Source organism: Zestomonas carbonaria (assembly GCF_904061905.1).
GTDB classification, from domain to species: Bacteria; Pseudomonadota; Gammaproteobacteria; order Pseudomonadales; family Pseudomonadaceae; genus Aquipseudomonas; species Aquipseudomonas carbonaria.
The window spans coordinates 1-44,646 of the sequence record NZ_CAJFCI010000061.1 but is presented as its reverse complement, the minus strand read 5'-3'; the positions used below and the strand labels follow the sequence as shown (position 1 = coordinate 44,646).

At 65.8% G+C, this 44,646-nt stretch carries 40 protein-coding genes; 28 read left to right on the top strand and 12 right to left on the bottom strand.

The features are described from left to right. Nucleotides 1-212: 212 nt before the first annotated feature. The gene (locus PSEWESI4_RS15725; RefSeq protein ID WP_187672162.1) at nt 213-2,138 is read right to left on the bottom strand and encodes a transglycosylase SLT domain-containing protein; all 1,926 of its coding nucleotides are present in this window, start codon (nt 2,136-2,138) and stop codon (nt 213-215) included. A gap of 171 nt (nt 2,139-2,309) precedes the next feature. Here PSEWESI4_RS15725 and PSEWESI4_RS15720 point away from each other — a divergent pair, with 171 nt between their 5' ends. Together PSEWESI4_RS15720 and PSEWESI4_RS15715 are read left to right on the top strand one after the other, a co-directional pair. After that, complete coding sequence (locus PSEWESI4_RS15720; RefSeq protein WP_187672161.1) at nt 2,310-4,229, top strand: ATP-binding cassette domain-containing protein; 1,920 nt, start codon at nt 2,310-2,312, stop codon at nt 4,227-4,229. Nucleotides 4,230-4,242: 13 nt separating this feature from the next. Beyond that, on the top strand, nt 4,243-4,929 hold the full coding sequence (locus PSEWESI4_RS15715) for a DUF6901 family protein (RefSeq protein ID WP_187672160.1): 687 nt from the start codon (nt 4,243-4,245) through the stop codon (nt 4,927-4,929). 58 nt (nt 4,930-4,987) lie between these two features. Here PSEWESI4_RS15715 and PSEWESI4_RS15710 read toward each other — a convergent pair whose 3' ends face one another. Continuing rightward, complete coding sequence (locus tag PSEWESI4_RS15710; protein WP_187672159.1) at nt 4,988-5,428, bottom strand: universal stress protein; 441 nt, start codon at nt 5,426-5,428, stop codon at nt 4,988-4,990. A gap of 86 nt (nt 5,429-5,514) precedes the next feature. On the opposite strand from PSEWESI4_RS15710, the gene PSEWESI4_RS15705 reads away from it, so the two are divergent. Beyond that, entirely contained in the window at nt 5,515-5,952 is a 438-nt protein-coding gene (locus PSEWESI4_RS15705) for a hypothetical protein (protein ID WP_187672158.1), read from the top strand. A 272-nt stretch (nt 5,953-6,224) separates the two neighbouring features. Here the strand turns inward: PSEWESI4_RS15705 and PSEWESI4_RS15700 are convergent, their stop codons facing one another. Beyond that, on the bottom strand, nt 6,225-7,028 hold the full coding sequence (locus PSEWESI4_RS15700; protein ID WP_187672157.1) for a hypothetical protein: 804 nt from the start codon (nt 7,026-7,028) through the stop codon (nt 6,225-6,227). A gap of 468 nt (nt 7,029-7,496) precedes the next feature. Here PSEWESI4_RS15700 and fadB point away from each other — a divergent pair, with 468 nt between their 5' ends. From fadB to bla, 7 genes are all read left to right on the top strand, one after another. Then, complete coding sequence (fadB, locus tag PSEWESI4_RS15695) at nt 7,497-9,644, top strand: fatty acid oxidation complex subunit alpha FadB (RefSeq protein ID WP_187672156.1); 2,148 nt, start codon at nt 7,497-7,499, stop codon at nt 9,642-9,644. 19 nt (nt 9,645-9,663) lie between these two features. Next, entirely contained in the window at nt 9,664-10,839 is a 1,176-nt protein-coding gene (gene fadA, locus PSEWESI4_RS15690; protein ID WP_187672155.1) for an acetyl-CoA C-acyltransferase FadA, read from the top strand. An 87-nt stretch (nt 10,840-10,926) separates the two neighbouring features. Further along, nucleotides 10,927-11,163 (top strand): DUF1653 domain-containing protein, encoded by a 237-nt coding sequence (locus PSEWESI4_RS15685; RefSeq protein WP_187672154.1) that lies wholly within the window; start codon nt 10,927-10,929, stop codon nt 11,161-11,163. A 243-nt stretch (nt 11,164-11,406) separates the two neighbouring features. After that, complete coding sequence (topA, locus tag PSEWESI4_RS15680) at nt 11,407-14,013, top strand: type I DNA topoisomerase (protein WP_187672153.1); 2,607 nt, start codon at nt 11,407-11,409, stop codon at nt 14,011-14,013. 139 nt (nt 14,014-14,152) lie between these two features. Further along, a complete protein-coding gene (locus PSEWESI4_RS15675) occupies nt 14,153-14,674 on the top strand; it encodes a DUF6586 family protein (RefSeq protein WP_187672152.1) in 522 nt (173 codons plus the stop codon). A 65-nt stretch (nt 14,675-14,739) separates the two neighbouring features. After that, nucleotides 14,740-14,976 (top strand): hypothetical protein, encoded by a 237-nt coding sequence (locus PSEWESI4_RS15670; RefSeq protein WP_187672151.1) that lies wholly within the window; start codon nt 14,740-14,742, stop codon nt 14,974-14,976. Nucleotides 14,977-15,056: 80 nt separating this feature from the next. Continuing rightward, nucleotides 15,057-15,944, top strand: a complete 888-nt coding sequence (gene bla, locus PSEWESI4_RS15665; RefSeq protein WP_187672150.1) for a class A beta-lactamase — start codon at nt 15,057-15,059, stop codon at nt 15,942-15,944. Nucleotides 15,945-16,122: 178 nt separating this feature from the next. On the opposite strand, the gene sulA is transcribed toward bla, so the two are convergent. Continuing rightward, nucleotides 16,123-16,593 carry an SOS-induced cell division inhibitor SulA gene (gene sulA, locus PSEWESI4_RS15660; protein ID WP_187672149.1) on the bottom strand — a complete coding sequence of 157 codons (471 nt, stop codon included), beginning with the start codon at nt 16,591-16,593 and terminating at the stop codon, nt 16,123-16,125. A gap of 10 nt (nt 16,594-16,603) precedes the next feature. Continuing rightward, entirely contained in the window at nt 16,604-17,215 is a 612-nt protein-coding gene (gene lexA / locus PSEWESI4_RS15655) for a transcriptional repressor LexA (RefSeq protein ID WP_187672148.1), read from the bottom strand. Nucleotides 17,216-17,448: 233 nt separating this feature from the next. Here lexA and PSEWESI4_RS15650 point away from each other — a divergent pair, with 233 nt between their 5' ends. From PSEWESI4_RS15650 to PSEWESI4_RS15635, 4 genes are all read left to right on the top strand, one after another. Beyond that, nucleotides 17,449-18,156 (top strand): TetR/AcrR family transcriptional regulator, encoded by a 708-nt coding sequence (locus tag PSEWESI4_RS15650; protein ID WP_187672147.1) that lies wholly within the window; start codon nt 17,449-17,451, stop codon nt 18,154-18,156. Between the two features lie 166 nt (nt 18,157-18,322). Next, the gene (locus PSEWESI4_RS15645) at nt 18,323-18,847 is read left to right on the top strand and encodes a L,D-transpeptidase (RefSeq protein WP_187672146.1); all 525 of its coding nucleotides are present in this window, start codon (nt 18,323-18,325) and stop codon (nt 18,845-18,847) included. A 15-nt stretch (nt 18,848-18,862) separates the two neighbouring features. Next, the gene (gene nagZ, locus PSEWESI4_RS15640; RefSeq protein ID WP_456243218.1) at nt 18,863-19,873 is read left to right on the top strand and encodes a beta-N-acetylhexosaminidase; all 1,011 of its coding nucleotides are present in this window, start codon (nt 18,863-18,865) and stop codon (nt 19,871-19,873) included. Between the two features lie 10 nt (nt 19,874-19,883). Next, nucleotides 19,884-20,621 (top strand): S-methyl-5'-thioinosine phosphorylase, encoded by a 738-nt coding sequence (locus PSEWESI4_RS15635; protein ID WP_187672145.1) that lies wholly within the window; start codon nt 19,884-19,886, stop codon nt 20,619-20,621. Between the two features lie 251 nt (nt 20,622-20,872). On the opposite strand, the gene PSEWESI4_RS15630 is transcribed toward PSEWESI4_RS15635, so the two are convergent. From PSEWESI4_RS15630 to mfd, 3 genes are read right to left on the bottom strand one after another with little or no spacing between them, the layout of a single operon-like run. Continuing rightward, complete coding sequence (locus tag PSEWESI4_RS15630) at nt 20,873-23,518, bottom strand: DEAD/DEAH box helicase (RefSeq protein ID WP_187672144.1); 2,646 nt, start codon at nt 23,516-23,518, stop codon at nt 20,873-20,875. Beyond that, the gene (locus PSEWESI4_RS15625) at nt 23,518-24,039 is read right to left on the bottom strand and encodes a CsiV family protein (protein ID WP_187672143.1); all 522 of its coding nucleotides are present in this window, start codon (nt 24,037-24,039) and stop codon (nt 23,518-23,520) included. The genes PSEWESI4_RS15630 and PSEWESI4_RS15625 overlap by 1 nt, the downstream gene beginning before the upstream one ends. Nucleotides 24,040-24,052: 13 nt before the next feature. After that, nucleotides 24,053-27,493, bottom strand: a complete 3,441-nt coding sequence (gene mfd / locus PSEWESI4_RS15620; RefSeq protein WP_187672142.1) for a transcription-repair coupling factor — start codon at nt 27,491-27,493, stop codon at nt 24,053-24,055. Nucleotides 27,494-27,630: 137 nt separating this feature from the next. Between mfd and PSEWESI4_RS15615 the strand changes: the two genes are divergently transcribed. From PSEWESI4_RS15615 to sthA, 3 genes are all read left to right on the top strand, one after another. Further along, nucleotides 27,631-29,094 (top strand): glyceraldehyde-3-phosphate dehydrogenase, encoded by a 1,464-nt coding sequence (locus PSEWESI4_RS15615; protein ID WP_187672141.1) that lies wholly within the window; start codon nt 27,631-27,633, stop codon nt 29,092-29,094. Nucleotides 29,095-29,153: 59 nt separating this feature from the next. Then, a complete protein-coding gene (locus tag PSEWESI4_RS15610) occupies nt 29,154-30,146 on the top strand; it encodes an FAD:protein FMN transferase (RefSeq protein ID WP_187672140.1) in 993 nt (330 codons plus the stop codon). Between the two features lie 229 nt (nt 30,147-30,375). Continuing rightward, entirely contained in the window at nt 30,376-31,770 is a 1,395-nt protein-coding gene (sthA, locus tag PSEWESI4_RS15605; protein WP_187672139.1) for a Si-specific NAD(P)(+) transhydrogenase, read from the top strand. 250 nt (nt 31,771-32,020) lie between these two features. On the opposite strand, the gene PSEWESI4_RS15600 is transcribed toward sthA, so the two are convergent. Genes PSEWESI4_RS15600 through PSEWESI4_RS15590 form a run of 3 tightly spaced genes read right to left on the bottom strand, consistent with a single transcriptional unit; the run spans nt 32,021 to nt 33,636 of the window. After that, nucleotides 32,021-32,740: a glycerophosphodiester phosphodiesterase gene (locus PSEWESI4_RS15600; protein WP_187672138.1), complete on the bottom strand. Its 720-nt coding sequence runs from the start codon at nt 32,738-32,740 to the stop codon at nt 32,021-32,023. Further along, nucleotides 32,737-33,048, bottom strand: coding sequence for a phosphodiesterase (locus PSEWESI4_RS15595; protein ID WP_187672137.1), 312 nt, complete (start codon nt 33,046-33,048; stop codon nt 32,737-32,739). The genes PSEWESI4_RS15600 and PSEWESI4_RS15595 overlap by 4 nt, the downstream gene beginning before the upstream one ends. A gap of 15 nt (nt 33,049-33,063) precedes the next feature. Continuing rightward, nucleotides 33,064-33,636, bottom strand: a complete 573-nt coding sequence (locus tag PSEWESI4_RS15590) for a PilZ domain-containing protein (RefSeq protein ID WP_187672136.1) — start codon at nt 33,634-33,636, stop codon at nt 33,064-33,066. A gap of 98 nt (nt 33,637-33,734) precedes the next feature. Between PSEWESI4_RS15590 and PSEWESI4_RS15585 the strand changes: the two genes are divergently transcribed. From PSEWESI4_RS15585 to PSEWESI4_RS15575, 3 genes are read left to right on the top strand one after another with little or no spacing between them, the layout of a single operon-like run. Continuing rightward, a complete protein-coding gene (locus tag PSEWESI4_RS15585) occupies nt 33,735-34,985 on the top strand; it encodes a lipoprotein-releasing ABC transporter permease subunit (RefSeq protein WP_187672135.1) in 1,251 nt (416 codons plus the stop codon). Further along, nucleotides 34,978-35,661, top strand: a complete 684-nt coding sequence (gene lolD / locus PSEWESI4_RS15580) for a lipoprotein-releasing ABC transporter ATP-binding protein LolD (protein ID WP_187672134.1) — start codon at nt 34,978-34,980, stop codon at nt 35,659-35,661. Before PSEWESI4_RS15585 ends, lolD begins: the two co-directional genes overlap by 8 nt. Continuing rightward, nucleotides 35,661-36,905: a lipoprotein-releasing ABC transporter permease subunit gene (locus tag PSEWESI4_RS15575; protein WP_187672133.1), complete on the top strand. Its 1,245-nt coding sequence runs from the start codon at nt 35,661-35,663 to the stop codon at nt 36,903-36,905. Before lolD ends, PSEWESI4_RS15575 begins: the two co-directional genes overlap by 1 nt. Before the next feature lie 48 nt (nt 36,906-36,953). On the opposite strand, the gene PSEWESI4_RS15570 is transcribed toward PSEWESI4_RS15575, so the two are convergent. Next, complete coding sequence (locus tag PSEWESI4_RS15570; RefSeq protein WP_187672132.1) at nt 36,954-37,514, bottom strand: DUF2062 domain-containing protein; 561 nt, start codon at nt 37,512-37,514, stop codon at nt 36,954-36,956. A gap of 129 nt (nt 37,515-37,643) precedes the next feature. On the opposite strand from PSEWESI4_RS15570, the gene PSEWESI4_RS15565 reads away from it, so the two are divergent. From PSEWESI4_RS15565 to murB, 8 genes are all read left to right on the top strand, one after another. Next, nucleotides 37,644-39,869, top strand: coding sequence for a DNA internalization-related competence protein ComEC/Rec2 (locus tag PSEWESI4_RS15565; protein WP_187672131.1), 2,226 nt, complete (start codon nt 37,644-37,646; stop codon nt 39,867-39,869). 71 nt (nt 39,870-39,940) lie between these two features. After that, nucleotides 39,941-40,576 (top strand): MotA/TolQ/ExbB proton channel family protein, encoded by a 636-nt coding sequence (locus PSEWESI4_RS15560; RefSeq protein WP_187672130.1) that lies wholly within the window; start codon nt 39,941-39,943, stop codon nt 40,574-40,576. Beyond that, nucleotides 40,573-41,013: an ExbD/TolR family protein gene (locus PSEWESI4_RS15555; RefSeq protein WP_187672129.1), complete on the top strand. Its 441-nt coding sequence runs from the start codon at nt 40,573-40,575 to the stop codon at nt 41,011-41,013. The genes PSEWESI4_RS15560 and PSEWESI4_RS15555 overlap by 4 nt, the downstream gene beginning before the upstream one ends. Beyond that, the gene (lpxK, locus tag PSEWESI4_RS15550; RefSeq protein WP_187672128.1) at nt 41,013-42,053 is read left to right on the top strand and encodes a tetraacyldisaccharide 4'-kinase; all 1,041 of its coding nucleotides are present in this window, start codon (nt 41,013-41,015) and stop codon (nt 42,051-42,053) included. Before PSEWESI4_RS15555 ends, lpxK begins: the two co-directional genes overlap by 1 nt. Next, complete coding sequence (locus PSEWESI4_RS15545) at nt 42,034-42,219, top strand: Trm112 family protein (RefSeq protein ID WP_187672127.1); 186 nt, start codon at nt 42,034-42,036, stop codon at nt 42,217-42,219. The genes lpxK and PSEWESI4_RS15545 overlap by 20 nt, the downstream gene beginning before the upstream one ends. After that, entirely contained in the window at nt 42,216-42,980 is a 765-nt protein-coding gene (kdsB, locus tag PSEWESI4_RS15540) for a 3-deoxy-manno-octulosonate cytidylyltransferase (RefSeq protein WP_187672126.1), read from the top strand. The genes PSEWESI4_RS15545 and kdsB overlap by 4 nt, the downstream gene beginning before the upstream one ends. Next, nucleotides 42,980-43,441 carry a low molecular weight protein-tyrosine-phosphatase gene (locus tag PSEWESI4_RS15535; RefSeq protein WP_187672125.1) on the top strand — a complete coding sequence of 154 codons (462 nt, stop codon included), beginning with the start codon at nt 42,980-42,982 and terminating at the stop codon, nt 43,439-43,441. Before kdsB ends, PSEWESI4_RS15535 begins: the two co-directional genes overlap by 1 nt. Beyond that, the gene (gene murB / locus PSEWESI4_RS15530) at nt 43,438-44,457 is read left to right on the top strand and encodes a UDP-N-acetylmuramate dehydrogenase (protein WP_187672124.1); all 1,020 of its coding nucleotides are present in this window, start codon (nt 43,438-43,440) and stop codon (nt 44,455-44,457) included. Before PSEWESI4_RS15535 ends, murB begins: the two co-directional genes overlap by 4 nt. The last annotated feature ends 189 nt before the right edge of the window (nt 44,458-44,646 follow it).

The window sequence follows — 44,646 nt, the reverse complement described above, 5'->3', positions numbered from 1 at the left end:
GGGCTGTGAGGTTGAGTTGGCGCTCAACGGTTTAACCCGTGCCTTCAGCCCCCGCAAGCCCTCCAGACGCCCCCTCGAAAATATTCCGGACAGTAGTGCACGAACGCGGGGATCCAGTAAACCCTGTAGGAGCGGCCCATGGCCGCGATTCGCGCGCATGGCGCGCTCCTGCGTCGGGCGGATGTCGCTTTTCACATCCGCCGCCTTGCCCCTCACTGATCGTCGAAATAGCGCTCGTGCCACTCCACCAGGGGCTGTGGCGTGTTGAGCTTCTGCCCGTAGATCACCGAGTAGGACAGCACGTTCTGCACATACTGGCGGGTTTCGTCGAACGGGATGCTTTCCACCCAGACGTCGTAGGACAGGTGGTCGGCGCCCCGCAGCCACTGGCGCACGCGGCCGGGGCCGGCGTTGTAGGCGGCCGAGGCGAGTACCCGGTTGCCGTTGAACTGGCCGTGCACCTGGCTCAGGTAGGCGGTGCCGAGCTGGATGTTCTTCTCGGGCACCAGCACCTGCTGCTGCGAGGCCAGCGGGATGCCGAAGCGCCGCGAGGTTTCCTTGGCGGTGGCGGGCATCAGTTGCATCAGGCCCATGGCGCCGGCGTGCGAGCGGGCGTCGGACATGAAGGCGCTTTCCTGGCGAGTGATCGCGAACACCCAACTGGAGTGCAGGCCACGGTTGCGCGCCTCGCGCTGCAAGGTGGGTTTGTAGGCCATCGGGAAGCGCACGTCGAGGTCGTCCCAGTACTGCGCCTGGCTGATGGTGCGGATGGCCGGGAAGTACCAGTCCATGTCATAGGCCAGGCGTGCCTGGGCGACCAGTTCGTCGCGGTCGAACAGGCGGCTGACGTGGTACCACTCGCGCCGCGCGTCAACGATCTCGCCACGGGCGTAGAACTCCAGGGCACGGCGGATGCCGGCGGTGCTGCGCACCCGTTGGGTGACCCGGGGATCGAGCGCCAGGGGCTGGTTGTTCAACTGGTAGGGCGTCTTGAGCTGGTCGGCGGCCATGAAGCCGTAGAAGTCGCGCTCGCGGGCCACCGGCTGGTAGAGGGCGATCGGCTCCTGGCTGTTGGGTTGTGCCAGTTGCAGGCTACGCGCCTGCCAGTAGCGCCAGCGGTTGGTGCCGGCCAGGTCCGTCGGCAACTGGCGGCTCAACTGGTAGGCCTCGTTCCAGCGGCCGAGGCGCAGCAGCAGGCGCATGCGCCATTCGCTCACGGTGTTGTCGCGCAGGCCGGGGTCGTACTCGGCCATTACCGGCAGGGCGCGGGCATCGAAGCGCCGGGCCAGGGTCAGGCCGATTTCGCGGGCGATGGCGACCTGTTCCTCGGTGGAGAAGGACAGGCGCTTGCTGTAGACCTCGAGCAGGTCGAGGGCCTTGTCCGGCTCCTGGCGCGCGAGGCGGCGCAGGCCCAGGCCGACGATGTCGGCCATGGCTTCGCTGGCCGGGGCGAAGCGCGCGGTCTGGCTCAGCAATTGCGGTTTCTGGGCGACCTCGACCAGCAACTGGCCTTGGGCGGAGCGGGTCGGCAGGCTCTTTGCCAGGTGGCTGGCCAGCCCGTAGTTGCGCGCCTCGGCGGCCAGCTTGGTGCGCTGCCAGCGCTTCTCCTCGGTGAGCAGGCCACGGTTGCTCCACATCCGGAACAACGCGTCGCAGGCTTCCGGCTGCGACTTGCCGACCAGCCAGAGCTTCTCGGCGGTGGCGTTGCCTTCGTCGACCAGGCCGTGGGTGAACTGGTACTGGCCGTACAGGCAGTCCAGCTCGGTGAAGTTCATCTGCGGATCGTAGTAGTTGACGAAGGTCTTCCACTCGCCGCGCTCGGCCAGCCAGCGCAGCCAGCGCAACTTCATCCAGTTGGCCTGGGGCAGGTCGCCGTGCTCGGTGAGGAACTTCTCGATCTCGGCGTTGCTGGCCGTCTTCAGCCGGGCGGTGAGCTCGTCGTAGGCCAGGTGCGGCTCCAGCGGGTAGTCGGCGAGCGCCGCCGCATAGCGCCGGTACGGGCCGGCGTCGCCCTTGGCCAGGGCACGCTTGGCTTCGGTGTAGTACAGGCGTTGCTGCGCCAGGCTGGCGGCCTGGGCGCTGGCGACCAGGACGGAAAGGGAAAGGCAGGACAACAGGAGGAGCAGACGACCGCGCATGGGACTTCCGGAATAACAGGCAGGCAAGGGAGGATGCGCGGTAGGCCGGCATCGCTTGGAGATTAGCTTAGCCGTTGCCCGTAGCGGGCGGAAGCGTCGTTCCGTCCGGGGAAACATCAGGAAAAATGCTTGTCTTCGGGTAGAATCCGCCCCCTGTTTCCGGAGGCGCCCATGACCCTGCTCAAGTTCACCGACATATCCCTGGCCTATGGCGCGATGCCTCTTCTGGACCGGGTGTCCTGGCAGATCGCCCGTGGCGAGCGGGTCTGCATCATCGGCCGCAACGGCACCGGCAAGTCCAGCCTGCTGCGCCTGGTCAAGGGCGACCAGCACGCCGACGACGGCGATATCTGGCGCGCGCCGGGGCTGAAGATCGGCGAGTTGCCGCAGGAGCTGCCGCGCGCCGACGAGCGGACGGTGTTCGACGTGGTGGCCGAAGGCCTGGCGGAGGTCGGCGCGCTGCTCGCCGAGTACCACCACCTGAGCCAGAACATCCACTCCGACGCCGACCTGGACAAGCTCACCCACGTCCAGCAGGCCCTCGAGGCCCGCGACGGCTGGCGCCTGCAGCAACTGGTGGAAAGCACCCTGAGCCGCCTGCAACTGCCGGCCGACAAGACCCTTGCCGAGCTTTCCGGCGGCTGGCGCCGGCGCGTGCTGCTGGCCCAGGCGCTGGTCTCCGAACCGGACCTGCTGTTGCTCGACGAGCCGACCAACCACCTCGACATCGGTGCCATCGCCTGGCTGGAAGAGGCGCTGCTGGGCTTCCAGGGCGCGGTGCTGTTCATCACCCACGACCGTTCGTTCCTGCAGAACCTGGCGACTCGCATCCTCGAACTGGATCGCGGCCACATGATCGACTGGAACGGCGACTACGCCAGCTTCTTGGAGCACAAGGAGCAGCAACTGGCTGCCGAGGAAACCGCCAACGCGCTGTTCGACAAGCGCCTGGCCCAGGAGGAAGTGTGGATTCGCCAGGGCATCAAGGCCCGCCGCACCCGTAACGAGGGGCGCGTGCGCGCGCTCAAGGCGATGCGTGCCGAACGCGCCGAGCGTCGCGAACGGCAGGGCAAGGCGAATATCCAGTTGGAAACGGCGGACAAGTCCGGCAAGCAGGTGATCGTCGCCGAGCACGTCGGCTTCGCCCATCCGGGCGGGCCGAAGCTGATCGACGACTTTTCCCTGGTCCTGCAGCGCGGTGACCGCATCGGCCTGCTCGGCGCCAACGGTACCGGCAAGACCACGCTGCTCAAGCTGCTGCTCGGCGAGCTGCAACCCACCGAGGGCCGCATAGATATCGGCACGCGCCTGGAAGTGGCCTATTTCGACCAGTTGCGTCACCAGCTCGACCTGGAGAAGACGGTGATCGACAACGTCGCCGAAGGTCGCGACTTCATCGTCATCGATGGCCAGAGCCGCCACGTACTCAGCTATCTGGGCGACTTCCTGTTCAGTCCGCAGCGTGCCCGCACCCCGGTCAAGGCGCTGTCCGGCGGCGAGCGGGCACGGCTATTGCTCGCCAGGTTGTTCAGCAAGCCGGCCAACCTGCTGGTGCTGGACGAACCGACCAACGACCTCGACGTGGAAACCCTCGAATTGCTCGAAGAAGTGCTGCTCAGCTTCCCCGGCACCGTGCTGATGGTCAGCCACGACCGGGCGTTCCTCGACAACGTGGTGACCAGCACCCTGGTGTTCGAAGGCGAGGGCAGGGTGCGCGAGTACGTCGGCGGCTATCAGGACTGGCTGCGCCAGGGCGGTTCGCCGCGCCTGCTCGGCGTTGGCGAGAGCAAGTCGGGCAAGGCCGAGATGACCGCGCCGGCGCCCGAGCCGGCAAAGGCCGCGGCCGTTGCCAGCGAGCCCGCACCGGCGTCGAAGAAGAAGCTCAGCTACAAGCTGCAGCGTGAGCTGGAAGCACTGCCGGGGCTGATCGAGGCGCAGGAAGAGAAGATCGCCGCGCTGAACGCCGAGGTCACCGATCCAGCCTTCTACCAGCGCCCGGCCGGCGAGACCGCCGCCGCCCTGCAGCGCTTGCAGGAGCTGCAACAGGAACTGGACACCATGCTCGAGCGCTGGGCCGAACTGGAAGACTGACGGGGAGATAGGAATGGCCATCGAGTATCGCATCAGTCTCGATAGCGGCTATGGATTCAACTACCGCATCGAGCTGGAGCGCGACTACGACCGCGAGCGGATCGCCACCGCGCCGGCCTGGACACGCCTGGAGCACCAGCAGTGCAGCAACTGCCCGCTCCGCCGCGAGGAGTTCAGCCATTGCCCGGCGGCGCTCGACCTGCATCGCGTGATCGAGGATTTCCGTGGCCTGCCGGCGTTCGAGCGGGCGCATTTCTGGGTGCGCACCCCGGAGCGCGAGTACAGCAAGGAAACCGGCCTGGAAGAGGGGCTGCGCGCGCTGCTCGGGGTGATCATGGCGACCAGTGCCTGCCCGATGCTGGCCAAGCTCAAGCCCATGGCCCATCACCACCTGCCGTTCGCCAGCAACCAGGAGTTCGTCCTGCGCGCGGTGTCGCTGTACCTGGCGCGGCAGTATTTCAACCTGCGCGAAGGGCGCCGGGCCGATTGGGACCTGAAGGGCCTGGTGAAGCTGTTCCAGCAGTTGCAACTGGTCAACCAGGCGTTCTGGCAGCGCATCCACACCACCTGCAAGGGCGACTCCAACCTCAAGGCCTTCCTGACCTTCTTTTCCCTGTCGTCGAGCATCACCTATTCGCTGGAGACGCAACTGCAGAAGATTCGCCCGCTGGTGATGAGTGCCGGCGAATCGCTGGAGTGAGCCACCTCCGGCCCGGATGCAATCCGGGGCTTTCCCCCGACTCGCATCCGCTCGCCGGTCACTCCGGTTTCTTCAGGCGCACCGCCAGCACATCGCAGGGAGCACCATGCAGCACGTCGTTGGCGGTGGAGCCGAGCAGCAGGGCCAGGCCGTGGCGACCATGGCTGCCGACCACCACCAGGTCGCAGCCCTGTTCGGCGGCGAGACGGTGGATTTCCTGGCGCGGCTGGCCGTAGACCAGGTGCCGGTGGTCGGGAGTGAGCTCCGGGTAGCGCCCGGCGAAGCTGTCCAGGCGTTCGCGGGCCTGATCGAACTGCTGCTGCTGGAGCATCGACAGATCCATCGGTACGTCGCCGCCGAAGGCCATCGCCATCGGCTCGACGACGTGCACCAGCGACAGCTTGGCCTGGCTGGCGATGGCCAGCGCCTGGGCACGCAGCATGACCGGGTGACATTCCTCGGACAGGTCGATGGCGACCAGAATGTGCTGGTAGATCATGGAAACTCCTCCTGAGGTGAGCGTTTGAATTCAAGTATGGCCATCATGGCCGCCAAGAACAGTGTTTTACCAGTGGGATATCTTCTATGACCCTGTGGATCGTGCTGTTGATCCTCGCCGCCGTGCTCAGTCCTCTTGTCTGGCTGCGCCCTTCGTCGCGGCAGAACCAGCAGATGGGCCTGCGCCTGGCTGCCCGCCGCATGGGCCTGGCCATGCACCTGGCGCGCCAGGAATGGCCGCACTGGCTGCCACGACAGCCGCCCAGCCCATGCCCGCAATACTATCGGACACGCCGCGCCGGGCGTGCCGACGCCTGGACCTATTGGCAACTGGAGGCCGGGCAGTGGGTCGACCGGTGGCGCGAGCCCTGCGCCGACGAAGCGTTGCGTGGGCAATTGGCGACGTTGCCCGCCGATGTCTACAAGGTCGAGGCGGACAAGCAGGTGATCGCGATCTACTGGGGAGAACAGGGCGATGCCGAAGCGTTGCAGCGGATCGCCTCCGTGCTCGATGCGCTGGCTTGAGGTCGTGGGCGTGGACGGGGCGGCTGTCGTGTAGCCCGGATGAAATCCGGGGAGAGCGGAGCTGCTGGCCTTCCCGGATTACGGGGCGATGGGTATCGCGCACGGTATTTATTGGGTCCCCGCGTTCGCGGGGACGACGGGAGACAGCGAGTGCGTGCCCTGAACCCCGTCATTCCCGGCGAACGCGGGAATCCAGAAAAGGCTGGCCCGGAAAATAAAGAAAAAACCCGGTGCGGGCACCGGGTTCCAAATGGCCAGGCAGGCCGGAATCCTCAGAGCTTGGCTACCGCGTACTGGGCGGCGACCGCTTCCAAACCTTCGATGATGCTGTCCGAGTACTTGTTGACCAGGAACGGCACGCTGTTTTCATTGTAGTTCTGCAGGGATTTCTCGATGTAGCGCCACTTGGTGCTGACGTTTTCCAGGTTCGACTGGATCTGCGGCGTGTTCTGCGGCGCATTCTCCATGCTGTCGAGCCGGCCGGCAAATTCCTTGACCAGTTCGTCGATCGGCCGTGCTTCGTCGGGGCCGCCGAAGAACGAGCCGCCCACCGAGGCGCTGCGCGACGCGTAGTCCACCGAGATGGTCTGCATCAGCAGGCTCTGCTCGCGGCTCTGTTGGGTCAGCGGGGGAACCTGGGTGCCGCTTTCCTGCTGGATCCTGCCGTAGAGCTCGTCGCTCAGTTCCATCAGTCGCTGGTTGCGTGCGGCCAGGTCGGCGATGGGCTGCAGGTCGGGGAAGCCCTGCTCCTTGATCTGCGCGACCAGGTTCTTGAGGGAAGACTCGTAGCCCGCCCACTGCTGGTCGAGCTGGCTGCGCAGGGCTTGCGAGGACTCGCCGGGCATGGCGCCGATCTGGCGGAGGTTCTCCTCGGCTTCGCGCAGCGAGGCGTCGATCATCTGTGCGTAGCGCTGGTCGCCTTCCATGCCGTTGTACATGTAGAAGTCGCCCAGGGTCTTCTGCGCGGCCAGGCGCACCTGGTGCAGCTTGAGCAGGTCGTCGGCGGTGTCGGCGGCGGCGCCATGGGAGAAGGACAGAAGGGCGGTCAGCGAGATGGCCAGCAGACGTCTCGTCATGGATACGACTCCGTGACCCCTTGGGGGGATTTTGTTGTTATTGCGCCGTATGTTCGGCGTTCTGGGACGAATGTACCCGTACCCGCCCGAATTGGCTAGGCACTGCAAGCGCCCCATTCTGCTGGGGGCCGGCCATGCGGGCAGCATGATTGATGACCTTGATATCGCGCCATCAGCCTTGCCTGTTCAAGGGAAGCCCCCGCGCAGAGCCTTTCCGGCGCTGTTCCCAAGAGGTCGAGATTGACAATCACGAGCTTTTCCCCGAATGTGTGCTCACCCAAATCAAACGGGCGTATGAAATGATTGTTTGCCGGTTCATCGGCACTTTTCATCGCAAGCCCGATTATCGCGTCGGCGGGTGTGCCGGGTCTTCAGGGGCTATCCTCGAAGGCCCTGCGTCGGGGGTTCTCCGGCGCTTCAGGCGTCTGGCGTGTAACAGTCCAGCTTCCATACCGTGGAGATCAGTTGATGATTTACGAAGGTAAAGCCATCACGGTTAAGGCTCTTGAGAGTGGCATCGTCGAATTGAACTTCGACCTCAAGGGTGAGTCCGTCAACAAATTCAATCGTCTGACCCTGAACGAGCTCCGCCAGTCGGTGGACGCCATCAAGGCCGACGGTTCGATCAAGGGCGTGATCGTCACCAGCGGCAAAGACGTGTTCATCGTCGGCGCCGACATCACCGAGTTCACCGACAATTTCAAGCTCTCCGACGAAGAGCTGGTGGCCGGCAACCTCGAAGCCAACAGAATCTTCAGCGATTTCGAAGACCTGCCGGTGCCGACCGTGGTCGCCATCAACGGCATCGCCCTGGGTGGCGGTTTCGAAATGTGCCTGGCCGGCGACTACCGCGTGATCAGCGAGTCCGCCAAGATCGGCCTGCCGGAAGTCAAGCTGGGTATCTACCCGGGCTTCGGCGGCACCGTGCGCCTGCCGCGCGTGATCGGCGTCGACAACGCCATCGAGTGGATCGCTTCCGGCAAGGAAAACCGGGCCGCCGATGCCCTGAAAGTGGGCGCCGTGGATGCGGTGGTCAAGGCTGACAAGCTCAAGGAAGCGGCTCTCGACCTGGTCAAGCGCGCCATCTCCGGCGAGCTGGACTACAAGGCCAAGCGCCAGCCGAAGCTCGAGAAGATCAAGCTCAACGCCATCGAGCAGATGATGGCCTTCGAGACCGCCAAGGGCTTCGTCGCCGGCCAGGCCGGCCCGAACTACCCGGCTCCTGTGGAAGCCATCAAGAGCATCCAGAAAGCCGCCAACTTCGGTCGTGACAAGGCGCTGGAAGTGGAAGCCAACGGCTTCGTCAAGCTGGCCAAGACCTCTGTCGCCGAGAGCCTGATCGGTCTGTTCCTGAACGACCAGGAGCTGAAGAAGAAAGCCAAGCAATACGACGAAGTCGCCCAGGACGTGAAACTGGCCGCCGTGCTCGGCGCCGGCATCATGGGTGGCGGTATCGCCTACCAGTCCGCCTCCAAGGGCACGCCGATCCTGATGAAGGATATCCGCGAAGAGGGTATCCAGATGGGCCTGAACGAAGCGGCCAAGCTGCTTGGCAAGCGCGTCGAGAAGGGCCGCATGAAGCCCGAGAAGATGGCCGAGGCGCTCAACGCCATTCGTCCGACCATGTCCTACGGCGACTTCGGCAACGTCGACATCGTCGTCGAAGCCGTGGTCGAGAACCCGAAGGTCAAGCAGATCGTGCTGGCCGAAGTGGAAGACGTGGTTCGCGAGGACACCATCCTCGCCTCCAACACCTCGACCATTTCGATCAACCTGCTGGCCAAGGCCCTGAAGCGCCCGGAAAACTTCGTCGGCATGCACTTCTTCAACCCGGTGCACATGATGCCGCTGGTGGAAGTGATCCGTGGCGAGAAGTCCAGTGACGCAGCCGTGGCCACCACCGTGGCCTACGCCAAGAAGATGGGCAAGAACCCCATCGTGGTCAACGACTGCCCCGGCTTCCTGGTCAACCGCGTGCTGTTCCCGTACTTCGGTGGCTTCTCCAAGCTGCTGGGCTTCGGCGTCGACTTCGTACGCATCGACAAGGTCATGGAGAAGTTCGGCTGGCCCATGGGCCCGGCCTACCTCTCTGACGTGGTCGGCATCGACACCGGCCACCACGGCCGTGACGTGATGGCCGAAGGCTTCCCGGACCGCATGGCGGTGGAAGGCAAGACCGCCGTCGACGTGATGTACGAGGCCAACCGCCTGGGCCAGAAGAACGGCAAGGGCTTCTACGCCTACGAGACCGACAAGCGCGGCAAGCCGAAGAAGGTCAGCGACCCGCAGGCTTACGAACTGCTCAAGTCCATCGTGGTCGAGCAGCGTGAAGTCACCGACGAGGACATCATCAACTTCATGATGATCCCGTTGTGCCTGGAGACCGTTCGCTGCCTGGAAGACGGCATCGTCGAGACCGCCGCCGAAGCCGACATGGGCCTGATCTACGGCATCGGTTTCCCTCCCTTCCGTGGTGGTGCGCTGCGCTACATCGACTCCATCGGCGTCGCCGAGTTCGTTGCGCTGGCCGACAAGTACGCCGACCTGGGCGCGTTGTATCACCCGACCGCCAAGCTTCGCGAAATGGCCAAGAACGGCCAGAAGTTTTTCGGCTAATTGAGCGAGAGTGAAGAATATGAGCCTGAATCCTAGAGATGCAGTCATTGTCGACTTCGGCCGCACCCCGATGGGTCGCTCCAAGGGTGGCATGCACCGCAACACCCGTGCCGAAACCCTGTCCGCGAACCTGATCAGCGGCGTCCTGGCCCGTAATCCCAAGCTGGACCCGGCCGAAGTGGAAGACGTGATCTGGGGCTGCGTGAACCAGACCCTGGAGCAGGGCTGGAACATCGCCCGCATGGCATCGCTGATGACCCAGATCCCGCACACCAGCGCCGGCCAGACCGTCAGCCGCCTGTGCGGTTCCTCGATGAGCGCCCTGCACACCGCCGTGCAGGCGATCCAGACCGGTAACGGCGACGTCTTCGTGGTCGGTGGCGTGGAGCACATGGGCCACGTCGGCATGATGCACGGCGTCGATCCGAACCCGCACCTGTCCCTGTATGCCGCCAAGGCTTCGGGCATGATGGGCCTGACCGCCGAGATGCTCGGCAAGATGCACGGCATCAGCCGCGAGGCGCAGGACCAGTTCGGTTATCGTTCGCACCAGCTCGCCTGGAAAGCCACCCAGGAAGGCAAGTTCAAGGACGAGATCATCCCGATGGAAGGCTACGACGAGAACGGCTTCCTGAAGGTGTTCGACTTCGACGAGACCATCCGTCCGGAAACCACCCTGGAAGGCCTGGCCGAGCTGAAGCCGGCGTTCAACCCGAAAGGCGGCACCGTGACCGCGGGTACTTCCTCGCAGATCACCGATGGCGCTTCCTGCATGATCGTGATGAGTGCCCAGCGCGCCCAGGACCTGGGCATCCAGCCGATGGCCGTGGTTCGCGCCATGGCGGTGGCCGGTGTCGATCCGGCGATCATGGGCTACGGCCCGGTGCCGTCCACCCAGAAGGCGCTCAAGCGCGCTGGCCTGACCATCGACGACATCGATTTCGTCGAGCTCAACGAAGCCTTCGCCGCCCAGGCCCTGCCTGTGCTGAAGGACCTCAAGCTGCTCGACAAGATGGAGCAGAAGGTCAACCTGCACGGCGGCGCCATCGCCCTGGGTCACCCGTTCGGTTGCTCCGGTGCACGGATTTCCGGCACCCTGTTGAACGTGATGAAGCAGAACGGCGGTACCTTCGGCGTGTCCACCATGTGCGTGGGTCTCGGCCAGGGCATCACCACCATTTTCGAACGCGTCTGACGCATCGAAGCTGGGAAGACCGGGGCCATGCGCCCCGGTTTTCGTTTTTCTGCCGATTCGTTCGCGGCTATTTCAAGAGGAGGCGCCATGCCACTGCAACCAGGTCTCTACCGTCACTACAAGGGTCCCGAGTACCGTGTCTTCGGGACGGCGCGGCATTCCGAGACCGAAGAGGAGCTGGTGGTCTACCAGGCCCTGTACGGCGAGTACGGCCTCTGGGTGCGGCCGCTGGGCATGTTCCTGGAAACCGTCGAAGTGGACGGACAGCCGGTTCCGCGCTTTGCTCTGGTGCAGGCCGAAGAGTCGCTTTTCGGGAAGCCTTGAAACTCCCCGACCTTGACCTCGGCTCGGTCGCCACTATATATAGCGGTGCCTTTCGGGAACCTGCCTCGATTTTGCTGCGTGTCGGTCATGAGCGTCAGAAGTGGCTTCGGAATGCACATTTACACCTCGTAAACTTCGCTTCCCTGGCCATTCCCTGCTTCGTCCGGTCCCGGCTCGCGTAATCTGCGACAGCTTTCCTGGCATCCCGCCTTTCATTTCTCCAATTCAGGAATCTTCCGATCCATGGGCAAATCGCTGGTCATCGTGGAATCCCCGGCCAAGGCCAAGACCATCAACAAGTACCTGGGCAGCCAGTACGTGGTGAAGTCGAGCATCGGCCATATCCGTGACCTGCCCACCAGCGGATCGGGCTCCGCCGCCAAGGAGCCGGCCAAGCGCGGCAAGGCGGCGGCCGAGGCGCCGGCGTTGTCGGCCAAGGAGAAAGCCAAGCGGCAACTGTTCACGCGCATGGGCGTCGACCCCGAACACGGCTGGAAGGCCAAGTACGAGATCCTGCCCGGCAAGGAAAAGGTCATTGACGAACTGCGCCGGCTGGCCAAGGAAGCCGACACCATCTATCTCGCAACCGACTTGGATCGCGAAGGAGAGGCCATCGCCTGGCACCTGCGCGAAGCCATCGGCGGCGACGACAGCCGCTACAAGCGCGTGGTGTTCAACGAAATCACCAAGAAGGCCATCCAGGAGGCCTTCTCCCAGCCCGGTGAGCTGGATATCAACCGGGTCAACGCCCAGCAGGCGCGCCGCTTCCTCGATCGCGTGGTGGGCTACATGGTCTCGCCGCTGCTCTGGCAGAAGATCGCTCGCGGCCTGTCCGCCGGCCGCGTGCAGTCGGTGGCGGTGAAGCTGGTGGTCGAGCGCGAGAAGGAAATCCGCGCGTTCATCCCCGAGGAGTACTGGGAAGTGCACGCCGACCTGGCGACCGGCAAGGGCGCCAAGGTGCGCTTCGAGGTCGCCCGCGAGAACGGCGAGGCCTTCAAGCCGCTCAACGAAGCGCAGGCCATGGCCGCGCTGGAGAAGCTCAAGGCCTCCAGCTACAGCGTGATCAAGCGCGAGGACAAGCCGACCAGCAGCAAGCCTTCGGCGCCCTTCATCACTTCCACCCTGCAGCAGGCGGCAAGCAATCGCCTGGGCTTCGGCGTGAAGAAGACCATGATGATGGCCCAGCGTCTCTACGAGGCCGGCTACATCACCTACATGCGTACCGACTCGACCAACCTCTCGCAGGACGCCGTGACCATGGCGCGCGGCTTCATCGAGGGCGAGTTCGGCCAGAAGTACCTGCCAGCCAAGCCGAACGTCTATTCGAGCAAGGAGGGTGCCCAGGAGGCCCACGAGGCGATCCGCCCGTCCGACGTCAACCTGCGTCCCGGCCAGCTTTCCGGCATGGAGCGCGATGCCGAGCGCCTGTACGAGCTGATCTGGCGCCAATTCGTCGCCTGCCAGATGCCGCCGGCGGAATACCTGTCCACCAGTGTCACCGCCAAGGCCGGCTCCTTCGAGCTGCGCGCCAAGGGCCGCATCCTCAAGTTCGACGGCTACACCCGCGTGCTGCCGCAACAGAGCAAGCCTGGTGAGGACGACGTGCTGCCGGACATGGGCGAAGGCGAAGCGCTCGAGCTGCTCAAGCTCGACCCCAGCCAGCACTTCACCAAGCCGCCGGCGCGCTATTCCGAAGCCAGCCTGGTCAAGGAGCTGGAGAAGCGCGGCATCGGCCGTCCGTCCACCTACGCGGCGATCATCTCGACCATCCAGGAGCGCGGCTACGTCACCGTGCACAACCGGCGCTTCTATGCCGAGAAGATGGGCGACATCGTCACCGAGCGGCTCAACGAGAGCTTCGCCAACCTGATGGACTACGGCTTCACCGCCGGCATGGAAGAGCATCTGGACGACGTCGCCCAGGGCGAGCGTGACTGGAAGCACCTGCTCGACGAGTTCTATGGCGACTTCAAGAAAAAGCTCGAACTGGCCGAAGCCGCCAATGACGGCATGCGCGCCAACCAGCCGACCCTGACTGACATCCCCTGCCGCGAATGCGGCCGGCCGATGATGATCCGTACCGCCTCCACCGGCGTGTTCCTCGGCTGTTCCGGCTATGCGCTGCCGCCGAAGGAGCGTTGCAAGGCGACCATCAACCTGGTCCCCGGCGACGAGATCGCCGCGGACGATGAAGGCGAGTCGGAATCCCGCGTACTGCTCGGCAAGCACCGCTGCCCGATCTGCAGCACGGCGATGGACGCCTACCTGCTAGACGAAACCCGCAAGCTGCATATCTGCGGCAACAACCCGGATTGCGCCGGCTACGAGATCGAACACGGCCAGTACCGGATCAAGGGCTACGAAGGGCCGAGCCTGGAATGCGACAAGTGCGGCAGCCAGATGCAACTGAAGACCGGCCGCTTCGGCAAGTTCTTCGGCTGCACCAATCCGAGCTGCAAGAACACCCGCAAGCTGCTGAAGAATGGTGAGGCCGCTCCGCCGAAGATCGACCCGATCAAGATGCCCGAGCTCAAGTGCGAGAAGGTCGACGACACCTACGTACTGCGCGACGGCGCTTCCGGCCTGTTCCTGGCCGCCAGCCAGTTCCCCAAGAACCGCGAGACCCGCGCGCCGCTGGTGCTGGAGCTGATCCCGCACAAGGACGAGCTGGACCCGAAATACCATTTCCTCCTGGACGCGCCGAAGAAGGACCCGGAAGGTCGTCCGGCGGTGATCCGCTTCAGCCGCAAGACCAAGGAGCAGTACGTGCAGTCCGAAGTGGACGGCAAGCCGACTGGCTGGCGTGCGTTCTATGCCAATGGTGTGTGGAAGGTCGAGGACAAGCGCTGAGAACCTTCCTACGATCCGCTATGTGTCGGCGAGCGGGCCCGTTCCGCTCGCGGGATCGTAGACCTGACCGGATGAACGCGCGTCGGCGACCGGCCCGGCGCGCGTTATAGTGAACCTACCCGCTCTGGAGGGCGCTACGATGGCCCACGAACTCTATACCCGCACCAATCAGAAGATCTATTTCGCCGGTCTGGCGCTCGATACCTGGAAGCAGGCGGAAGAGGGGCGGGCGATGAATGCCCAGGCGCTGGTCCAGGCCGAGCGCGAGGCCACGTTGTTCCACCTCTACGGCGCCTTGCTCGGCCTGTGCCACGAGATTGCCGGCTACTACCGGCTGCCCCAGGCGAATGTGCCGCGTGTCGAGCTGTTCCTGACCCCGGCGGTGCTGGAGGCTTCGCCCACGCCGGAACTGGCCGAGCTGGTCGAGCTGGCGCAGCAGCCGGAGACCTGGCTGGCGCGACTGCTGGCTGGCTACGCCGCGCTGTTCCAGCCGCCACAGGCGCCGAAAACCGCCAAGGTCGATCCCGCGTTGCCGCTCATCCAGTCGGTCAGCCTGGATGAGGAGGCCGTTCCCGCCCTGACGCGTCAGGAGCTCGAAGAGTGGCGCCAGCAGTTGAAGGCCCTGGTGCTGCGTTTCCGCGAATCGCTCAGTGAGTGCTGAGTTGTTAGACGCTGCGGTTCGGGTCTCTTCCCGGCCGGCCACACCAGCATTTTCTGGAGATTTTGATGCCCACTTCCTTTCTTGAAATCATCGAACTACCCGACGGACGCATCGCCCTGCGCCGTGCCGAGGACGAAGAAACCCTGGTGACCCTGGAGTTCTCCGGCGACGCCAAGGCTTTCCTGCAGGGCTATCACGTGGAAGTCGCCAAGGCGATGCTGAATGTCGGTGTACAGATGGCCGGCCGCTTGGCAGAAGGCGATTTCGAGCGCGAAGAAGAAGGCCCGCGCGTCCTGCACTAAGACCGTTGCACGCACTTGAGACGGTCATGCCGGCAGTGCTATAGAGTCCAGCCCCGTGGTTGGAAAGCAGGATTGCCCCGATGCGTCATCTTTTGCGCCGCCAGTTCCTTCTGGCCTCCGCCGCCCTTCCGGTGGTTTGGACATTCGCAGCGGGAGCATCCAGCCGCTCGGCCCAGGAGCGCCTGGAGCAGCTCGAACGTGACCTCGGCGGCCGCCTCGGGGTATTCGCCCTGGACAGTGCCGACGGCGCATGTCTGGGGCATCGCGCCGACGAGCTTTTCCCGTTGTGCAGCACTTTCAAGGCGATCCTGGCTGCGGCCATCCTCCAGCGCAGCACGAGCACGGCTGGGCTGCTGGAACAGCGGATCAACTATGCGCAGAGCGCTCTGGTGGAGTACTCGCCGATCACGGAACGACATCTCGCCGACGGCATGACCGTGGCCGAGTTGTGCGCGGCGGCCGTCCAATACAGCGATAACACGGCCGCCAACCTGCTGATGGAGCTTCTCGGCGGTCCGGCCGAGGTCACTGCGTTCGCCCGCTCGATCGGCGATCCGGCGTTCCGCCTGGATCGTTGGGAAACCGAGCTCAACACCGCCATCCCCGGCGACCCCCGCGATACGACCACGCCCTCGGCCATGGGGCACAGCCTTCAGCGCCTGGTCCTGGGGGATGCCCTAGGCGCCGCCCAGCGCAAGCAACTGGCGGACTGGCTGCTCGGCAACACCACGGGCGCGACCCGTATCCGTGCCGGCGTGCCGTCCGAATGGCGGGTCGGCGACAAGACCGGCACTGGGGTCTACGGAACGGCGAACGACGTGGCCGTGCTGTGGCCGCCGCAGCGTCCGCCCGTCATCGTGGCGATCTACACCACACGACATGACCAGGATGCGGAAGCACGCAACGACGTGATCGCCGACGCAACACGGGTCGTGGTGGACTGGCTGGATACGAAGACCCCGTCGTAATCGGGCCCACGTAGGGTGGAAAACCGCGAAGCGTTTTCCACCAAATCGATAAAGGGCAGGGCGGCACTTGCTCACCTGCAGGCCTCTGCGGGCTGCTATTGGGCTAATGAACTGTCGAGGCGGGGGAAAAGGTGGCACATCCATGTGCCGGAGGGGCGCCGAGCTTTCGGCGGTTCGATCAACCCAGGCTGATGTTCAGGCTCTGGGCGTTGCCTTCACTGGCCGCGGCGGCCAGTTGCCGACGGGCAGGGGCGTGTAGCGGATGCAGCCAACTGACCACGGTATGGCTGCGCCCTAGGCGCAGGGCTTCGCAGGCCAGTTCCAGGGGGCTCTGCCCACGGCGTGGTTGGAGGATCAGGATGCGTTCCCGGTTCAGCCCGGTCTTGCGCAACCAGGCCTGGGTCAGGGTGCCGGGCGGGGCGATCAGGGTCAGCCAGCGGGCATCCTGGTTCTCGCTGAGTTCCCGCAGGATGGGGGCCAGCAGGTGCAGTCGATTGCCGGCCGCGCCTCTCAGGGTCAATTCGCTGAAGGTTTCCGGCTCGTCGATCCAGGCCGGTTCGGGAGCGTCGTGGAACAGGACTGCCGGTTCAGCCAGGAAGGCATCGAATAGTGGAAGCTGGTTACGACCGAGCGACTGCGGGAACTGCATGGGAACTCCTTTAGCGGCGGATGACGCCGACACTCAAACCTTCGATCACGAGGTTCTGGGTTTCCAGATCCACTTCTATGGGCGCGAACTCGGAGTTCTCGGCAATCAGCCAGACCTTGTCGCCTTCGCGTTTGAACCGTTTCACCGTGACCTCGTCGTCCAGGCGGGCCACCACCACCTGGCCATTGCGGGCTTCACGGGTGCTGTGCACGGCGAGCAGGTCGCCGTCGAGGATGCCGATGTCCTTCATGCTCATGCCGCGTACCCGCAGCAGGAAGTCGGCCGGGGGATGGAAGAAGTCGGGGTTGATCCGGCACGATTCCTCGACGTTCGCCTGTGCGAGGATCGGTGCGCCGGCGGCTACCCGGCCGATGACCGGAATGCCTTCATCTTCGCCATTGCCCGGTTCGAAGCCGGGGATGCGGATGCCACGGGAGGCCCCCGGGGTCATCTCGATGGCGCCCTTGCGGGCCAGGGCCTTGAGATGCTCTTCGGCGGCGTTGGGGGATTTGAAGCCAAGTTCCTGGGCGATTTCGGCACGTGTGGGTGGATAGCCGTTGTCTTCCAGGCAACGCTTGATGAAGGCGAGGATCTCGGCTTGTCGCGGCGTCAGTTTCAGCATGGCTGGACTCTGTTTTTTTATACAGTGACTGGGATTATATACAGTGAATCCGGCTTGGCAATCCCCCTTCCGCACGTCATGGCTCATTGCTCCCGGTCGCGGCTTGTTACTTATAGGGAGCGACCGGCGTCTTGGCTTTAGTATTCTCCAAGCGAAAGTCCTCGGGCTCTGCTTGACAATGTTGCGAAACAATACGTATGTTTCAAACAAGTGTTTGTTAGGTGCGAGTTGTCATGGCCCAGTCAGAGACCGTCGAGCGGATTCTCGATGCAGCGGAACAGTTGTTCGCGGAGAAAGGTTTCGCTGAAACCTCGCTGCGTCTGATCACCAGCAAGGCCGGGGTCAATCTGGCGGCGGTGAACTACCACTTCGGCTCCAAGAAGGCGCTGATCCAGGCGGTGTTCTCGCGCTTCCTCGGGCCGTTCTGCACCAGCCTCGAGCGCGAGCTGGACCGCCGCCAGGCCAAGCCCGAGAACAAGGCCAGCCTGGAAGAGCTGCTGGAAATCCTCGTCGAGCAAGCGCTGGCAGTGAAGCCGCGCAGCGGCAATGACCTGTCGATCTTCATGCGCCTGTTGGGGCTGGCTTTCAGCCAGAGCCAGGGCCACCTGCGCCGTTACCTCGAGGATGTCTACGGCAAGGTGTTCCGCCGCTACATGGTACTGGTGCAGGAAGCCGCGCCTCGTATCCCGCCGATCGAGCTGTTCTGGCGCATCCACTTCATGCTGGGCACCGCGGCGTTCAGCATGTCGGGAATCAAGGCGCTGCGCGCCATCGCCGAGAACGATTTCGGCGTCAGCACTTCCATCGAGCAGGTCATGCGCCTCATGGTGCCGTTCCTCGCCGCCGCCATGCGTGCGGAGAGTGCGGTCAACGACGAGGCGCTGCTCAATGCGCAGCTCAAGCCGCGCACCAAGTCTTCGGCAGCGCCCGCCAAGGTCTGATCCCCCTAAATGGCCGGCCAGCGGAAGGCCGTTCCGCTTGGCCGGGTTGTGTCGAAGTCGCTCCGGACTAGCCACCTGCGGTCCGTGAATTCCGCATCCCGGCGGATTGCACCCGGGCTCGCCTGCGCTCGCTACCTTTCTCGCCAGCCTGCTAAGCTAGCCGCCCATGCGTACTCTCGATCTCCTGCACGTTTCCCTGGCCGACCAATGCCTGTACGGCTTCGTCGATGGGCGGCTGGCCGTGCGCCTGCCGGTTTCCACTGCCCTGAACGGCGCCGGTGAGCGCAATGGCTCCGGTTGCACCCCGCGCGGACGCCACCAGGTACGCGCGAAGATCGGCGAGGGGCTGCCGGAAGGGGCGGTGCTGCGTGGACGACGCTGGACCGGGGAGGTCTGGTCGGCGGCGTTGCACGAACGCTTCCCCGGTCGTGACTGGATCCTCACCCGCATCCTCTGGCTCAGCGGCTGCGAGCCGGGCCGCAACCGGCTCGGTGAGGTCGACACCTTCCGCCGCTATATCTACCTGCACGGCACGCCGGACATCGAGCCAATGGGCGTGCCGCTGTCCCATGGCTGCATTCGTCTGCGCAATGCCGACCTGCTGGAACTCTTCCCGCGGGTGCCCGTCCATTGCCCGGTGAACATCGAAGAAGCGCCGTGCCCGCAGTGGGCGATGGCCGAACTCGTTTAAAGGACGCTTTCGTTTATGACTTCAGGCCTGCAAGGCTCCCTGATGCTGGATATCGCCGGCACCTGGCTGACTGCCGAAGACCGGCAGATCCTCCGCCAGCCGCAAGTCGGCGGCTTGATCCTGTTCGCCCGCAACATCGAGCATCCTCGCCAGGTTCGCGAGCTGAGCGCGGCGATCCGCGCCGTGCGCCCGGACCTGCTGCTTGCCGTCGACCAGGAAGGCGGCCGGGTGCAGCGTCTGCGCCAGGGCTTCGTGCGCCTGCCGGCGATGCGCGCAATCGCCGACAACGACAATGCCGAGTGGCTGGCCGAACAATGCGGCTGGTTGATGGCCACCGAGGTGCTGGCGGTCGGCCTGGACCTCAGCTTTGCGCCGGTGCTCGACCTCGATCACCAGCGCAGCGCGGTGGTCGGTAGCCGTGCTTTCGAATGCGATCCCCAGCGGGCCTGCGCGCTGGCCGGCGCTTTCATCCGTGGCATGAACGCCGCCGGCATGGCCGCCACTGGCAAGCACTTCCCCGGTCACGGCTGGGCCGAGGCGGATTCCCATGTGGCGATCCCGACCGACGAGCGCAGCCTGGAGCAGATCCGCGCCAGCGACCTGCAACCGTTCGCCCGGCTGAGCAAGCAACTGGCGGCGGTGATGCCGGCGCATGTCATCTATCCGCAGGTGGACGCGCAGCCGGCCGGCTTTTCCCGGCGCTGGCTGCAGGACATCCTGCGTGGCGAACTGGGCTTCGACGGGGTGATTTTCAGCGACGACCTGTCCATGGCCGGCGCCCATGTGGCGGGCGATGCGGCCGCGCGTATCGAAGCCGCGCTGAATGCGGGCTGCGACATGGGCCTGGTGTGCAACGACCGGGGCGCCGCCGAGCTGGCTCTGGGGGCCCTGCAACGCCTGAAGGCGAGCGCGCCGGCGCGCCTGGCGCGGATGCGCGGCCAGGCCTTCCCGACCACCGAATTTCGTCAGCAGCCGCGCTGGCAGGCCGCCCTGGCCGACCTGCGCGCTGCCCAGTTGATCGATTGAGGACCACGACATGACCGTATACGCCATCATCGGCGGCACTGGCCTGACCCAACTGGAAGGCCTGACCATCACCGCCGCGCTGAACGTCGACACGCCCTATGGTGCCCCTTCGGCGCCGCTGCTGCGCGGCGAGTACGCCGGGCGCGAAGTGCTGTTCCTCGCTCGCCACGGCCATCCACACCGCATCCCGCCGCATCAGGTGAACTACCGCGCCAACCTGTGGGCGCTCAAGCATGCCGGCGCCGAGGCGATCCTCGCGGTCAACGCGGTCGGTGGCATCAATGCGGCGATGGGTACCGGCCACCTCTGCGTGCCGGACCAGATCATCGACTACACCTGGGGTCGCGAGCACACCTTCTTCGCCGGTGAGCTGGACCACGTCACCCATGTCGATTTCAGCTACCCCTACGATGCGGGGCTGCGCGAGCTACTGATCGCCGCGCTGGCCGAGGAAGGCTGCGCATTCAGCGACTTCGGCGTGTACGCCTGCACCCAGGGGCCGCGCCTGGAGTCGGTGGCGGAGATCGTCCGCCTGGAGCGCGATGGCGCCGATATCGTCGGCATGACCGGCATGCCCGAGGCGGTGCTGGCACGCGAGCTGGAGCTGCCCTATGCCTGCCTGTCCCTGGTGGTGAACCCGGCGGCGGGCAAGTCGTCGGGGATCATCACCATGGCCGAGATCGAGCGCGCCCTGGCCGATGGTATGGGGCAGGTGAGGGCGGTCCTGGCGAGGGTGCTGGGGGCTTAAGCCTGTGGCGGGTTGAAGCGGAGCGCCCTGCGAGGACCGTAGGATGGGGCGAGCGAAGCGATACCCATCACCTCCGCCCGATGGGTGTCGTCGCTGCGCTCCTCGACTCATCCTACGGTTGCTTCCTGCCTGCACGGCCTGCCCCCTCTCCCTCCGGGAGAGGGCTGGGGTGGGGATCACGCTTTCAACCCACCCCGCGATTCGACCAGAACCGCAGGATGGGATACCTATCTTGAAGCTCGCCTTACGGGTTAGCTGCGACCTGGCAGCGGGGCGAACAGCGCGTCGATATCTTCCGGCTGAAGGCGCCAGTCGGCCTTCTCGTTGCCTTCCAGTACGCCGGCGGCGAGGGCGGCTTTCTGTTGCTGTAGCTGCTGGATCTTTTCTTCCACGGTGCCACGGGCGATCAGTTTGTAGACGAACACCGGCTTGTCCTGGCCGATGCGGTAGGCGCGGTCGGTGGCCTGGTTTTCCGCCGCCGGGTTCCACCAGGGATCGTAGTGGATCACGGTGTCGGCGGCGGTCAGGTTGAGGCCGGTGCCGCCGGCCTTGAGGCTGATCAGGAACAGCGGCACCTCGCCGTCCTGGAAGCGCTTGACCGGTGTGCGGCGGTCGCGGGTCGCGCCGGTGATCTGCACGTAGGGCAGATGGCGGCGCTGCAATTCTTCCTCGATCAGCGCGAGCATCGAGGTGAACTGTGAGAACAGCAGCACGCGACGGCCTTCGGCGAGCAGTTCGTCGAGCATCTCCAGCAGACTGTCCAGCTTGCTCGAATGGCTGGCGCCCTTGCGCTGCGGCGTATCGTGCTGCACCAGGCGCAGGTCGCAGCAGACCTGGCGCAGTTTCAGCAGGGCTTCGAGGATGATGATCTGGCTGCGCGCCAGGCCCTTGCGTTCGATTTCCTCGCGCACCTTGCGGTCCATGGCCAGGCGCACGGTTTCGTAGAGGTCGCGCTGGGCATCGTTGAGTTCCACCCAGTGGACGATCTCGCTCTTGGCCGGCAGCTCCTTGGCTACGTCCTCCTTCTTGCGGCGCAGCAGGAAAGGCTTGAGGCGCGCGTTGAGGTGGGCGAGGCTGACCGGGTCGCCGCGCTTCTCGATGGGAGTGCGGTAGTCGCGGTTGAACTGCTTGGCGTCGCCGAGCCAGCCGGGCATCAGGAAATGGAACAGCGACCACAGCTCGCCCAGGTGGTTTTCCAGTGGCGTACCGGTCAAGCACAGGCGCTGGCGGGCGTCGAGCAGGCGGGCGGCCTGGGCGGCCTTGCTGGTCGGGTTCTTGATGTGCTGTGCCTCGTCGAGGATCAGCACGTGCAGCGGCTGTTGCCTGAGATGCTCGATATCGCGCGGAAGCAGCGCATAGGTGGTCAGCAGAAGATCGTGGTCGGCCAGGCGTGCGAAATCCTTGCGACGTTGCGGGCCGTGCAGGGCGAGCACGCGCAGTTCGGGCGCGAAGCGTGCCGCTTCGTCCTGCCAGTTGGGGATCAGGCTGGTGGGCATCACCACCAGGGCCGGGCGGTCCAGGCGGCCGGCACGCTTCTCGGCGAGCAGGTGGGCGAGGCTCTGGAGGGTCTTGCCCAGGCCCATGTCGTCACCGAGCACGCCGCCAGCCTCCAGCTCGCGCAGGGTCTGCATCCAGCTCAGGCCTTCAAGCTGGTAGGGGCGCAGTTCGGCGTTCAGCCCGAGGGGCGCGCTGGCCAGGGTGCGCGCGCCGGCTCGCAGCTTGCGGGCGAATTCGCGCAGGCGTTCGCCGCCTCGCCAGTCCAGTTCCAGTCCTTCCAGGCTGTTCAGTCGCGCGGCGTCCGGGGCGGAGAGACGCAGGCTGGCGCCGGCCGGCTGGTCGCGCAGGTAGAGTTCGCCGAGGGTGGCGAGCACCGGTTTGAGGCGGCCGAAGGGCAGCAGCACCTGCATTGGCTGGCCGTCGCTGGAGCGCTGGGCGTCGAGTTGCAGGCGGAGCATTTCCGTGTCGCCGCGCCGCGCCAGGTTGTTCGGACTGAGCAGTTCCGGGCTGTTGCGGATCAGGCGCAGGAGCACCGGCAGCAGGCTGACCCGCTGGCCGTCGACGACGATGCCCAGTTCCAGGTCGAACCAGTCGCGTTCGGGGGACTCGTCGAGATCGGCGTACCAACTGTCCACCGGGGTGAGGTCGAAGACGAAGCCCGGCCTGATCTCGATCCGCCAGCCGCGTTCGCGCAGTTCCGGCAGTTGCTGCTGGACGAAATGCAGCCAGGCGTCCTCGCTGGGCAACTCGAACATTTCCGCCGAGTCCTGCGGCAGCGCCTGGCTCTGCCGCAGGGCGACGCTGAAGCCGAGCTGTTGCAGGGTCTTGCGCAGCGCCTGCTCGGCCTGTGGCTGACGGGCGATACGCAGCGTTTCGCCGTTTTCCACACTGCGGATCGCGGCGTCCGGGGACGCCTTGCCGTGCACGCGGATGCCGGCATAGTCGAATGCCAGCCCGGCGCGATGCTGCTGGCCGCGCTGCATGCGCCGGTTGCGCGGGTCGTACTGGGTGTAGAGGAGGGTGCCCAGGCTGAGCACCGGTTGCGGTTGCAGGTCGTCGATGCGGCGCTCCGGGGTTCGGGGTTGCGCCGGCGCGACGGAGGATGGCGGGAATTGCTGTGCTTCCAGCAAGGCGGCCACCACGTGCTTGCAGTTGTAGCCGACCGGGCAGGTGCAGAATCCGATCACCGGTTCGCCGCGGCGGCCCAGGCGGATGCGCTGCTGGTAGGTGTGGTTGCCGGAACCCTGGCAACTGAAGATCAGTTGCTCGTCGCGGACTTCCACGAAGCGCGAGCGGCCCTCGCGGGCATAGCCTTCGCCGCGGCGCAGGGTGCCGTCGTCGAAGGCGTCGCGCCAGGGTAGTTCGTGCAGCCGCGCGACGAATGCCGGCAAATCGTTCATTACATCGGCACGATCTTGATCAGCACACCGAGGTTGGAGTGGTCGAGGTAGTTCAGCTCGCCGTTCTTCAGTCGTGCGCTCTGTTTCAGGCGCTCACTGCTGGTGAGCAGTCCATCGGCGTCGAAGCGGTTGATCCAGAAGTCGAGGTTGGCTTCGGCGACGCGCTCCTGGGACAGGCTGACCGTGCCTTCCACCGGGAAATGACCGAACTGCTGGTCGCCGGTGCTGACCGCCACCTTGCTCGGCACGCTGGAGAGGTTCTGCGTCCAGGCCTTGTGCAGCAGCACCTGGTAGCCATTGTTCGGGTTGAGCTTGGCGGCCGCGCCGTCCAGCGCGGTGGCACGTTCGCTGCCGGCGATCGACTGCGCGCCGGAGGCCCAGTCGTCCGGTGCCGGTTGGCTGGCGGGAACCGGGTCGCCGGCCTGGCGGAAGATGATCAGTTCGACCTGGTATTGGCCGTCGGCCAGGGCCAGTGGGGCGAACAGGGCGAGCAACAGGGCCAGGTGGCGGAAGATGCGCATGTGGATCGGTCCTTTAAGCGGATTGCGGTACGAGGCGTTCGAACAGTGCCTCGAGATTATTGAAGCGTTCTTCCGGGCGTTCCATCGGCACCTGGAATTTGAAGGTGGTGGCGCCTTCGAACTTGTAGCGCTTCGGCTGGCCCTGGATCAGCTTGATCAGGGTCAGCGGATCGACGCTGGTGTTGGCGGCGAACTCGATGCGCCCACCTTGCGGGCCGGCGTCCACCTTGTCGATGCCGAGCTTGTCCGCCTGCAACTTGAGCAGGGTCAGGCGCATCAGGTTCCTGGTCGGCTCCGGCAGCAGGCCGAAGCGGTCGATCATTTCCACCTGCAGCTCCTTCAGCGCCTCCTCGTCGGCGGCGTTGGCGATGCGCTTGTAGAGGATCAGCCGGGCATGCACGTCGGGCAGGTAGTCCTCGGGAATCAGCGCCGGCACGCGCAGGTTGATCTCCGGGCCGCCGCCCAGCGGCTGTTCGAGGTTCGGCTGCTCGCCTTTCTGGATGGCCTTGACCGCGCGCTCGAGCATTTCCATGTAGAGAGTGAAGCCTACCGCCTGGATCTGTCCGCTCTGGCCTTCGCCGAGCAGTTCGCCGGCGCCGCGGATCTCCAGGTCATGGGTGGCCAGCACGAAGCCGGCACCGAGGTCCTGGGCGTTGGCGATGGCTTCCAGGCGCTTCTGCGCGTCGTCGGTCATCTGCTTGCGCGGCGGGGTGAGCAGGTAGGCGTAGGCCTGGTGGTGGCTGCGCCCGACCCGGCCGCGCAACTGGTGCAACTGGGCCAGGCCGAACTTGTCGGCGCGGTCGATGAGGATGGTGTTGGCGCTGGGCACGTCGATGCCGGTCTCGATGATGGTCGAGGCCACCAGCACGTTGAAGCGCTTGTGGTAGAAGTCGCTCATCACCTGTTCGAGATCGCGTTCGCGCATCTGCCCGTGGCCGATGCCGATGCGCGCTTCCGGCACCAGTTCGGCGAGGTCGGCGGCGCACTTCTCGATGGTCTTCACGTCGTTGTGCAGGTAGTAGACCTGGCCGCCGCGCAGCAGCTCGCGCAGCAGCGCTTCCTTGACGGTCGGCTTGTTGGACTCCATCACGAAGGTACGCACCGACAGCCGCCGAGCCGGCGGGGTGGCGATGATCGACAGGTCGCGCATGCCCGCCACCGCCATGTTCAGCGTGCGCGGGATCGGCGTCGCGGTGAGGGTGAGGATGTCCACCTCGCTGCGCAGGGCCTTGAGCTGTTCCTTCTGGCGCACCCCGAAGCGGTGCTCCTCGTCGATGATCACCAGGCCGAGGTTCTGGAACTTGACGTCGTCCTGCAGCAGCTTGTGGGTGCCGATGACGATGTCGATCTTGCCTTCGGCCAGCTTGGCCACCGCTTCGTCGACTTCCTTGGCGCTCTTGAAGCGGCTCATCACCTCGACCCGCACCGGCCAGTCGGCGAAGCGATCGCGGAAGCTGTTGTAGTGCTGCTGGGCGAGCAGGGTGGTGGGCACCAGCACGGCGACCTGCTTGCCGCTGTGCACGGCGATGAAGGCCGCGCGCATGGCCACCTCGGTCTTGCCGAAGCCGACGTCGCCGCACACCAGGCGGTCCATCGGCTTGCCGGCCAGCATGTCGTTGCGTACCGCGTCGATGGCGGACTGCTGGTCCGGGGTTTCCTCGAACGGGAAGCCGGCGCTGAAGGTTTCGTAGTCGACCTTCGGATCGTTGAAGGCGAAGCCCTCGCGGGCGGCGCGGCGGGCGTAGATGTCGAGCAGTTCGGCGGCGACGTCGCGAACCTGCTCGGCGGCCTTGCGCTTGGCCTTCTGCCACTGTTCGGAGCCGAGCCGGTGCAGTGGCGCCAGGGCGTCGTCGCTGCCGGTGTAGCGGGCGATCAGGTGCAGGCTGGCGACCGGCACGTAGAGCTTGGCTTCGTCGGCGTACTGCAGGGCGAGGAACTCGGCGGCCTGGCCGTCGATCTCCAGGGTGATCAGGCCCAGGTAGCGGCCGACGCCATGGTCGATGTGCACCACCGGCGAGCCCTCGCGCAGTTCGGCGAGGTTCTTGATGACGTTGTCGCCGGCGTCGCGACCCTTCTCGCGGCGGCGGCGCTGCATGACGCGCTGGCCGAACAGCGGGCTTTCCGCCACCAGCGCCAGGTCGTCGAGCAGCAGGCCCTCGTCCAGCGGCGCGATGCAGATCGCCAGGCGTTCGTCGCCTTCGACGAACTCCGGCCAGCCGGTGACTTCGCGCGGCTTCAGCTTGAGGCGGGCGAGCAGTTCCAGCAGCACTTCGCGGCGGCCGGCGGATTCGGCGCTGAACAGCACCTTGCCGGGGAACTCCTCGATGAACCGCCGCAAGGCCGCCAGCGGCTCGCTGGCCTTGGCCTGGATCGCCAGGTCGGGCAGGGCGCGGGCGGTGAAGCGCTCGCGGCCGACGCCGGGCTCGACGTCTTCCTGGGCGACCACCACGCGAGGCCAGTTTTTCAGGCGGGAGAAGCAGTCCTCCACCGGCAGGAAGATGTCGGACGGCGGCAGCAGCGGACGTTCGGGATCGACCCGGCGGTCCTCGTAGCGGTTGCGCGCGTCCGTCCAGAAATGCTCGGCGGCCTGCTCGATGCCCGGCAGCGAGAACACCTGGGTGTCCTGCGGCAGGTAGTCGAACAGGGTGGCGGTTTCCTCGAAGAACAGCGGCAGGTAGTACTCGATGCCGGCCGGGGTGATGCCGCTGGCCAGGTCCTGGTAGATCGGACAGCGCCGGAAGTCGACGTCGAAACGCTCGCGGAAGCGGCCCCGGAAATCGGTGACCGCCTTCTTGTCCAGCGGGAACTCGCGGGCCGGCAGCAGGCGGATCGACTCCACCTTGTCGATCGAGCGCTGGGTTTCCGGGTCGAAGGTGCGCAGCGTCTCGATCTCGTCGTCGAACAGGTCGATGCGGAAGGGCGTCTCGCTGCCCATCGGGAACAGGTCGATCAGCGCGCCGCGCACGGCGAACTCGCCGTGTTCGTAGACGGTGTCCACGCAGCGGTAGCCGGCCGCTTCCAGGCGCAGGCGCATTTCGTCGACGTCGAGTTTCTGGCCGACGTCCAGCACCAGGCTGGAACCGAGCAGGAAGCGGGTCGGCGCCAGTCGGTGCAGGGCGGTGGTGATCGGCACCACCAGCACGCCGTGGCTCAGTTGCGGCAGGCGGTAGAGGCTGGCGACACGCTGGGAAATGATGTCCTGGTGCGGCGAGAACAGGTCGTAGGGCAGGGTTTCCCAGTCCGGGAAATGCAGCACCGGCAGGTCGGGGGCGAAGAAGCGCAGTTCCTGTTCGAGGCGCTCGGCGTTCTGGCTGTCCGCGGTGAGCAGCAGGGTGAAGCGCTTGGCGGCGCTGGCGGCCTCGGCGATGGCGAGGGATTGCGCGGCACCGGGCAGGTTGCCCCAGTGCTGCTTGCCGGCACTGGCCGGCAAAGAGGGAAGACGCAGTACGGGCACGGGATGCGTGGCTCCGGTCGGAAAATGGACCGGCGGATTGTAACTATCCGGACGACCTGCTGTCAGTCTCAGGGCCGCAGCCAATTGCCGCCGTATCGGTGGGCCGGCATAATGTAGCCCCTTTTTTCAGCCCCTACATGTGGAAGGTACTGCCCGTGACCCAGAAGCCCGACCAGTGTCTCGGTGAGTGGATCGATCGTGAAGCCCTCGCGGAAGCGATGATTCCGTTGATTGGCCAGCTCTACCGCAACAACAACGTGGTGACCTCGATCTACGGCCGTGGCCTGATCAACCGCTCGGTGATCGCCATCCTGAAAGCCCATCGTTTCGCCCGCCATCGCCTGGGCGACGACGAACTGGCGGTGCATGACACCTTCACCATCCTCAAGACCATGAGCGAGCTCAAGCTGGGCGCCGCCTCGGTCGACCTGGGCAAGATGGTCGCCAAGTTCAAGGCCGAAGGTGACGGCCGCAGCCTCGAGCAGTTCACCAAGGACGAACTGGCCGACATCGTTGGCAAGCAGAACGGCAACAAGCGCGAAGGCACCGACGTGGTGCTCTACGGCTTCGGTCGCATCGGCCGCCTGCTGGCGCGCATCCTGATCGAGAAGACCGGTGGCGGCGACGGCCTGCGCCTGCGTGCCATCGTCGTCCGCAAGGGCGCCGAGAACGACCTGGTCAAGCGCGCCAGCCTGCTGCGCCGCGACTCGGTGCACGGCCCGTTCGACGGCACCATCACCATCGACGAAGCCAACAACACCCTGACCGCCAACGGCAACCTGATCCAGGTGATCTATTCCAACGATCCGGCTTCGATCGACTACACCCAGTACGGCATCAAGAACGCCCTGCTGGTCGACAACACCGGCAAGTGGCGCGACGCCGACGGCCTCGGCCAGCACCTCCAGTGCCCGGGCATCGACCGCGTGATCCTCACCGCACCGGGCAAGGGCGCGCTGAAGAACATCGTCCACGGCATCAACCATGGCGACATCACCGCCGACGACAAGATCATCTCCGCCGCGTCCTGCACCACCAACGCCATCGTGCCGGTGCTCAAGGCGGTGAATGACCAGTACGGCATCGCCAACGGCCACGTCGAGACCGTTCACTCGTACACCAACGACCAGAACCTGATCGACAACTTCCACAAGGGCAGCCGCCGCGGCCGCAGCGCTCCGCTGAACATGGTGATCACCGAGACCGGTGCCGCCACCGCCGCCGCCAAGGCCCTGCCGGTGCTCAAGGGCAAGCTGACCGGCAACGCCATCCGCGTGCCGACGCCGAACGTGTCCATGGCCATCCTCAACCTGAACCTCGAGAAGGCCACCACCCGCGACGAGATCAACGAGTTCCTGCGCCAGACCGCGATGCACTCGGATCTGCACAAGCAGATCGACTACGTCGCCTCGCAGGAAGTGGTATCGACCGACTTCGTCGGCTCGCGCCACGCCGGCGTGGTGGATGCCGAGGCGACCATCTGCAACGACAACCGTGTCGTTCTCTACGTCTGGTACGACAACGAGTTCGGTTATAGCTGCCAGGTGGTTCGCGTGATGGAAGACATGGCCGGGGTCAACCCGCCGGCTTTCCCGCGCTGATCGCGGCATGACAAAACGGGAGCTTCGGCTCCCGTTTTGCATTGTGGAGCGGGTTCCGAATGATCTTGCGTGTCGTCATCGTGCTGCTGCTGCCCATCGTCCTGGCCGGTTGCGGGCCTCGGGTCGAGGAGTTCGGCGGGCCGACCATGGGCAGTCGCTACGCGATCAAGTACCTGGCCGAGCCCGGCGGACCGGATCGCGCGCGGTTGCAGGCGGAGGTCGAGGCGATCCTCGCCGAGGTGGATGAGCAGATGTCCACCTATCGCAGCGATTCGCTGGTCTCCCGTTTCAATGCCGCGCCGGCCGGGAGCTGCCAGCCGATGCCGGCGCCGGTGCTGGAACTGGTGAGCTTCGGCGCGCGGTTGTCCGAGCAGAGCGGCGGTGCCTTCGACCTGACCGTCGAGCCCTTGCTCGATCTCTGGGGCTTCGGTCCGCAATCGCGCGGCGAGCGGGTGCCGAGCGCGGAGGAGATCGCCGAGGTGCGTGCGCGGGTCGGTCACCGGCATCTGCGTATCGACGGCGATCGACTGTGCAAGGATGCCGCCGTGCAACTGGACTTCGACAGCATCGCCGCCGGCCATACGGTGGACCGGATTGCCGCGCGGCTGGAGGAACTGGGCCTGCGCAGCTATCTGCTGGACGTCACCGGCGAGCTCAAGGTGCGCGGCCGCAAGCCGGATGGCTCGCCCTGGCGGGTGGCCATCGAGGCGCCGCGCGACGATCGTCGGGAGGCGCAGCGGATACTGGCGCTGGACGGCTACGGTGTGTCGACCTCGGGCGACTACCGCAACTATTTCGAGGTCGATGGGCTGCGCTATTCGCATACCTTCGACCCGGCCAGCGGTACGCCGGTCCGTCATGACCTGGCCTCGGTGACGGTGGTCGACCGTTCCGCGCTGCGTGCCGATGGTCTTTCGACCCTGCTGATGGTGTTCGGTCCGCAGCGTGGCTTGGCCTTTGCGGAAGAGCAGGGGATCGCCGCGCTGTTCGTGCGCCGCAAGGCGGAGGGTTTCCTGGTCGAGGAGAGCCGCGCATTTCGCGATCTGGAGTAACAGGTAGGATGGGTGACAACCCATCGCAACCGGAGCCGATGGGTTGCACGGAGCTCCTGCGAGACCTTGTAGTGACGACAAAACTCGCCTACCCCGCGACCAAGCGCTAATGTGCAGCGCCTGGTGCCCTGGCTAAGCTGCGTGGATTGGGCGCCAACGATGTTTTCGGCCGTGGCGGGCGCCGCGGCGTTACCGTGGCTGCGGCTGCGGTCTGTTCTAAGGAGTAAGCATGGCTGTCTACAACTACGACGTGGTGGTGCTCGGCTCGGGCCCGGCGGGGGAAGGCGCGGCGATGAACGCCTCGAAGAGCGGCCTGAAGGTGGCGGTGGTGGACAACCGCCGCGAGGTCGGCGGCAATTGCACGCACCTCGGCACCATCCCCTCCAAGGCGCTGCGCCACTCGGTGCGGCAGATCATGCAGTACAACACCAACCCGCTGTTCCGCCAGATCGGCGAACCCCGCTGGTTCTCCTTCCCCGATGTGCTGAAAAGCGCCGAGAAGGTGATCGCCAAGCAGGTCAGTTCGCGCACCGGCTACTACGCGCACAACCGCATCGATGTGTTCTTCGGCACCGCCAGCTTCGCCGACGAGCAGACCGTCGAGGTGGTCTGCAACAACGGCGTGGTGGAAAAGCTGGTGACCAAGCAGGTGGTCATCGCCACCGGCTCGCGCCCCTATCGCCCGGCGGATGTCGACTTCAACCACCCGCGGGTCTACGACAGCGACACCATCCTCAGTCTTACCCACACGCCGCGCCGCCTGATCATCTACGGCGCCGGGGTGATCGGCAGCGAGTACGCCTCGATCTTCAGCGGCCTCGGCGTGCTGGTCGACCTGATCAACAACCGCGACCAGTTGCTCAGCTTCCTCGACGACGAAATCTCCGACGCGCTCAGCTACCACCTGCGCAACCAGAACGTGCTGATTCGCCACAACGAGGAGTACGAGCGCATCGAGGGCACCGACAACGGGGTGGTCCTGCATCTCAAGTCCGGCAAGAAGATCAAGGCCGATGCCCTGCTGTGGTGCAACGGCCGTACCGGCAACACCGACAAGCTGGGCCTGGAGAACATCGGCATCAAGGTCAACAGCCGTGGCCAGATCGAGGTGGACCAGCACTATCGCACCTCGGTGTCGAACATCTACGCCGCTGGCGACGTGATCGGCTGGCCGAGCCTGGCCAGCGCCGCCTACGACCAGGGCCGCTCGGCCGCCGGCAACATCGCCGAGCAGGATAGCTGGCGCTTCGTCGACGACGTGCCGACCGGCATCTACACCATTCCGGAGATCAGCTCGATCGGCAAGAACGAGCAGGAACTGACCAAGGCCAGGATTCCCTACGAAGTGGGCAAGGCGTTCTTCAAGGGCATGGCACGCGCGCAGATTTCCAACGAGCCGGTGGGCATGCTGAAGATCCTCTTCCACCGCGAGACCCTGGAAGTGCTGGGCGTGCACTGCTTCGGCTACCAGGCCTCGGAGATCGTCCACATCGGCCAGGCGATCATGAACCAGAAGGGCGAGGCGAATACCCTCAAGTATTTCGTCAACACCACCTTCAACTACCCGACCATGGCCGAAGCATACCGGGTAGCGGCGTTCGATGGGCTCAACCGGCTTTTTTGAACGGCTCCGACCGGTGGCCTGAGCCGGTCGGAGAGGACTTCTTCGGCAATTCCCGGGTGTGGCGCTGGCCGAACCGGGAGAGCCTTTGAGCCAGGCGCGATGCGTTCTCTTCTCAAGGATGAGGGGGAGGCCGGACGCATATCGTGCGATGATTCGCCGGATATGCCTGGGTGGCTCCCTGCGCGCGGCGCACCCTACGTAATCATCCTCGCTGGTCTCCGTAGGGTGCGCCGCCACCCGGCTATGCGGCTCAACGCTTGAGCGTGGCCACCGCCAGTCCGGGGAAGTCGGTAATCAGGCTGTCCACGCCGAAGTCGGCGAGCCGGCGCATCAGCGCCGGTTCGTTGACCGTCCACACCGAGACGTGCAGACCCTGTTTCTGCGCCTTGAGCAGGCGTTCCGGGGTGCACAGCGTCCAGTTCAGCGCCAGCAGGTGGCAGCCGTAGCTCTGCGCGACCTTGATGGGATCGAGCCAGGCGTATTCGGCCACCAGGCCGCGCGCCAGTTGCGGGGTCAGGTGGTTGAGCGCGCGCAGCACCTCCCGTGAGCTGGAGGTGACGGTGATCTTGTCGGTCAGCCCGTATTCGTTGGCCAGTTCCTGGATCGCCAGCACGGTGCGCGCGGCTCGGTCGCGCGAGGCGCTCTTCACTTCGAGTTGCCAGTGCTCGAACGGGCATTTCTCGAACAGCTCGGCCAGTCGCGGGATGGGGCAGGGCTGCGGCCAGCCGGGCCAGCCTTGGCGGGCGTCATATTTCACCAGTTCGGCGGCGGCGTGTTCGGCGACCTTGCCGCGCAGCCCGGTGGTACGTTTCAGGGTCGGGTCGTGGATCACCATCAGCTCGCCGTCCAGGGACAGGTGCAGATCCAGCTCGCAGCGTTGCACACCGTGTTCGAGGCATTGCCGGAAGCTGGCCAGGGTGTTTTCCGGGGCTTCGCCCTTGGCGCCGCGATGGCCGTAGATTTGCGTCACGGAGACTCCTTGGTCGGAATGGAAACGGGGTTGCGCGGCTGGTGGTGGATGACGCTGTTGATCACCCGGCCGCTCTCGAAATAGACGCTGAAATCACGATAATCCCAGCGGGTGATCGGCGGTTGGCCCACCGGGCGGTGCTCCTGGTCGGCCAGGCCGAAGCGTTCGAGCACGGCCTGCTGGCTATCGCCGCGGACGGGCAGCGGGATATGCGCCGCGCCCTGCTGGCCGACGGGAATGGTCAGGGTGTCCGCCCACAGGGATGTCGGGGCGAGGAGGGCGAATAGCAGTAGGGCGCGTGGCGGCATGGCCGGGGGCTCCAATCAGGGTTGCTGGCGAGCCTGGCGACGCTCGAGCGCCTGTTTCTGCAGGATATATCGGGCCAGCAGTTGGCGTTGCGCGTCGCTCAGGGCCTCGAATTCGGTACCGATGTTATAGCCGCCGCCGTCCTGCGGCTGGCAGTGGATCACAACGGCGCGCAGCAGCAGGCCGAGGGCCTGGGGCATCAGCACGATCTTCAACGCCAGGTGGCTGCCGATCGCCACCGGTTGCGGGTCGTCGAAGTTCAGCCCGCCTTCGGACAGGGTCACCCGCCGTGGCGTGCCGATCTCGCCCAGCACGCCCTGGGCCAGTGCCTGGGCGAGCAGGTCGGTACGCTTGTTGATGACCTTCAGGTAGTTGGCCAGGGTGCGGTCGCGTTCGCTGATGTGCCGCAGCAGGTGCTGGGACTCGTAGTCCAGTGTGTGCAGTTCGCTGAGCAGGTTGAACAGCGGCGAGTCGTCGTGCAGCTCTTCCCGGGCGGAGGCCTCGGCACCGCTCAGCAGGGTGAATTCCAGTGCGATCGTATCCTCGATACGGTAGTATTCGCGGCGATCATCTTCGTCTTGTGTCGACATGGCGAACCCATGGCAGCGATGGTGGTCAGAGTTTAGGGCCGGCCGTCAGGCCCTGCCACATGGACGTTCCTTCTTTCGCCGGCGAATCGAATTCCTTTATGTTCAGACCGCTGTCCGTATTCATCGGCGCCCGCTACACGCGCGCCAAACGCCGCAATCATTTCGTTTCCTTCATTTCCCTGACTTCGATGATCGGGCTCGCCCTCGGCGTGCTAGTGATGATCGTGGTGTTGTCGGTGATGAACGGCTTCGACCATGAAATGCGCACCCGTGTGCTCGGCATGGTGCCCCACGCCACCGTCGAATCGCCGACGCCGATCGACGACTGGCGTGTGATCGCGGCCCAGGTGCAGCAACAGCCGCAGGTCGTGGCGGTGGCGCCTTTCACCCAGACCCAGGGCCTGCTGACCAACCAGGGCCAGGTGCAGAAGATCCTGATCAACGCCGTCGACCCGCGGGAAGAGAGCAAGGTGTCGATCATCGGTGATTTCTTCCGCGAGGGAAGCCTGGAGGCGCTCGAGGCTGGCGAGTTCGGTATCGTCGTCGGCGACAAGGCGGCGACCAGGCTTGGCGTCGGTATTGGTGACAAGGTCACTTTCGTCGCTCCCGAGGTGGCGGTGACGCCGGCGGGAATCTTCCCGCGCCTGAAGCGTTTCACCGTGGTCGGCATCTTCCACGTCGGCGCTGGCGAGATCGACGGCCACGTGGCCATGGCCAACCTGCACGACATCGCCCGCCTGCAGCGCTGGAAGCCCGACCAGGTGCAGGGGCTGCGCCTCAAGTTCGACGACCTGTTCCAGGCCCCGCGCATCGCCTGGGACATCGCCCAGCGCCTCGATGGCCAGGACTTCTACGCCCGCGACTGGACCCGTTCGCACGGCAACCTGTACCAGGCGATCCGCATGGAGAAGACCATGATCGGCCTGCTGCTGCTGCTGATCGTCGCGGTGGCGGCGTTCAACATCATTTCCACCCTGGTCATGGTGGTCACCGACAAGAAGGGCGATATCGCCATCCTGCGCACGCTGGGCTCGTCGCCCGCGCAGGTCATGCGCATCTTCATGGTCCAGGGCACGGTGATCGGCGTGGTCGGCACCCTGATCGGCGGTGTGCTGGGCATCCTCTCCGCGCTCAACATCAGTAGCTGGATCGCCGGCCTGGAACGGCTGCTGGGCATCAAGTTCCTGAATGCCGACGTCTACTTCATCGATTACCTGCCGTCGCAACTGCGCAGCGAAGACGTGGTGCTGGTCTGCGGCGCGGCATTGATCCTGAGTTTCTTCGCCACTCTCTATCCGGCCTGGCGTGCCGCGCGCACCCAGCCCGCGGAGGCGTTACGTTATGAGTAAGCAAGTCGTCCTGAGCTGCCGCAACCTGGGCAAGAGCTACGACGAGGGTCCTCAATCGGTGACGGTGCTGTCCGGCCTCGACCTGGAGTTGCAAGCCGGCGAGCGGGTGGCCATCGTCGGCAGCTCCGGCTCGGGCAAGAGCACCTTGCTGAACATGCTCGGCGGCCTCGATACGCCGAGCGAGGGCAGCGTCTGGCTGGCCGGCCAGCAACTGTCGGCGCTCAGCGAGAAGGCCCGTGGCCTGCTGCGCAACCAGCAGCTCGGCTTCGTCTACCAGTTCCACCACCTGTTGCCGGAATTCACCGCGCTGGAGAACGTGTGCATGCCGCTGCTGATCGGCAAGACGCCGATCCCCGAGGCGCGCGAACGTGCCGCCGCGCTGTTGCAGCGGGTCGGCCTCGGCCATCGCCTGGAGCACAAGCCGGCCGAGCTGTCCGGCGGCGAGCGCCAGCGCGTGGCCATCGCCCGGGCGCTGGTCAACCGTCCCGGCCTGGTGCTGCTCGACGAGCCCACCGGCAACCTCGACCACCATACCGCGCTGGGCATCCAGGAGCTGATGCGCGAGCTGAGCAGCGCCTCGGACACCGCCTTCCTGGTGGTCACCCACGATCCCGTACTGGCGGGGCAGATGGACCGCATCCTGCGCCTGGAAGACGGCAAGCTGGTGGCCGCCTGATGTTCCGTCCTCTTTCCATCTTCATCGGCAGCCGCTACACGCGGGCCAAGCGGCGCAACCATTTCATCTCGTTCATCTCGCTGACCTCGATGATCGGCCTGGCCCTCGGCGTGCTGGCGATGATCGTGGTGCTGTCGGTGATGAACGGCTTCCAGAAGGAAATGAGCTCGCGCATCCTCGGCATGGTGCCGCACGCCACCATCGGCAACGCTCAGCCGCTGGACGACTGGCGCGCGGTGGCCGAGGCGGCGCAGCGTAATCCGCAGGTGCTGGCGGCGGCGCCGTTCAGCGAGCTGGACGGCATGCTGTCCTACAAGGGGGCGATGCAGTCGATCCAGGTCAACGGCATCGATCCGGCCGAAGAGGACAAGGTGTCGATCATCGGCCGGCATATCGTCCAGGGCAGCCTGGAAGGCCTGAAGCCCGACGAGTTCGGCGTGGTGCTCGGTGAGATCACCGCGCGACGCTTCCGCCTCAACGTCGGCGACAAGCTGACCCTGATCGTTCCCGAGCCCAGCTCGGTGCCGGGCGGCATCACCCCGCGCATGCAGCGGCTGACGGTGGTCGCGGTGTTCAAGGTCGGCGCCGAGCTGGATGGCAACCTGGCGCTGATCCACATCGCCGATGCGGGCAGCATCCAGCGCCTGCAACCGGGTCAGGTGCAGAGCGTGCGCCTGGCGCTCGAAGACCTGTACAAGGCGCCGCAGGTGTCGGCGGCCATCGCCGCGCAACTGGGCGACGGTTACCGGGCCAGCGACTGGACCCTCACCCAGGGCAGCCTGTTCAGTGCAATGAAGATGGAAAAGACCATGATCGGCCTGCTGTTGCTGCTGATCGTCGCGGTGGCGGCGTTCAACATCATCGCCACGCTGATCATGGTGGTTGCCGACAAGGGCGCCGACATCGCCATCCTGCGTACCCTGGGCGCCACGCCGGGGCAGATCATGGCCACCTTCGTGGTCCAGGGCTCGATCATCGGGGTGATCGGCACCACCGTCGGTGCTGTGCTCGGAGTGATCGCCGCGCTCAACGTCAGCCAACTGGTCGGCTGGCTGGAGCGCATCAGCGGCCAGCACATCTTCAGCTCGGACGTGTACTTCATCAGCAACCTGCCGTCCGACCTGCAAGGGTTCGATGTGCTGCTGATCTGCGCGGCGGCGCTCGGCCTGAGCTTCCTCGCCACCCTCTATCCTTCCTGGCGCGCGGCCCAGGTGCAGCCGGCGGAAGCCTTGCGCTACGAGTGAGGGACGAACGGCCTGGCGCGACGAATGTTCGCGGCCAGGCCGCACCGATCATTCCGGACGTTGCTGTCGCGCGGCCTGGCGTTTGCTCCAGCTCCGCTGTACCCACCAGCGCCAGTAGAGCATGGTCAGTACGTAGCCGAGGATGCCGGCGAGGATGCCGCAGACCACCGAGCCGACCAGGAAGGGCAGCAGGATCGGTTCCCACATCACCCGGATCAGATCCCAGGACGGTTCCTCGAGGACGCGGCTGACCCTCGGCCAGACGTGCTCGCTGATCTGCCCGGCGGGGACCTGCAGGACCCAGGTGCCGACCTTGTAGGTGCAGTAGAACACCGGCGGCATGGTGATCGGGTTGGTCAGCCAGACCAGCCCGACGGCGATCGGCAGGTTGCCGCGCACCATCACCGCGAGGCTGGCGGCCAGCAGCATCTGCAGCGGCAGCGGAATGAAGGCGGCGAACAGGCCCACTGCCATGGCGCGCGCCACCGAGTGGCGGTTGAGGTGCCAGAGGTTGGGGTCATGCATCAGGGTGCCGAGAAAGCGCAGCGACTTGTGCTCGCGAATGCTTTGTGGGTTGGGCATGTAGCGCTTGAAAAGGCGTCGCGGCATGAAGCTGTCTCGGGCAGGGCGTGAAACCGGGCTATTATGCCCGGGTCTTGAGGGAATCAAGCCGGCATTTTGTGACAACAAATAAGTGCCGCGCCCTTCCGGACACAAGGAAGGTTGATCGGAGTCCACATGCGCACAGGGATGATTGCGCTGGCCGCGGGCTTGCTCGCCCTGCGGTTCCTGCCGGCCTTGCCGCCGGGCTGGCTGTTGCCGCTTCTCGCGGTGGTGGGCCTGATGTTGCTGCCGTTTCGGAGCTATCCGCTGGCTTTCTTCCTGTTCGGTTTCTGCTGGGCCTGCACGTCCGCGCAGTGGGCGCTGGACGATCGCCTAGCGGTAGAGCTGGACGGCCGGACGTTGTGGCTGGAAGGGCGGGTCAGCGGGCTGCCCGAGCAGCGCGACGGAGCGATGCGTTTCCAGCTTGAGCAGCCCCGTTCGCGGCGCGCCGAGCTACCACAGCGCCTGCGCCTGGCCTGGTACGGCGGTCCGGAGGTTCAGGCCGGCGAGCGCTGGAGGCTGGCGGTCAAGCTCAAGCGTGGACATGGCCTGGTCAACCCGCAGTCGTTCGATTACGAAGCCTGGCTGCTGGCCCAGCGCATCGGTGCCACCGGCACGGTCAAGCATGGCGAGCGCCTCGGTCCGGCGCGGGGGCCGTCCGCCTGGCGGGATGTCTTGCGCCTGCGCTTGCTGGAGGTCGACGCCTTCGGTCGCGAGGGTGGCCTGGCGGCGCTGGTGCTGGGAGACGACTCGGGACTGTCGGTGGCCGACTGGCGCCTTCTGCAGGACACCGGCACGGTGCACCTGATGGTGATTTCCGGCCAGCACGTGGCCTTGATGTCGGCCCTGGTCTACGGCCTGATCGCCGGACTGGCGCGCCTTGGCTGGTGGCCGCGACGCTGGCCCTGGCTGCCCTGGGCCTGCGCGCTGGCCTTCGCGGCGGCGCTCGGCTATGGGCTGCTGGCCGGTTTCGAAGTGCCCGTGCGCCGGGCCTGTGTGATGGTCGGCATGGTGCTGCTCTGGCGCCTGCGCTTTCGTCATCTCGGCGTGTGGTTGCCCTGGTTGCTGGCGCTGAACGCCGTGTTGCTGGTGGAGCCGCTGGCCAGTCTGCAGGCCGGCTTCTGGCTGTCGTTCGCCGCCGTGGCGGTGCTAGCCCTGGTATTCGCCGGCCGCCTGGGGCCGTGGAGCTGGTGGCGTAGCTGGGGCAGGGCGCAGTGGACCATGGCCATCGGCCTGTTGCCCGCATTGCTGGCGCTGGGGCTGCCGGTCAGTGTCAGCGGGCCGCTGGCCAACCTGATCGCGGTGCCCTGGGTGGGCTTTCTGGTGGTGCCGTTGGCGTTGCTCGGCACCCTGTTGCTGCCGTTGTTCGGCCTGGGCGATGGGCTGCTGTGGCTGGCCGGCGGCCTGCTCGAACTGCTGTTCCAGGTGCTCGCCCGGATAGCCGCCTGGCTGCCGGCCTGGTCGGCGCCGGCGATGCCCTGGTGGGTCTGGCTGCTCGGTGCTATCGGAGCGTTGTTGCTGCTCCTGCCCGCCGGTGTGCCGATGCGTGCCCTGGGCGCGGCGTTGCTGGTGCCGATGCTGGCGCCGCCGGTCGATCTACCGCCGCCGGGCCGTGCCGAAGTCTGGGTGCTGGATGTGGGGCAGGGCCTGGCGGTGCTGGTGCGAACCCGGGAACACGCGCTGCTCTACGACACCGGGCCGCGCTTCGGCGAGTTCGATATCGGCGAGCGAGTGGTGGCGCCTTCGCTGAAGGCCCTGGCGGTCGGGCGGCTGGATCTCATGCTGATCAGCCATGCCGACGCGGACCATGCCGGCGGCGCCGTTGCTATCGGACGGGCCTTGTCGGTCGAACGTGTGCTCAGCGGCGAGCCCGAATCGCTGCCGGCCGACTTGCACGCCGGTCCCTGCGTGGATGGCGCCGAATGGACCTGGGATGGCGTGCGCTTCATCACCTGGCGCTGGCGTGAGGCCGTGTCGGGCAACCCGGCCAGTTGCGTGCTGCTGGTGGAGGCGAACGGCGAGCGCTTGCTGCTCACCGGCGACATCGACGCCAGGGCCGAGCGGGCCCTGGTGGATGCCGGTCACGACCTGCGCGCCGAGTGGTTGCTGGCGCCGCATCACGGCAGCCGCAGCTCCTCGTCGGCGGTCTTCCTCAAGGCCGTCAGGCCGCGGGTGGTGCTGATTTCGCGCGGGGCGCACAATGCTTTCGGCCATCCCCATCCACTCGTGCTGACGCGCTTCCGGGCCTTCGGCATCGACGTGCGCGACACGGTCGACGGCGGCGCGTTGCGCCTCGAACTGGGCGCCCATGGCGAGATATCCGAACTGCGCGGAGATCGTCGATTCTGGAGGGAAAAATGAGAACGGCGGCGGTCGGCGAGCCCCTCTCCCTATGCTAGAGTGGCGCCACTTTTCCGAGGGGAATCAATGCCGTGTGGGAACTGATTAAAGCGGGCGGCTGGTTGATGCTGCCGATCATTCTCTGCTCCATCGCCGCCATGGGCATCATCGTCGAGCGGCTGTGGACCTTGCGGGTCAACCGGGTCTCGCCACCGCACCTGCTCGGCCAGGTCTGGCGCCTGATCAAGGACAAGAGGCTCAACGCCCAGAAACTCAAGGAAATCCGCGCCTCGTCGCCGCTCGGCGAGGTCCTGGCCGCCGGCCTGGCCAACTCCAAGCATGGCCGGGAGGTCATGAAGGAGTGCATCGAGGAGGCCGCCAGCCATGTCATCCACGAACTGGAGCGCTATCTCAGCGCCCTCGGCACCATCGCCGCGGTGGCGCCACTGCTCGGCCTGCTCGGCACCATCCTCGGCATGATCGAGATCTTCAGCGGCTTCATGGAAGGCGGCATGGCCAACCCGGTGATACTCGCCAGCGGGATCGGCAAGGCCCTGATCACCACGGCCGCGGGCCTGGTCGTCGCGATTCCGGCGGTGTTCTTCCACCGTTTCCTGATCCGCCGGGTCGACGAGTTGGTGGTGGCCATGGAGCAGGAGGCGATCAAGCTGGTGGAAGTGGTGCAAGGCGACCGTGAAGTCGACTTCGCCGAGGTGACCAAAGCGTGAAATTTCGCCGCCGCGCGGGCAATGTCGCCCGGGAAGAGGTGTTCCTCAACCTGACCTCGATGATCGACGTGATCTTCGTGCTGCTGCTGTTCTTCGTCGTCACCACCACCTTCATCCGGCCGTCGCAGATGAAGGTCGAACTGCCCGAGGCGGTCAGCGGCACCCCGCCGGAAGCCTCCGAGCAGAAACCGCTGGAAGTGGCGATCAGCGCCGATGGCACCTTCTCGCTGAATGGCCAGGTGCTGGTGAAAAGTGACCTGGCCACGCTGATGACCGCGTTGCAGAAGGAGTCGGAGGGCAATAACAACCTCCCGCTGACCATCAGCGCCGATGGCAAGGCCACCCACCAGGCGGTGGTCACCGCCATGGACGCGGCCGGCAAGCTGGGCTTCAGCCAGTTGCGCATCACCACCGTCGAGCCCCAGGCATCGCCCTGATGGCTGTTGCCGACCGCCTGCTCGCGGCCTGGTACGCCGGGCATCCGGCGCTGCACCTGCTGCGTCCGCTGGAGTGGTTGTATCGCGCGGTGGTACGGCGCAAGCGCCAGCGTTTCCTGGCGGGCGAGGGCGCCATCTACCGGGCGCCGGTGCCGGTGGTGGTGGTCGGCAACATCACGGTCGGCGGTACCGGCAAGACGCCGCTGATCCTCTGGCTGATCGAACATTGCCGCCAGCGCGGTCTCCGGGCCGGGGTGGTCAGCCGTGGCTACGGCGCCCAGCCACCGCAACTGCCCTGGCGGGTCGAGGCGGGGCAGGAGGCGGCGGTTGCCGGTGACGAGCCGCTGCTGATCGTGCAGCGTACCGGCGTGCCGCTGATGATCGATCCCGATCGCTCCCGCGCGGTACGCGCCTTGCTCGATGCCGAACCGCTCGACCTGATCCTCTGCGACGATGGCTTGCAACACTACCGCCTGGCCCGTGATCTGGAACTGGTGCTGGTGGATGCCGCGCGTGGCCTGGGCAATCGCCGTTGCCTGCCCGCCGGGCCGCTGCGCGAACCGGTCGAGCGGCTGTCCAGTGTCGATGCGCTGCTGTTCAATGGCGCCAGGGAGGATGGCGGCGATGGTTTCGCCTTTCGCCTGCAACCCGGCGCCCTGGTCAATCTGGCCAGCGGGCAGCGCGCGTCCTTGAGTCACTTTCCCGCCGGCCAGCAGGTTCATGCAGTGGCCGGTATCGGCAATCCGCAGCGTTTCTTCGATACGCTCGAAGCGCTAAACTGGCGGCCTGTGCCGCACCCCTTTCCCGACCATGCGCAGTACAGCCCGCGGCAGTTGGCGTTCAGTCCCGACTTGCCGTTGCTGATGACCGAGAAGGATGCCGTGAAGTGCCGGGCATTCGCCGCGCCGGGCTGGTGGTACCTGGCGGTCGACGCCACCCCTTCGCCGGCCTTCGTCGCCTGGTTCGATGCGCAACTGGCGCGCCTGTTGCCCGGGCGCCCCGACCTCAAAGGATGTTCCGATGGATCCGAAACTGCTTGATATCCTCGCTTGCCCGATCACCAAGGGTCCGCTCAAGCTCAGCGAAGACAAGACCGAACTGATCAGCAAGGGCGCCGGCCTGGCGTTCCCGGTTCGCGACGGCATCCCGGTGATGCTGGAGAGCGAGGCTCGTACCCTTACCGCAGAAGAGCGGCTGGAGAAATGAGTCAGGCGTTCACCGTCGTCATTCCCGCCCGCTACGCTTCCACCCGCCTGCCCGGCAAGCCGCTGCAGGACATCGCCGGCAAGCCGATGGTCCAGCACGTCTGGGAGCAGGCGCGCAAGAGCCACGCCGAACGCGTGGTGATCGCCACCGATGACGCGCGTATCGTCGAAGCCTGCCGGGCTTTCGGCGCCGAGGTGCTGCTGACCCGCGAGGATCACAGCTCCGGCACCGACCGCCTGGCCGAAGTGGCTGGCCAACTGGGGCTGCCGGGCGATGCCATCGTGGTCAACGTACAGGGCGACGAGCCGCTGATCCCTCCCTCGATCATCGATCAGGTGGCGGCCAACCTGGCGACCCACCCGGAGGCGGCGATCGCCACCCTGGCCGAGCCCATCGAGGATGTGGCGGCGTTGTTCAATCCCAACGTGGTCAAGGTCTCCAGCGACTGCAACGGCCTGGCGCTGACCTTCAGCCGCGCCCCCTTGCCCTGGGCGCGCGACGCCTTCGCCGCCAGCCGGGAACGACTGCCGGCCGGCGTGCCTTATCGCCGGCACATCGGCATTTATGCCTACCGCGCGCAGTTCCTTCACGACTTCGTCGCCTGGGGCCCGTGCTGGCTGGAGGGCTGCGAAAGCCTGGAACAGTTGCGCGCGCTCTGGCACGGAATGCGCATCCATGTCGCCGACGCCCTGGAAGCGCCACCGACCGGAGTCGACACGGCGGAAGACCTTGAGCGCGTCCGCCACCTGCTGGGGGCCTGATGAATATCCTGTTCGTCTGCATGGGCAACATCTGCCGTTCGCCCACCGCCGAAGGCGTGTTCCGTCACAAACTGGAGCAGGCCGGCCTGCTCGGTCGGGTGCAGGTGGACTCCGCCGGTACCGGCGACTGGCACGTGGGCAAGGCCCCGGATGGCCGCTCGCAGAGTGCGGCGGCGCAGCGCGGCTACGATCTGTCCGACCTGCGCGCGCGCCAGGTGGTGGCCGCGGACTTCCGGCGTTTCGACCTGATCCTGGCCATGGACCATGACAACCTGGCGCGGTTGCAGGCGCTGCAACCGAACGATGGCGCCGAGCTGGATCTGTTCCTGCGCCGCTATCGACTGGCCCTCGACGAGGTGCCTGATCCCTATTACGGCGGCGTCGATGGCTTCGAGCAGGTCCTCGACCTGATCGAGCAGGCCAGCGAGGCGCTGCTCGCCGAAGTGCGGCAGCGTCTATGAGCCTGCCGATCCGCCAGAAGGTTTCTCTCAGGCCCTACAACAGCTTCGGCGTCGAGGTGTTCGCCCGCGAGTTCGTCGAGGCCCATGACGACCGGGAAGTGTGCGAGGCCCTGGCCTATGCCGGAGAGCGGGACTTGCCGTTGCTGGTGATCGGCGGCGGCAGCAACCTGCTGCTCACCGGCGATGTCGATTCCCTGGTGCTGCGCATGGCCAGCCGTGGCCTGCGCATTCTCGCCGACGACGGCGAGCGGGTGCTGGTCGAGGCCGAAGCCGGCGAGCCCTGGCATCCCTTCGTGCTGTGGAGTCTGGAACGGGGGCTGGGTGGCCTGGAGAATCTGAGCCTGATCCCGGGCACCGTCGGCGCCGCGCCGATGCAGAACATCGGCGCCTACGGCGTGGAGCTGAAGGATGTGTTCGCCGGCCTGGCCGCGCTGGATCGCCGGAGCGGTGAGCTGCGCGAGTTCACCGGGGAGGACTGCCGCTTCAGCTACCGCGATAGCCTGTTCAAGCAGCAACCCGGCCGTTGGCTGATCCTGCGCGTGCGTTTCAGCCTGTCCCGCAATGCCGAGCTGCATCTGGACTACGGCCCGGTACGCCAGCGCCTGGCCGAGTTCGGTATCGAGCGGCCGACGCCACTGGACGTCAGCCGGGCGATCTGTGCGATCCGCAGCGAGAAGCTGCCCGATCCCGCCGAGCTGGGCAACGCCGGCAGCTTCTTCAAGAACCCGTTGGTCTCCGCCGAGGTGGCGGACGACCTGCGCCGGCAGCATGCCGATCTGGTCGCCTATCCCCAGGCCGATGGCCAGGTGAAGCTGGCCGCCGGCTGGCTGATCGAGCGGGCAGGGTGGAAGGGCTTTCGCGATGGCGATGCCGGCGTGCATCGCCTCCAGGCGCTGGTGCTGGTCAATTACGGCAAGGCCACCGGCCAGCAGTTGCTGGCCCTGGCCCGGCGTATCCAGGCCGATATCACCGCGCGCTTCGGGGTTGAACTGGAGATCGAACCCAACGTCCTGTAGAGGCTGTAGGGTGGGCTTCAGCCCACCGATCCAGCTCAATTCCACATGGTGGGCTGAAGCCCACCCCTACGGAGGCGGGGCAATAAAAAAGGTTCTTCGCGGACTCAGGGGAAAGAGCGAGTTGACAGTCAGGGAAATGGGTAAATTGGCAGTCGCCAAACGAACCAACCCCCACCCCCTGCTGCCGCT

Excerpts from the sequence above, each read along its gene's own strand:
- PSEWESI4_RS15725 (WP_187672162.1), bottom strand. The coding sequence starts at position 2,138 with ATGCGCGGTCGTCTGCTCCTCCTGTTGTCCTGCCTTTCCCTTTCCGTC.
- PSEWESI4_RS15720 (WP_187672161.1), top strand. The coding sequence starts at position 2,310 with ATGACCCTGCTCAAGTTCACCGACATATCCCTGGCCTATGGCGCGATG.
- PSEWESI4_RS15715 (WP_187672160.1), top strand. The coding sequence starts at position 4,243 with ATGGCCATCGAGTATCGCATCAGTCTCGATAGCGGCTATGGATTCAAC.
- PSEWESI4_RS15710 (WP_187672159.1), bottom strand. The coding sequence starts at position 5,428 with ATGATCTACCAGCACATTCTGGTCGCCATCGACCTGTCCGAGGAATGT.
- PSEWESI4_RS15705 (WP_187672158.1), top strand. The coding sequence starts at position 5,515 with ATGACCCTGTGGATCGTGCTGTTGATCCTCGCCGCCGTGCTCAGTCCT.
- PSEWESI4_RS15700 (WP_187672157.1), bottom strand. The coding sequence starts at position 7,028 with ATGACGAGACGTCTGCTGGCCATCTCGCTGACCGCCCTTCTGTCCTTC.
- fadB (WP_187672156.1), top strand. The coding sequence starts at position 7,497 with ATGATTTACGAAGGTAAAGCCATCACGGTTAAGGCTCTTGAGAGTGGC.
- fadA (WP_187672155.1), top strand. The coding sequence starts at position 9,664 with ATGAGCCTGAATCCTAGAGATGCAGTCATTGTCGACTTCGGCCGCACC.
- PSEWESI4_RS15685 (WP_187672154.1), top strand. The coding sequence starts at position 10,927 with ATGCCACTGCAACCAGGTCTCTACCGTCACTACAAGGGTCCCGAGTAC.
- topA (WP_187672153.1), top strand. The coding sequence starts at position 11,407 with ATGGGCAAATCGCTGGTCATCGTGGAATCCCCGGCCAAGGCCAAGACC.
- PSEWESI4_RS15675 (WP_187672152.1), top strand. The coding sequence starts at position 14,153 with ATGGCCCACGAACTCTATACCCGCACCAATCAGAAGATCTATTTCGCC.
- PSEWESI4_RS15670 (WP_187672151.1), top strand. The coding sequence starts at position 14,740 with ATGCCCACTTCCTTTCTTGAAATCATCGAACTACCCGACGGACGCATC.
- bla (WP_187672150.1), top strand. The coding sequence starts at position 15,057 with ATGCGTCATCTTTTGCGCCGCCAGTTCCTTCTGGCCTCCGCCGCCCTT.
- sulA (WP_187672149.1), bottom strand. The coding sequence starts at position 16,593 with ATGCAGTTCCCGCAGTCGCTCGGTCGTAACCAGCTTCCACTATTCGAT.
- lexA (WP_187672148.1), bottom strand. The coding sequence starts at position 17,215 with ATGCTGAAACTGACGCCGCGACAAGCCGAGATCCTCGCCTTCATCAAG.
- PSEWESI4_RS15650 (WP_187672147.1), top strand. The coding sequence starts at position 17,449 with ATGGCCCAGTCAGAGACCGTCGAGCGGATTCTCGATGCAGCGGAACAG.
- PSEWESI4_RS15645 (WP_187672146.1), top strand. The coding sequence starts at position 18,323 with ATGCGTACTCTCGATCTCCTGCACGTTTCCCTGGCCGACCAATGCCTG.
- nagZ (WP_456243218.1), top strand. The coding sequence starts at position 18,863 with ATGACTTCAGGCCTGCAAGGCTCCCTGATGCTGGATATCGCCGGCACC.
- PSEWESI4_RS15635 (WP_187672145.1), top strand. The coding sequence starts at position 19,884 with ATGACCGTATACGCCATCATCGGCGGCACTGGCCTGACCCAACTGGAA.
- PSEWESI4_RS15630 (WP_187672144.1), bottom strand. The coding sequence starts at position 23,518 with ATGAACGATTTGCCGGCATTCGTCGCGCGGCTGCACGAACTACCCTGG.
- PSEWESI4_RS15625 (WP_187672143.1), bottom strand. The coding sequence starts at position 24,039 with ATGCGCATCTTCCGCCACCTGGCCCTGTTGCTCGCCCTGTTCGCCCCA.
- PSEWESI4_RS15615 (WP_187672141.1), top strand. The coding sequence starts at position 27,631 with ATGTGGAAGGTACTGCCCGTGACCCAGAAGCCCGACCAGTGTCTCGGT.
- PSEWESI4_RS15610 (WP_187672140.1), top strand. The coding sequence starts at position 29,154 with ATGATCTTGCGTGTCGTCATCGTGCTGCTGCTGCCCATCGTCCTGGCC.
- sthA (WP_187672139.1), top strand. The coding sequence starts at position 30,376 with ATGGCTGTCTACAACTACGACGTGGTGGTGCTCGGCTCGGGCCCGGCG.
- PSEWESI4_RS15595 (WP_187672137.1), bottom strand. The coding sequence starts at position 33,048 with ATGCCGCCACGCGCCCTACTGCTATTCGCCCTCCTCGCCCCGACATCC.
- PSEWESI4_RS15590 (WP_187672136.1), bottom strand. The coding sequence starts at position 33,636 with ATGTCGACACAAGACGAAGATGATCGCCGCGAATACTACCGTATCGAG.
- PSEWESI4_RS15585 (WP_187672135.1), top strand. The coding sequence starts at position 33,735 with ATGTTCAGACCGCTGTCCGTATTCATCGGCGCCCGCTACACGCGCGCC.
- lolD (WP_187672134.1), top strand. The coding sequence starts at position 34,978 with ATGAGTAAGCAAGTCGTCCTGAGCTGCCGCAACCTGGGCAAGAGCTAC.
- PSEWESI4_RS15575 (WP_187672133.1), top strand. The coding sequence starts at position 35,661 with ATGTTCCGTCCTCTTTCCATCTTCATCGGCAGCCGCTACACGCGGGCC.
- PSEWESI4_RS15570 (WP_187672132.1), bottom strand. The coding sequence starts at position 37,514 with ATGCCGCGACGCCTTTTCAAGCGCTACATGCCCAACCCACAAAGCATT.
- PSEWESI4_RS15565 (WP_187672131.1), top strand. The coding sequence starts at position 37,644 with ATGCGCACAGGGATGATTGCGCTGGCCGCGGGCTTGCTCGCCCTGCGG.
- lpxK (WP_187672128.1), top strand. The coding sequence starts at position 41,013 with ATGGCTGTTGCCGACCGCCTGCTCGCGGCCTGGTACGCCGGGCATCCG.
- PSEWESI4_RS15545 (WP_187672127.1), top strand. The coding sequence starts at position 42,034 with ATGGATCCGAAACTGCTTGATATCCTCGCTTGCCCGATCACCAAGGGT.
- kdsB (WP_187672126.1), top strand. The coding sequence starts at position 42,216 with ATGAGTCAGGCGTTCACCGTCGTCATTCCCGCCCGCTACGCTTCCACC.
- PSEWESI4_RS15535 (WP_187672125.1), top strand. The coding sequence starts at position 42,980 with ATGAATATCCTGTTCGTCTGCATGGGCAACATCTGCCGTTCGCCCACC.
- murB (WP_187672124.1), top strand. The coding sequence starts at position 43,438 with ATGAGCCTGCCGATCCGCCAGAAGGTTTCTCTCAGGCCCTACAACAGC.